Annotated in this window: 33 protein-coding genes (1 of these 33 cut by a window edge); 11 read left to right on the top strand and 22 right to left on the bottom strand. The window is 74.5% G+C overall.

Translation table 11 applies throughout. From position 1 onward, the window contains the following. Both ACFUJY_RS22000 and ACFUJY_RS21995 read left to right on the top strand, forming a co-directional pair. On the top strand, nucleotides 1-582 hold the 3' end of the coding sequence (locus ACFUJY_RS22000; RefSeq protein WP_383302228.1) for an MFS transporter. 699 nt of this gene lie to the left of the window's left edge; 582 of the gene's 1,281 nt are visible here — the last part of the coding sequence; the start codon falls outside the window, past its left edge; the stop codon is at nucleotides 580-582. 159 nt (nucleotides 583-741) lie between these two features. Next, the gene (locus ACFUJY_RS21995) at nucleotides 742-1,548 is read left to right on the top strand and encodes a SigB/SigF/SigG family RNA polymerase sigma factor (protein ID WP_383302172.1); all 807 of its coding nucleotides are present in this window, start codon (nucleotides 742-744) and stop codon (nucleotides 1,546-1,548) included. On the opposite strand, the gene ACFUJY_RS21990 is transcribed toward ACFUJY_RS21995, so the two are convergent. Genes ACFUJY_RS21990 through ACFUJY_RS21935 form a run of 12 tightly spaced genes read right to left on the bottom strand, consistent with a single transcriptional unit; the run spans nucleotide 1,536 to nucleotide 13,912 of the window. Beyond that, nucleotides 1,536-2,453: a glycosyltransferase family 2 protein gene (locus tag ACFUJY_RS21990; protein WP_383302169.1), complete on the bottom strand. Its 918-nt coding sequence runs from the start codon at nucleotides 2,451-2,453 to the stop codon at nucleotides 1,536-1,538. The two genes, ACFUJY_RS21995 and ACFUJY_RS21990, sit on opposite strands and share 13 nt — an antisense overlap. Continuing rightward, nucleotides 2,450-3,361, bottom strand: a complete 912-nt coding sequence (locus ACFUJY_RS21985; protein WP_383302166.1) for a glycosyltransferase family 2 protein — start codon at nucleotides 3,359-3,361, stop codon at nucleotides 2,450-2,452. The genes ACFUJY_RS21990 and ACFUJY_RS21985 overlap by 4 nt, the downstream gene beginning before the upstream one ends. Further along, a complete protein-coding gene (locus ACFUJY_RS21980) occupies nucleotides 3,354-4,361 on the bottom strand; it encodes a glycosyltransferase family 9 protein (RefSeq protein WP_383302164.1) in 1,008 nt (335 codons plus the stop codon). Before ACFUJY_RS21980 ends, ACFUJY_RS21985 begins: the two co-directional genes overlap by 8 nt. Nucleotides 4,362-4,366: 5 nt before the next feature. Further along, a complete protein-coding gene (rfaE2, locus tag ACFUJY_RS21975) occupies nucleotides 4,367-5,779 on the bottom strand; it encodes a D-glycero-beta-D-manno-heptose 1-phosphate adenylyltransferase (protein WP_383302161.1) in 1,413 nt (470 codons plus the stop codon). Further along, nucleotides 5,776-6,396 carry an SIS domain-containing protein gene (locus tag ACFUJY_RS21970; protein ID WP_383302158.1) on the bottom strand — a complete coding sequence of 207 codons (621 nt, stop codon included), beginning with the start codon at nucleotides 6,394-6,396 and terminating at the stop codon, nucleotides 5,776-5,778. Before ACFUJY_RS21970 ends, rfaE2 begins: the two co-directional genes overlap by 4 nt. Beyond that, nucleotides 6,393-7,631: a glycosyltransferase gene (locus ACFUJY_RS21965; protein WP_383302155.1), complete on the bottom strand. Its 1,239-nt coding sequence runs from the start codon at nucleotides 7,629-7,631 to the stop codon at nucleotides 6,393-6,395. Before ACFUJY_RS21965 ends, ACFUJY_RS21970 begins: the two co-directional genes overlap by 4 nt. After that, entirely contained in the window at nucleotides 7,628-8,590 is a 963-nt protein-coding gene (locus ACFUJY_RS21960; RefSeq protein WP_383302152.1) for a glycosyltransferase, read from the bottom strand. The genes ACFUJY_RS21965 and ACFUJY_RS21960 overlap by 4 nt, the downstream gene beginning before the upstream one ends. Then, on the bottom strand, nucleotides 8,587-9,594 hold the full coding sequence (locus tag ACFUJY_RS21955; RefSeq protein ID WP_383302149.1) for a glycosyltransferase family 9 protein: 1,008 nt from the start codon (nucleotides 9,592-9,594) through the stop codon (nucleotides 8,587-8,589). Before ACFUJY_RS21955 ends, ACFUJY_RS21960 begins: the two co-directional genes overlap by 4 nt. Next, nucleotides 9,591-10,199 carry a D-glycero-alpha-D-manno-heptose-1,7-bisphosphate 7-phosphatase gene (locus tag ACFUJY_RS21950; RefSeq protein WP_383302146.1) on the bottom strand — a complete coding sequence of 203 codons (609 nt, stop codon included), beginning with the start codon at nucleotides 10,197-10,199 and terminating at the stop codon, nucleotides 9,591-9,593. The genes ACFUJY_RS21955 and ACFUJY_RS21950 overlap by 4 nt, the downstream gene beginning before the upstream one ends. After that, nucleotides 10,196-11,251 (bottom strand): glycosyltransferase family 2 protein, encoded by a 1,056-nt coding sequence (locus tag ACFUJY_RS21945; protein ID WP_383302143.1) that lies wholly within the window; start codon nucleotides 11,249-11,251, stop codon nucleotides 10,196-10,198. Before ACFUJY_RS21945 ends, ACFUJY_RS21950 begins: the two co-directional genes overlap by 4 nt. Beyond that, nucleotides 11,248-12,882 (bottom strand): carbamoyltransferase, encoded by a 1,635-nt coding sequence (locus ACFUJY_RS21940; protein ID WP_383302140.1) that lies wholly within the window; start codon nucleotides 12,880-12,882, stop codon nucleotides 11,248-11,250. The genes ACFUJY_RS21945 and ACFUJY_RS21940 overlap by 4 nt, the downstream gene beginning before the upstream one ends. 13 nt (nucleotides 12,883-12,895) lie before the next feature. Further along, nucleotides 12,896-13,912, bottom strand: a complete 1,017-nt coding sequence (locus tag ACFUJY_RS21935; protein ID WP_383302137.1) for an NAD-dependent epimerase/dehydratase family protein — start codon at nucleotides 13,910-13,912, stop codon at nucleotides 12,896-12,898. 192 nt (nucleotides 13,913-14,104) lie between these two features. Between ACFUJY_RS21935 and ACFUJY_RS21930 the strand changes: the two genes are divergently transcribed. Then, the gene (locus ACFUJY_RS21930) at nucleotides 14,105-15,001 is read left to right on the top strand and encodes a polysaccharide pyruvyl transferase family protein (protein ID WP_383302135.1); all 897 of its coding nucleotides are present in this window, start codon (nucleotides 14,105-14,107) and stop codon (nucleotides 14,999-15,001) included. Between the two features lie 11 nt (nucleotides 15,002-15,012). On the opposite strand, the gene ACFUJY_RS21925 is transcribed toward ACFUJY_RS21930, so the two are convergent. The 8 genes from ACFUJY_RS21925 to ACFUJY_RS21890 form a co-directional block, all read right to left on the bottom strand. Beyond that, entirely contained in the window at nucleotides 15,013-15,750 is a 738-nt protein-coding gene (locus tag ACFUJY_RS21925) for an SDR family oxidoreductase (RefSeq protein WP_383302132.1), read from the bottom strand. Nucleotides 15,751-15,857: 107 nt separating this feature from the next. Continuing rightward, entirely contained in the window at nucleotides 15,858-16,058 is a 201-nt protein-coding gene (locus ACFUJY_RS21920; protein WP_383302130.1) for a hypothetical protein, read from the bottom strand. After that, entirely contained in the window at nucleotides 16,058-16,801 is a 744-nt protein-coding gene (locus ACFUJY_RS21915; protein WP_383302127.1) for an SRPBCC domain-containing protein, read from the bottom strand. The genes ACFUJY_RS21920 and ACFUJY_RS21915 overlap by 1 nt, the downstream gene beginning before the upstream one ends. Nucleotides 16,802-16,827: 26 nt before the next feature. Then, entirely contained in the window at nucleotides 16,828-18,081 is a 1,254-nt protein-coding gene (locus tag ACFUJY_RS21910; protein WP_383302124.1) for a cytochrome P450, read from the bottom strand. Between the two features lie 10 nt (nucleotides 18,082-18,091). Then, on the bottom strand, nucleotides 18,092-18,307 hold the full coding sequence (locus ACFUJY_RS21905) for an MbtH family protein (RefSeq protein ID WP_164398960.1): 216 nt from the start codon (nucleotides 18,305-18,307) through the stop codon (nucleotides 18,092-18,094). A gap of 3 nt (nucleotides 18,308-18,310) precedes the next feature. Further along, nucleotides 18,311-42,214, bottom strand: coding sequence for a non-ribosomal peptide synthase/polyketide synthase (locus ACFUJY_RS21900; RefSeq protein WP_383302122.1), 23,904 nt, complete (start codon nucleotides 42,212-42,214; stop codon nucleotides 18,311-18,313). 93 nt (nucleotides 42,215-42,307) lie between these two features. Then, nucleotides 42,308-44,587 carry an ATP-binding cassette domain-containing protein gene (locus ACFUJY_RS21895; RefSeq protein ID WP_383302119.1) on the bottom strand — a complete coding sequence of 760 codons (2,280 nt, stop codon included), beginning with the start codon at nucleotides 44,585-44,587 and terminating at the stop codon, nucleotides 42,308-42,310. A 214-nt stretch (nucleotides 44,588-44,801) separates the two neighbouring features. Next, a complete protein-coding gene (locus tag ACFUJY_RS21890; RefSeq protein WP_383302116.1) occupies nucleotides 44,802-45,128 on the bottom strand; it encodes a DUF5132 domain-containing protein in 327 nt (108 codons plus the stop codon). 518 nt (nucleotides 45,129-45,646) lie between these two features. Between ACFUJY_RS21890 and ACFUJY_RS21885 the strand changes: the two genes are divergently transcribed. The 6 genes from ACFUJY_RS21885 (at nucleotide 45,647) to ACFUJY_RS21860 (ending at nucleotide 53,584) form a co-directional block, all read left to right on the top strand. Continuing rightward, a complete protein-coding gene (locus ACFUJY_RS21885) occupies nucleotides 45,647-47,230 on the top strand; it encodes an ABC transporter substrate-binding protein (protein ID WP_383302113.1) in 1,584 nt (527 codons plus the stop codon). A 14-nt stretch (nucleotides 47,231-47,244) separates the two neighbouring features. Next, the gene (locus ACFUJY_RS21880) at nucleotides 47,245-48,213 is read left to right on the top strand and encodes an ABC transporter permease (protein ID WP_383302112.1); all 969 of its coding nucleotides are present in this window, start codon (nucleotides 47,245-47,247) and stop codon (nucleotides 48,211-48,213) included. Between the two features lie 2 nt (nucleotides 48,214-48,215). Continuing rightward, nucleotides 48,216-50,081 (top strand): dipeptide/oligopeptide/nickel ABC transporter permease/ATP-binding protein, encoded by a 1,866-nt coding sequence (locus tag ACFUJY_RS21875; protein ID WP_383302109.1) that lies wholly within the window; start codon nucleotides 48,216-48,218, stop codon nucleotides 50,079-50,081. Next, on the top strand, nucleotides 50,078-50,869 hold the full coding sequence (locus tag ACFUJY_RS21870; protein WP_383302107.1) for an ABC transporter ATP-binding protein: 792 nt from the start codon (nucleotides 50,078-50,080) through the stop codon (nucleotides 50,867-50,869). Before ACFUJY_RS21875 ends, ACFUJY_RS21870 begins: the two co-directional genes overlap by 4 nt. 218 nt (nucleotides 50,870-51,087) lie before the next feature. Beyond that, nucleotides 51,088-52,155, top strand: a complete 1,068-nt coding sequence (locus ACFUJY_RS21865) for a 3-oxoacyl-ACP synthase III family protein (RefSeq protein ID WP_383302104.1) — start codon at nucleotides 51,088-51,090, stop codon at nucleotides 52,153-52,155. An 88-nt stretch (nucleotides 52,156-52,243) separates the two neighbouring features. Continuing rightward, nucleotides 52,244-53,584, top strand: coding sequence for a glutamine synthetase (locus tag ACFUJY_RS21860; RefSeq protein WP_383302101.1), 1,341 nt, complete (start codon nucleotides 52,244-52,246; stop codon nucleotides 53,582-53,584). Nucleotides 53,585-53,591: 7 nt separating this feature from the next. Here the strand turns inward: ACFUJY_RS21860 and ACFUJY_RS21855 are convergent, their stop codons facing one another. Together ACFUJY_RS21855 and ACFUJY_RS21850 are read right to left on the bottom strand one after the other, a co-directional pair. Beyond that, nucleotides 53,592-54,089, bottom strand: coding sequence for a GNAT family N-acetyltransferase (locus tag ACFUJY_RS21855; protein WP_383302098.1), 498 nt, complete (start codon nucleotides 54,087-54,089; stop codon nucleotides 53,592-53,594). A gap of 11 nt (nucleotides 54,090-54,100) precedes the next feature. Then, nucleotides 54,101-55,252, bottom strand: a complete 1,152-nt coding sequence (locus ACFUJY_RS21850) for a type III PLP-dependent enzyme (protein ID WP_383302226.1) — start codon at nucleotides 55,250-55,252, stop codon at nucleotides 54,101-54,103. 644 nt (nucleotides 55,253-55,896) lie between these two features. Between ACFUJY_RS21850 and rsgA the strand changes: the two genes are divergently transcribed. Together rsgA and ACFUJY_RS21840 are read left to right on the top strand one after the other, a co-directional pair. Beyond that, on the top strand, nucleotides 55,897-56,982 hold the full coding sequence (gene rsgA / locus ACFUJY_RS21845) for a ribosome small subunit-dependent GTPase A (RefSeq protein ID WP_383302095.1): 1,086 nt from the start codon (nucleotides 55,897-55,899) through the stop codon (nucleotides 56,980-56,982). Nucleotides 56,983-57,041: 59 nt separating this feature from the next. Further along, nucleotides 57,042-57,551 carry a GNAT family N-acetyltransferase gene (locus tag ACFUJY_RS21840; protein ID WP_383302092.1) on the top strand — a complete coding sequence of 170 codons (510 nt, stop codon included), beginning with the start codon at nucleotides 57,042-57,044 and terminating at the stop codon, nucleotides 57,549-57,551. Nucleotides 57,552-57,671 lie beyond the last annotated feature (120 nt).

The raw sequence follows: 57,671 nt of genomic DNA, 5'->3' as shown, positions 1-57,671 counted from the left end.
TTCGGCCGGAACTACCAGCTGACGCTCGCCGTGCTGGTCATCGGCCCGCTCAGCGCCGACGAGAGCGACTTCGGCACGGTCTCCACCGTGCTGGCCGTCGGCGGCATCCTGGGCGCCGTGGTCGCCGGGCGGCTGCGCAACCCGACCGTGCGCCTGGTGAGCGTCCTCGCCGCGTGCGGCGGGCTCCTCCAGGTCGCGGCGGGTCTCGCGCCCGGGCTCATGGTGCTCATCGCGCTGGTCATCCCCATGGCCGTGGTGGAGTCCGTGTCCGACACGGCCGGGTCGACGGTGCTGCAGACCGAGCCCGAGCCCGAGATGCGCGGCCGCGTGCTCGGCGTCTGGCGCAGCGCGAGCACCGGCTGGCAGCTGGCGGGCCCGCCCCTGCTCGGGCTGCTGGTCGAGTTCGCGGGCGCCCGGGGCGCGCTGGTCGCCGGCGGGCTGCTGATCGCCGGGGCCATCGCGGCCGGCGGGCTGCGCGGGCGTGCGGTGGCCCGGAGGGTGGCCGGGGCGGACCGGCCCGTCCCGGCCCAGGAGCCGGTGGCGGCCCCGGTGTCCGTGCCCGCGCTCACCCCGGTCGCCTGATCCGGGCGGCGCCGCGCATGTTTGAGGCGGCCCGGTACGGGAATGGGCCAGGGGTGCTTCGGACCAGAGGCGCGCCCGTGGGAGCTCCGCTCCGGGTGCCGCCTGTCCGGCCGAGGCTCCCACGGCGGTCCCGACAGGCGACGCCGAGGAGTGAACACCATGGCCGGTGCCCGACAGACTGCCCCCGCGCGACATGGGGACGTACCGCCGGAAACGGCGTCCTTCCACCGGCTGCGGGCCCTGCCCGACGGCCCCGAGAAGGACGAACTGCGCCGTGCGACCGTCTGCGCCTGGCTCCCCATGGCCCACCGGCTGGCCGCGCGCTTCCGCGACCGCGGTGAGCCGCTGGACGATCTGCGCCAGGTGGCGGCGATCGGTCTGGTCAAGGCGGTGGACCGGTACGACCCGGCCCGCGGCAAGGCGTTCGAGACGTACGCCATCCCCACGGTGGTCGGCGAGCTCAAGCGCCACTTCCGCGACCACACCTGGGACGTCCATGTGCCGCGCCGGGTCCAGGACCTGCGCAATCAGGTGCGGGTGGCCCGCCGCGACCTCGCCCAGTCGCCGGGCGGGCGGCTGCCGACCGAGGCGGAGATCGGGGCCGCCACAGGGCTCTGCGCCGAGGACGTCCGGGCCGGTCTGGAGGCCCTGGACAGCTATCGCACGCTGTCGCTGGACGCCGAGGTACCCAGGGCCGAGGACGGGTCGTGCCTCGCCGACACCCTGGGCCTGTGCGACCACGCCCTGGACGTCGCGGTCGACCGCGAGGCGGTGAAGCCGGGGCTGCGCCGCCTGCCCGAGCGCGAGCGCACCATCCTCTACCTGCGGTTCTTCCGCGACATGACGCAGGACCGGATCGCCGAGACGCTCGGCATCTCGCAGATGCACGTCTCCCGGCTGATCGCCCAGTGCTGCGAGGAGGTGCGCAGGCAGGCGCTCCAGGAACCGGCGGGTCAGCCGACGTAGCGCCGCGCCGTGCCCTGGCGCTGGGCACGTTCCAGGGCGGCGAGCCGCCGTTCGATGTCCGGTGGTACGGGTCTGCGCCTGCGCAGCACCCAGGGCAGGCCCCGCGCGGCGTGGGCGAAGGCGCGCAGCGAGGCACGGTCCCGGGGAACGGTGGCCAGCAGATACAGGGTGCGGCGCAGCGCGGAGCCGGCCGGGCGGCGCAGCCAGGTGAACCAGAGCGTGTTGCGCAGTCCGAGGACGCGCCGGGCGGTGCTGTCGCGGACCGGGGACGCGGCGTGGTGGATGACCATCTCGGGGACGTACGCGAGCCACCACCCGGCCCGCATCAGGTCGGTGGCCATCAGTTCCTCCTCGCCGCCGAGCCAGAGCCCCGGGTGGAAGCCGCCCGCCTCGCGGAACGCCTCCGTGCGCATGACGGTCGCCGCCGCCAGGAACGAGCCGATCGCGGGGCCGGGGAGCCAGGACGGGCCGGTGAGCGGGGAGTCGCGCAGCTCGGCGACCACGGGGTCGTCCTCGCCCCCGGGCTCGACGACGATCCGCGCGGTGACGGCCGCCAGGCGCTCGTGGGCGTCGAGCCGGTCGGCCGCGATCCGCAGGGCGCCCGGGTCCCACCAGGTGTCGTCGTCGCAGAACGCCACGTACGGCGTACGGACCTGCTGGACGGCGAGGTTCCGGCCGACCGCGCCCAGGTTCCGGCCGGGGGTGAGCAGCCGCACGTCGGGGAATTCGCGGGCGACGGCCTCGGCCGTGCCGTCGTGCGAGGCGTTGTCCGTGACGACGACGGCCGGCCGCTCCGGGAGCCGGCTGAGCAGGCGCAGGGTGCGCAGCAGCTCGGCGCGGCGGTCGTGGGTGATGACCACCACCGTGACGCGGGGGTCGGGGGCGGGCGGGTCGCCGGGGCTCATCGGTCGTCTCCGTTCGGCGGGGCGCTCTCCAGGAGCCGGATCTGGCGCTCGACCCAGGGCGGCAGTTCCCTGCGCCGGCGCAGGGCCGCGGGGAGCCGTGCCAGGGCCTGGCGGAGGGCGGGGCCGGCGTCGGGCCTGCCGCGGGCCCAGGCGTCGGCCAGCCGGCCGGTCTCGCGCAGTGCGACCGGCAGGGGCCGTCTCAGCCAGGCCGTGAGGAGCGCGTTGCGGAGCACGGCGACGGTGCGGCCGGGCCGCTCCCCCGGGTCGGGTCCGTGGTGGGCGACCAGGCTGGGTTCGTAGACCACGCCCCAGCCCGCGGCCGTGAGGTCGTACGCCAGCAGGGTCTCCTCCGCGCCGAAGAAGAGGACGCCGTGGTAGCCGCCCGCGTCGAGGAAGGCGGAGCGGCGGACCACCGCCGCGCACCCCAGGAAGCCCAGCACCGGGGTGCCGGGCAGGTCGGCGCGGCCGGGGAGCGGCGAGGCGGCGAGCACCCGGTTGAGCGGGTCGGGTTCGCCCGTGGGGTGCACCAGCGTGCGGGAGGCCAGCAGGCCCAGCTTCGGGTAGGTGTCGAAGAGGGCTTCCGCGGTCTTCAGGGCGCCCGGCTCCCACCAGGAGTCGTCGTCGCTGAAGGCCACGTAGGGCGTGCCGGCCCGGCGCGCGGCGAGGTTCCGGCCGAGGGCGCCGGTGTTGCGGCCCGGGGAGAGCAGCCGGGCCCCGCCGGGGTGGCGGCGCACCGCTTCGCCGGTGCCGTCCGTCGATCCGTTGTCGACCACGATCACGGGCGGTCTCTCCGGCAGGGCGGCCAGCCGGTCCAGCGTTCTGACCAGGCTCTCCCGGCGGTCGCGCGTGATGATCACGACGGTGGTCCGGCCCTCCCCCGCGGCCGGTCCGCGGACACGCTCAGCCATGCCCGGCCGCCTCCTTCGCCGCCGCGCCCCGGTGCAGGGCGGCCAGGGCGCTGCCCAGCACCTCGTCGGTGGTGATGCGCAGGAGCAGCGGGTCGGGGGTGGCGGCGTGCGGGTCGCCGGGCGGTCCCGGGTGCCAGAGCGCGGTGTGCCGACGGTCCGGGGGCGGGCCCCAGAGCGAGGGTGCGACCGGGCCGAACAGGGTCACGGACCGGGTGCCGTGCGCGAAGGCGAGGTGGGCCGGTCCGGTGTCGCCGCTGACGAGGAGCGCGGCGCGGGCGACGAGCGCGGAGAGGCCGTCGAAGGTGAGGGTGCCCGCGAGCACGTCGGCGGGGTCGAGCCCGGCGCGGCCGGCGACCTCGGCGCACAGCTCCTCCTCGCCCGGGCCGCCGCTGACGACGACGCGGTGTCCGGCGTCCCGGAGCGCCGTCGCGACGGCCGCGTACCGCTCGGCGGGCCAGCGGCGCGCCGCGGCGTCGGCGCCGGGGTGGAGGACGACGGCGCCCGGTGCCGGGGAGGGCGCGGCGGGCGGCGGGACGCGGACGTCGGCGGGGTCGGCGGGGATGCCGTACGCGGTCAGGAACCGGCACCACCGCAGCCGCTCGTGCTCGTCGGGCCGCCAGCGGGGCGGGGCGGGGTGGTCCGCTTCGGGGCGGGCGAAGGAGAGCGTCCGGCCGGGTCCGAGCGCGGCGAGGGCGTCGTGGCTCAGCGGCCCGTTGCCGTGCAGGTCGATGGCGACGGCGGGCGGCGGGCCCGGCCAGTGGTCCAGGGAGGGGACCTGGCGGCCGTTCTCGGGTGTGGCGAAGTGGACGTCCACGGTTCCGGTCGCCCGGACCGCCGCCGCCAGGCTGTCCGGGGCCGCCAGCACCGTCTCGTGCTCCGGGAAGGCGCGTCGTACGCCCCGGAGCGCCGGCACCGCCGCCAGCAGGTCGCCGAGGCCGAGGGCGCGCAGGACGAGGACGGCCGGGCGGTCGCCCGAGGGGGCCGGGCGGGTCCCGTTCACCGGGCTCACCGCCGGGTGGGGGCGCCGGGGCGGCCGGCGGCCCGTTCGGCCAGGCGGGTGCTGGAGCGTCCGTCGAGGTAGGGCAGGAGCACCACCTGCCCGCCCCAGCTCTCCACGAGGGCGGTCTCGGGCAGGTCGGTGAGGGCGTAGTCGCCGCCCTTGGCCCAGATGTCCGGGCGCAGTTCGTCCAGGAGGCGTTCGGGGGTGTCCTCGTCGAAGACGGCGACGGCGTCCACGCAGTCGAGCGCCAGCAGGACGCGGACCCGGTCCTCGGCCGGCACGACGGGCCGGCCGCCGCCCTTCCGGCGCCGGACGGAGGCGTCGGAGTTGACGCAGACGACGAGGCAGTCACCGGCCCGGCGGGCGGCCTGGAGGAGTTCGACGTGTCCGGCGTGCAGCAGGTCGAAGCAGCCGCCGGCGGCGACGACGGTGCCGCCCCGTTCGCGGACGCGACGGACGAGTGCGCGGGCGTCTCCTGGCGTGCCGTCCGCCTCGGCGGGTCCCGCGTCCCGGAGCACCGCGTGGGCGCCGCCGCCGGCCACGAAGCGGGCGGCGGCCTCGACGGCCTCGCGGACGGCGAGTTCGACCAGGTCGCCGTCGGCGAGCCGGCCGGCCACCGCGGCGGCGAAGCTGTCCCCGGCGCCGCAGCAGTCGCCGTCGGCCCGCCAGGGTGCGGGCACCAACAGCGGGGGGCCGCCGCGCGACAGCAGGGCGCCGTGCTCGCCGAGGGTCACCGCGACCGAGGCGATCCCCCACTTGTCCAGCAGGGTCCGGGCGTCCGCCGAGGCGTGGCGCAGGACGTCGCGGTGGTCCTCAGGACGCGCCGGGGCGGCGGGCCCGGGGTTCCCGGCGAAGTGGCGCGCCTCGGCCGCGGCGGGGGTGGCGAGCCGGGTGCCGGGGACGGGCGGGCCGCCGGCCGGGTGCGGGTCCCAGACCACCGGAATCCGGGCGGCCCGTGCGGTCAGCGCCGCGCGCAGGACGTCGGCGGTGCCCCGCCCGTAGTCGGCGACGAGCACCGCCCCCGCGTCCGCGAGAGCCTGCTCGGCTTCGGCCGACGGACCGGCGGCGCACCCGTCGCCCTCGTCCAGGCGCAGCAGGGGCCGCCCGTCCGCCATGAGCCTGGTCTTCCGCGACAGGGGCGCGTCGAGCGGGACCTCCACCAGCCGGACCCGGTCCCCCAGCAGGTCCCGCACGGTGTGGGACGCCTCGTCGTCGCCGAGTGCGGTGACGAAGGTGGTCTGCCGCCCGGTGGCCGCGGCGAGGCAGGCCGCCAGGGCCGCTCCGCCGGGCCGGGTGCGCTGTTCGGCGTCGGCGACGACGGGCACGGGCGCGTCGGGGGCGAGCCGTTCGGCGTGGCCCGAGACGTCCTGGTCGAGCAGTGAGTCGCCGACGACGACGAGGGGTGCGGGGCGCTTCACGAGGCGTCCTCCTCGGCGGGGGTGCCCGCCACCGGGCGGGCGGCGGTGCGGGCGGCGATCTCGCGGTCGAAGCTCTCGCAGATCATGTGGACGGCGACGAGGTGGAGTTCCTGCACGGTGGCCGACCCGGCGGCCTCGACGCACAGCGACTCGTCGCTCGTCGCGGAGAGCGGGTTGGGTTCGGGCCCGGTGAGGGACCAGACGGGCATGCCGATGCGCATGGCCTCCTGCGCGGCCTCCAGGAGGTTGGCACTGGCGCCGCTGGTGGACAGGAGCATGAGGATGTCGCCCCGGCGGCCGTGGGCGCAGGTCTGCCGGGCGAACACCTCGTGGACGCCGTAGTCGTTGGCGATCGCCGTGGTCGAGGAGGTGTCGGCGTGCAGGGCGATCGCCGAGTAGGCGGGGCGGTCGTCGCGGTAGCGGCCGACGAGTTCGGCGGTGAGGTGCTGGGCCTGGGCGGCGCTGCCTCCGTTGCCGGCGACGAGCAGCCGGCCGCCGTCGGACAGGACGCGGGCCAGGGTCTTGCCCCAGCGTTCGGTGACGCCGGCGGCGCGGCGGAAGGCGGGGAGGGCGCGGGCGAGGTCGTCGCAGTGCTGGCCGGGAGCGATCAGCTTCATCGTGCCACCTCCGAGGGCTGGGGGGTCCGGACGAATTCGGCGTAGACGCGGGAGACGCCGTCGGTCACCTCGTCCCAGGTGAACCGGGCGAGCGCGTGGGTGCGGCCGGCCGCTCCGTACCGGGCGCGCCGCCCGGGGTCGGCGAGCAGGTCGCGGACGGTGGCGGCGAGGTCGTGGCGCTGGTCGTCGGGCGGCACGAGCGTGCCGGTCACCCCGTCCACGACGGTGTCCAGCTGTCCGCCGACGGCGCTGGCCACCACGGGGACGCCGCAGGCCATCGCCTCGATCGGGACGATGCCGAACGGTTCGTAGCGGGGCAGGGACAGCAGCAGGTCCGCGCTGGACATGAGCGAGGGCATCAGGCCCTGCGGTACGCAGCCGAGGAGCCGGACCCGTTCGGCGACCCCGTATTCGGCGGCGACCTTGCGCAGGCGTTCGGCCTCCGGGTCGGCGAACAGGAGTGGGGCCTCCGGGCCGCCGGCGATGAGGAGTTCGGTGCCGGGGATGCGGGCGAGGGCCTTGATGGCGCGGTCGAAGCCCTTGCGGGGGACGAGGCGGCCGACGGACAGCAGCCGGTGCGGGGCGCCGGGCGGCCGGGCGGCGAGGGGCACCGGGGCGAAGTGCTCGGTGTCGACCCCGCAGGGCACGATGCTGATCCGGGAGCGCGGGATGCCCATGGCGGTCAGCTCGTTGAGCTCGTCCGCACAGGTCGCGATGATCCGGTGGGCCTCGCGGCCGATCCGGGTCTCGATGTCGACGCGCTCGGGCGGGCTGGTGTCCTCGCTGCCCTGGTGACGCTTCTTCACCGTGCCAAGGGCGTGGTAGGTCTGCACGACGGGGACCCCGGCCTCGCGGGCTCCGGCGAGGGCGGCCAGGCCGGACATCCAGAAGTGGGCGTGGACGACGTCGGGGCGGTTGAGCCGCCACAGCCTGGCCAGGTAGGCACCGAAGTCCGGCATCCAGGCGAGCAGGTCGTCCTTCGGCACGGTCGTCGGCGGGCCGGCCGGTACGTGGACGACCTTGACGCCCGATTCGGTCCGCACCAGGGTCGGTCTGTCGGGCCGGTCGCGGCGGGTGTAGACGGTGACGTCGTGTCCCCTGCGGGCCAGGCATGCGGCGAGCTGGGCCACGTACACGTTCTGTCCGCCGGCGTCGGGGCCGCCGAGTTCGGCGAGCGGGCTGGCGTGCTCGGACACCAGGGCGATCCGGGCGGGTCGCGGCATGGGCTGCGTCATCGCGTGACCTCTTTCATGAGTCGGTCCCAGTCGTCCAGGAAGCGCTGGACCCCGTACCTGGCCCGGGCCGCCTCCCGTGCCAGGCGGCCGGTGTGCTCGGCGTGGGCGTGGTCGGCGGCGAAGTGGCGCAGGGCGTGGGCGAGGACCTCGGGCCGGTTGGAGACGACTCCGGCGCCGGACGGCACCGCTTCGCGCACTTCCGTGGTGCCGAGGGCGACCACGGGCATGCCGAGGAACATGGCCTCCAGCAGGGAGAGTCCGAGCGAGGTCCAGCGCACCGGGTGCAGATAGACCCGGCGGCGGGCCATGGCCCGGTGGAGTTCGTCCTGCGGGAGGTCGAAGGTGCGGCACTGTGCCCCGGTGAGGCCGAGGTGGTCTGCTAGCCCCTCCGTACGCATGCCGAAGACGTCCAGCGGGACGGCGGCGGCGAAGGCGGGCAGCAGGTCGGTGCCGGTGGTGCGGGCGCGCCGCACGGGCTCGTTGACGACCACGGCGGCCCGGGGCTCTGTGCCCGTCCACAGGGGTCCCGGGTCGATGATGCCGTGTTCGATGACGCTGGTGGGGGCCCGGCCGCTGTCCCACATCAGACGGTTGAAGTGGGTGACGTGGACGACGGGGACGTCGGACCGGTCGGCGAGCGTGTGCCGGGTGTCCACGGGCGTCTCGTGCGGGCTGTTGTGCTCGACGTACACGGCGGGCACGTCCCGGCCGGGGCGTCTGCCGGTCCACTCGTGGGTGAGCTCGATCTCGTGCGGGCGTTGCAGGACGACGAGGTCGATGTCGGCGTCGCGGAGTTCGGCCGGGGTGCGCTCCTGGACGGACGCGGGCCAGTCCCAGGTGCGGGCGCGGCCGAGGCCGTCGGGGCCCCGGTCGGGGGTGGACGGCACCAGGTAGGTGTGCGGGCCCTGGACGAAGGAGGTCAGCCACGAACCGTGGACGTGCCAGATGAGGATGTTCACGCTCTCTCCTTCCGGAGCTTGTGCACCGCGCTCACCACGTCGTGCGCGGTGACGCCGTCGAGGCAGGGGTGGCCCGGCACCGGACAGTGCAGGGCCCTGGTGTCGGCGCAGGGGGCGCGCTGGTCGCCGAGGAGCACGAAGGGCACTCCGTAGGGCGCCCAGCGCGACGCGGGCACCACGGGCGCGAAGAGCGAGACGACCGGGGTGCCCACGGCGGCGGCGAGGTGGGCGGGTCCGGTGTTGCCGCTGACCACGACGTCCGCGTGGCGCAGCACGCCGGCGAGGGTGCGGGGGCTGGTACGCCCTCCGAGGTCCACGGCCACGTCGCCGCTGACGAGCCGGGTGAGCCCGGTCTCGGCCGGTCCTCCGGTGACGACGACGCGGTGCCCGGCGTCGGCCAGCTCCTGGACGGCCTCGGCATGCCTGTCCGGGTCCCAGGCCCTGGCGGGGGCGCTGGCGCCGGGGTGGACGACGACGTAGGGGCCGTTGCCGGTGAGCGCGGCGGTGTCGGGCGGCGGCAGCACGCGCAGCCGGCCGGGGTCGCCTGCGGGGAGGGCGAAGCCCATGGCGAGGGCGAGGTCGAGGCCGGCCTCGGCCTCGTGCCGGCCGGGGAGCCGCTGGTGGCGCACGTCGAGCAGTCGGCCGGGGTGGTCGACGCTGTCGGCGCCGATCCGGGCCACTCCGGCCATGCGCAGCAGCAGGGCCGCCGGCAGCGGGCTCTGGTGGAACGAGGTCAGCACGAGCGCGGTGTCGTACGTGCCCCGGCGCAGGGTGGTGAGCAGGCCGGGGACGTCCGCCTCGTCCACGGGCGGCGGGTCGGTGCCTTCCCAGGGCGCCTGCCAGACGACGACCTCGTCGACGCCGGGGAGCAGCCGGGCGGCGGGTTCGCCCAGCGGCCCGCAGACCATGGTGAGGTGCGCGGCGTGCGCGGCGACCGCCCGGACGGCGGGCCCGGCGAGCAGCACGTCACCGAAGCTGTCGAGTCGTACGACGAGGGCCCTCATGCGGTCCGCCCCCGCACGTGTGCGGCCGTCCCGGCGGGGTGCGGGCGGGCGAGGAGCCGGCGGACGGCGGTGAGGAGGTCGGGCGCGGGGTCCGTCTCCGCCCGGGTCTCCTCGGGCCGCGTTCGCGCGTTCGGTACGAGGATGCCTTCGGCGCCGGCGGCCCGGGCGGCGAGCACGTCCGCCGCGATGTCGCCGATGACGGCGCAGTCGCCGGGGCGGACGCCGAGCCGTCCGGCGGCCTCGATCACCAGGCCGGGCCGGGGCTTGCGGCAGGGGCAGCCCTCGTCGGGGCGGTGCGGGCAGTAGACCCAGACGCCGAAGGGGCCGGTCAGCTCGTCCACGCGGGCGTTGACCCGGCGGACCTCCTCGTGGGTGAGCAGTCCGCGTCCGATGCCGGACTGGTTGCTGACGACACCGGTGCGTATGCCGGCCTCGCGCAGCAGCCGTACGGCGTCGGCGGCCCCGGTCACCGGCCTGACCAGGTCCGGGTCGCCGTTGTACGGGACGTCGTGGACGAGGGTGCCGTCCCGGTCGAAGAGCACGGCGGCCGGCCGGGCGAGCGGCGGCCCGCCGGGCGGCGCGGTGCGGCAGGGCTGGGAGCTCATCCGGTGCCTCCCCAGGCGGTGGCCCGACGGTGGCGTATGCCGCCCAGGCCCCGGTGCAGTACGGCCAGGGGCGGGATGACCACGCTGGTGACGAGCATGGTGGCGGCCTCGGCCCCGGTCCGGGGCCCCGGTGCGATGCGTGCCCAGGCGAACTCGGCGGTCCCGGCGGCCCACAGCGCGCCCGCGGCCGCGGCCGCCCGGCGTCGTCCGGACAGGGCCAGCGCGGCGGCGGCCAGTCCGGCGGCGGTGACGGCGAGGTGGCCGGGCAGCCGGCCCCGGGGGGCGTCGGCCCTGGTCCACCAGTCCGGTCCGTGGAGGCGGTTCATCAGGGCGTCGTCCGCGTTGCCGCGCTGGGTGCGCACGGAGACCCAGCGGTCGGCGGGGCGGACGGGGTGCAGGGTGGAGCGGGTGCCCCGGGCCAGCGTCCAGCCGCCGCTCATCAGGCGCAGGGCGAGGTCGGCGTCCTCCCGGAAGGCGCGCGGGAAGCGCTCGTCGAACCCGCCGGCCCGGCGCACGGTCTCCGTGCGGTAGGCCATGTCGGCGGTGGCCCAGGCGGCGTCCGCCAGGCCGGCCGTACAGCGCTCCCAGTCGGTGGGCCTGCGGTCGTCGGGCAGCGGGACGGTCAGCCGGCCCTGCACCCCGGCCGTCCCGGGGCCGGCCTGTCCCAGGTCGTGGGCGAGGAGCGCACCCCAGCCGGGGCGCACCTGGACGTCGTCGTCCAGGAAGACCACCCAGGGCGTGGTGACCTCGCGCAGCCCGGCGTTGCGGGCCGCCGCGGGGCCCCGGCCGCCCGTGGCCAGGACCGTGACGCGGTCCGCGAGCGGCCCGGCCGGGGTGAGGTCGAGCGGGGTGTCCGGGGCGGGCCGGTCGTCCACGAGGAAGATCGCGTGCGGCGGGGGGACGGCTGCCTCGGCGAGGGCGCGGAGGCAGGAGCCGAGGCAGCGGCGGCCGATGGTGGGGACGACCACGGAGTACGGTTCGGCACCCGGCAGGTCCCGGTGCCCGTCCGGCGCGGCGGTCGTCACGCGCGGTTCCGCGTCTCCGGCGGTCATGTGAACGCCTTCGACCGGCGGACGATGAACGGCCCGATGGCCAGCAGGTCGACGGGCGCGGACCCGAAGCACTCCAGCGCCTCGCGCGGGTGGTCGACCATGGGCCGGCCGGCGGTGTTGAGGCTGGTGTTGACCACGACCGGGAGCCCGGTGCGCTCCTCGAACGCCGTGAGCATCCGGGCGACCAGCGGTTCCGAGGCCGGGTCCACGGTCTGGATGCGCGCGGTGCCGTCCACGTGGACGACGGCGGGGATGCGGGGCTTCCACTCCTCGGCGACCTCGTGCACGAAGAGCATGTACGGGCTGGGCATCGGTCCGTCGAAGAGTTCGGCCGCCCGTTCGGCCAGCACCATGGGCGCCACCGGGCGGAACTCCTCGCGCCCCTTGACCGCGTTGAGCCGTTCCAGGTTCTCGGCGCGCCCGGGGTGGGCGAGCAGGGAGCGGTGGCCGAGCGCCCGGGGGCCGAATTCGCTGCGCCCCTGGAACCAGGCGACGACGCCGTCCTGCGCCAGCTCCTCGGCGACGGCCGCGGCGACGTCCTCGGGCTCCTCGAAGGGCAGGGCCGCGGTTTCGAGCATGCGGCGCAGTTCGTCGTCGCTCCAGCCCCGGCCGAGGGCGGCGGTGGTCATCGGGGTGACCGGGCCGTGCTCGGCGGAGACGTGGAGGGCGGCGCCCAGCGAGGTGCCGGCGTCGCCGGCGGCGGGCTGGACCCAGACCTCGTCGAAGGGTCCCTCGCGGTGGACGCGGGCGTTGGCCACGCAGTTGAGGGCGACGCCGCCGGCGAGCGCGAGGCGGGTGGCGCCGGTGCGTTCGTGCAGCCAGGAGGCCAGCTGGAGGACGGTCTCCTCCAGGCACCGCTGGGCGCTGGCCGCGAGGTCCGCGTGCTGTTCGGTGTAGGGGCCGCCCGGCCGGCGCGCCGGTGCGAACTCGCTCCACGGGACACCGGAGGCGCGGAAGCCGCCGCCGTCGGTGTGGTGGACGTACTCGGCGAGCCGCTGGGCGAAGACCGGCTTCCCGTAGGAGGCGAGGGCCATCACCTTGAACTCGTCGCTGCTGCGCAGGAATCCGAGGTGCGCGGTCAGCTCCTCGTAGAACAGGCCGAGCGATTCGGGCAGCGGCTGGGTGCTGAGGATCTCCAGGGCGCCGCCCGTGTAGTGGCCGGCGAGCTGGGAGGCGCACTCGCCGCGCCCGTCCAGGACGAGGACCGCGCGGTCGCCCGGTGGGGCGGCGAGCCCGGCGGAGGCGGCGTGGGCGACGTGGTGGGGGACGAAGCGGACCTTGTCCGGGTCGAGGCCGGGCAGGGCCTCGGCGAGGAATTCGGGGGCGCGCCGGGCGTAGGTCTGGCGCAGCTCGTCCCAGGGGTCGTTCAGGCCCATCTGCTCGGCGGGGCGGGCCAGTCCGGGGTCGTACGAGTAGGCGACCGCGTCCAGGTCGGCGGCATCCAGACCGGCGCTCTCCAGGCACCACCGGGCGGACAGCTCGGGCAGTTCCCAGGCGGAGAACGGCACGGGGCGCTTGCCGTGCTTGCGGCGGCTGAAGCGTTCCTCCTCGGCAGCGGCGACGGTCTTCCCGTCGATGACCAGAGCGGCCGAAGGGTCGTGGAAAAGGGCGTTGATTCCGAGCACGCGCATGCGCTGGGCTCCTTCAGGATTCGCGGGCCGGGAAAGCGGCGTGGGAATCGTCCGGCGTACCGGGGAGCGAGGCGAAGAACGCGATGGTGCGTTCCAGGCCCTCTTCCCAGGAGACGCGGGGTTCCCAGCCGAACATCTCCCGCACCAGGGTGGTGTCGGGACGCCGCCGCTCGGGGTCGTCCACGGGCCGGTCGATGTAGTCGATCCGGCTGGCGGAGCTGGTCAGTTTGACGATCCGCCGGGCGATTTCCCGGACGGTCGTCTCGTCGCTCCCGCCGATGTTCACCGGCCGCACGGATTTGCTCGCGGCGACACTCAGTACGCCGTCGACGGTGTCGTCCACATAACACAGGGACCTTGTCTGGCTGCCGTCGCCGGCGACGGTGAGCGGTTCTCCGGCGAGTGCCTGGCTGATGAAGGTCGGCACGGCGCGGCCGTCATGGGCGCGCATGCGGGGGCCGTACGTGTTGAACAGCCGCACGATTCCGGCATTCGTGCCCTTCGCGGCGGCGTGCGCGGTCACCAGCGCCTCGGAGAACCGTTTCGATTCGTCGTACACGCTGCGCGGGCCCACGGGGTTCACGTTGCCCCAGTAGTCCTCGCGCTGCGGGTGCACCAGCGGGTCGCCGTAGACCTCGGAGGTGGAGGCGAGGAGCAGGCGCGCCCCGTCCCGGGCGGCGATGCCGAGCATGTTGCGGGTGCCGAGACTGCCGACGTCCAGCGTTTCCAACGGCATGCGCAGATAGTCGGCGGGTGAGGCGGGGCAGGCGAAATGCAGCACCAGGTCGTAGGGGCCGCGCAATTCGCTTGCGCAGGAGGCGTCGGAGATATCCAGCGGAAAGAACCGGAACGCTCTGTCCTCTTCCAGGTGCGCGATGTTCCGCAGTGCCCCGGAGGCGAGGTTGTCGGCGCAGTCGACCGTCACTCCCCCGGCCAGCAGGCGTTCACACAGATGTGAGCCGAGAAAGCCGGCTCCGCCTGTGACCAGGGCGTGCCGCCAGGGAAACCGGTCGGGTTCCGAGGACACCATGTATCCCATCTCCTTTCAGAGATCCGGACGTTCCTGAACGCACGGGCTCGGGCCGCTGTTGCGCGGCGGTCCGTCCCGGCGGCGCGGAGCCGCGTTCCTGCCATTCGCTTCTCCCCCTGGATCTTTCCTGAGTAATCCATCCGCGCATCTTCGGGACTACCGTTGGAATGAATCCGGGAACAGGAGGCGATCATGGGGCAGAGCCTGGACGGTGTTCTCGACCCGCTCCTGCGTCCGCGCAGTGCGACGGGACGTGTGCTGGTCACCGGGTGGTTCAGCTTCCCGGACGGCGAGGTCACCGCCGGTGACTTCCTCGCGGAGCGGGCGGTGGCCGACGCGCTGGGCCGTTTGGGTGTCCCGCACGACTCCGCGTGGAGCCCGCACTTCGCCCCGGGCGCCCTCACCCTGGAGGCGGCGCGCCCCGAACGGTACGAGCAGGTGCTCTTCGTCTGCGGCCCGGTGCACGGGGCCCAGCTCACCCGGCTGCACGAGCGCTATGCCTCGTGCCGGCGGACCGCCGTCGGGGTGAGCGTGGTGGACGGGGAGTCCCCGGCGGTGCGCGGGTTCGACCGGATCGTAGCCCGCGACCGCGACGGCCAGGGCCTCCTGGCCGATCTGGCGCTCTCCGCGCGGACCCGGCCGGACCGGCCCGTGGTGGGTGTCGCCCTCACGCACGGCCAGGGGGAGTACGGGCGGCGGCGCGAGCACGACCGGGTCGCCGAGACGCTGTACGGCTGGCTGCCCACCAAGGACTGCGCGCCGGTGGAGGCGGAGACCCGGCTGGCCCGTGGCGACTGGCGGCTGTGCCGGACCGGCGACCAGTTCCTCTCCCTGCTCGGCCGGCTCGACCTCGTGGTCACGGACCGCCTGCACGGGATGGTCCTGGCGCTGAGCACGGGCGTACCGGCCCTGGTGGTGGACCCGGTACGCGGCGGGGCCAAGGTGTCCGCGCAGGCGAGGGTGGTGCGCTGGCCCGCGGTGATCCCGGGCGAGGCGCTGACCGCGCGGGCGCTCGACTCGTGGTGGACGTGGTGCCTGTCCCCCGCCGGCAGGGCGGCCGCCGAGCGCCGGCGCTCACTGTTCCGCTGACGGACGCCGCGTCAGTTCTGCTGGCCGATCGGCCGGACCACCAGCGTGTTCACGTCCACGCCGGGCGGCTGCGCGATCGCCCAGACGAGCGTCTCCACCAACTCCTCGGCGGAGATCATCGGACCGGCCGCCGCCGCACCGCCGGGACGCTCGTCCCAGAACGGGGTGAGGACGCGTCCCGGTGCGATCAGTGTCGTACCGACGCCGTACCCGGTGGTCAGCATGCGGACGTTCTCCGCGAGACCGGTCACCGCCCACTTGGTCATCGAGTACAGGTTGCCGGGCGTGTTCTTGTACCCGGCCACACTGCCGATGAGCACGATTCGCCCCCGCGACTCCTTCAGCGCCGGGAGCGCCGCCCGTACGAGCAGCGCGGGCCCCAGCACGTTCGTCAGGACCATGCCGCGCCACTTCTCGGGGTCGCCGGTCTCGACGTGGGCGTCGGCCGAGTACCCGGCGTTGGCGATGGCGTGGTCGAGCCGGCCGAACGTGCGCACCGTCTCCTCGACCGCCGCCGACACGTGCGCCCAGTCCCCGGCGTCCCCCTCGAAGGTCAGCAGCCGCTCCCCCGCGTCCGCCTCCTCGGCCAGCACGGCGAGTTTTTCCGCGCTGCGCCCGGTCGCGGCGACCCGGTGCCCGAGGCCGAGGAGCCTGCGTACGCTCGCCGCCCCGATGCCGCTGGAGCCGCCGGTGATGAAGGTGACGGGCGCCCCGGCGTCCCGCGTGGTGGTGGTGTCGCCGCTGGTCATGTTCTCCCCGTGTCCGTGCCGTGCCGCGCCCGTCGGCGTGCCGCCGTCGTCGTCGCGTCCGACGCTAGATCGCCGGGGACGTGCGCGTCCACCGACGGGCCGGGCGGCTACCAGCCGCGACGCGGTTGCACCGGGCCGAGTTTCGCGGTGAGTGCCGCGAGGAAGACCGGGAGTCTGTCGACCATCGCCTTGGGGACCGGTGTGGACTGGACGGTGCCCTTGCTCACGTCCTCCACCACCAGGGTGTAGGTGCCGTTGTCCTCGATGAGTTCGGCGGCGAACAGCAGTGTCTGCGTCGAGGTCTCCATCAGTGCTCCCCCGAGCGCTCGTTGAGCCAGGCCGACCACATGTCGGTGGCCCGTTGTCCGTCGGCGTCCTCGGCGAACAGGTGGTGGCCGAGCCAGATCGGTACGTTCCAGGTACTGCCGTTGAAGAACCGGTACAGGGCGTCCGGGCCGCGCAGGCCGAGGAAGTCGGCGCTGAGCCAGTCGACGGCCACCTCCACCGGCTCGGGTCCCAGAAGCGTGAACCGGTCACCGACGGACGCGTCGTCCGGGACGCCGAGGCGGCGGCGCAGGGCCGCGAAGTCGGCCGGGTCGCCGGTCGGTTCGGGGCGGTGGGCCCGTACGTACACGGCGGGGCGGCCGGCGAAGTGGCGCAGGTATTCCGTCAGGGCGTGCTGGTGGAAGTCGACGTACTTCTCGGCCACGTCCGTCTTGGCGTCCCAGTTCCAGGCGTCGTCCACGACGCCCGTGTGCACCCAGTGGATGCCCATGCGCAGGTGGCTCGTGCCGCCCTCGGCCGGCTCGACGCGGTAGCTGAGCGTGTTGGAGAACCCGCCGTCCTGTGTGGCCCGCAGCGCGAGGTGGTGCGGCGGCTCCCAGGCCACCACGGTGGCGTCGCCCCGGGTGACCTTTCCGCCGACGCGCGGTTCGATCTCCATCGGGTAGAGCCAGCCGAGGTTCCCGGCGGCGGTGGCGACGGCGTTCCACACCTGCTGGGGTGCGGCGGGCAGGTCCTGTTGCCTGCGGACTCGGAATTCTCGGGCCATGGGCGGTGCTGCTCCTTCGTCGTCGTTCATGGTCGGCAGGTGAGCGGGAGGGCCCGCAGCCTTCGTTGCAGCGGGTTGGGCCGCCAGTCCAGCTCGGCCCCCTCGGCCTGCCGCAGCCCCGGCAGCCGGCGCACCAGCGTGCCGACGGCCACCTCCGTCTGGAGGCGGGCGAGGGGGCCGCCCAGGCAGAAGTGCGGGCCGTGGCCGAAGCTGAGGTGGCGGTTGCCGGCGCGGGTCAGGTCGAGCCGGTCGGGGTCCTCGAAGCGTTCGGGGTCGCGGTTGGTGGCGCCGAGGAAGAGGTACGCCAACTCGCCCTCGCGCAGGGTTCGTCCGCCGATCTCCAGGTCCTCCGCGACGACCCTGACGATCGCCTGGGTCACCGTGTCGTAGCGGGCCAGCTCCTCGACGGCGCCGCGCATGAGACCCGGGTCCTCGCGCAGCCGGGCCAGTTGGTCCGGGTGGCGCAGCAGGGCGAGCACGGCGTTGGTGATGAGGTGCGTGGTGGTCTCGTCGCCCGCAGTGATGAGGACGAAGCAGGTGGAGAGCAGTTCGGAGTCGGTGAGCCGGTCGTCGTGCGTCTGGGTGGCGACCAGGGCGCTGATCAGGTCGTCGCCGGGGTCGCGCCGGCGCTGCCGGATGAGGCCGGACAGGTAGTCCTCGTACTCGTCGATGGCCTTCTCGGACGCGGCGATGTCCTCGCTGAGCCGGCCGAAGCGGCTGAACCAGCCCTTGACCCGCGGCCGGTCCTCCTCGGGGATGCCGAAGAGCTCGCAGACCACGGACATGGGCAGCGGGGAGGCGACCGCCTCGATCAGCTCCATCTCCGGCCCGGCGGCGACCGCCGCGTCGATGAGCCGGTCCACGAGGTGCTGGACGCGGTCGCGCAGGGCCTCGACGCGGCGGGCGGTGAACGCCCGGTTGGCGAGTTTGCGCAGCCGGGCGTGGTCCGGCGGGTCGGTGTTGCTCATCACCCGGCCGAGTCGGTCGGTGAGCCGGCTGAATTCCTTGAGGTCGCCGCCCAGCGCGCTGTAGGCCCGGGTCATCCTGTCCCGGTCGTTGGAGAGCCGCGGGTCGCCCAGCGCCGCCTCGACGTCGGCGTACCGGGTGAGGTACCAGACGCCCTGGGGGGTGCGGTGGACCGGGTCCTCGCGCCGCATGCGGGCGTAGAGCGGGTAGGGGTCGCGCCGGGCCTCGGGGGTGAGCAGGGCGGCGCCGAGGTCGTGGACCGGGGCGGGGCCCGCGGTGTCGCGGGCCCCGGCCGGGGTTTCGGTGGTGGTCATGTCGGCCGCGTTACCGCTGGGCGTCCATGGCGTCGGCGAGGCTCTTGGGCCGCATGTCGGTCCAGTTCCGCTCGATGTGCTCCAGGCAGGCGGCGTGGGTGTCGGGGCCGTGGGCGACGGTCCAGCCGGCGGGGACGTCGGCGAACTGCGGCCAGAGCGAGTGCTGGTTCTCGTCGTTGACGAGGACGAGGAAGGTGCCGTCCTGGTCGTCGAAGGGGTTGGTCATGGGTCAGTCCTCCTGAGGGGAAAGGGTGATGTCACCGGTGTCTCCGGTGGCCTCGGCGATCCTGGCGGCCAGGACCGGTCCGATCTGGGCCAGCGAGCCGGCCCGGGTCATCTGGTCGTGCCGGGTGGTGATCTCGTGGGATTCGATCCGGCCGGTGACGTACGGGCGCCAGACGTCCGGTCCGGCGTCGTCCTGGCCGCGGTCGATCGTGGAGTTGAAGAGGAGCAGGTCGCCGTCGTGGCGGCCGGGGACGAAGTCGACCGCCAGCTTCGCGTTGTTGATCATGATGTCCACGATGACCTCGACCTGCCGCTCGTCGAGTCCGGCGAGGGCGCTGCCGCGCCGGTTCAGTACCTCGGCGACCTCCGCGTAGGTGATGTCGCGGTCGCCCAGCTCGGCCGGGTCCACGTCGAGCACGCCGACGAGCACGTCCCGCACGGTGGGCACGGGCTCGTCCTCGAACCGGACGTCCTTCACCGGGTAGGCGTCGAGGACGGCCAGCAGCGCGGTCCGTTCGCCGCGCGCCCGGAGTTCGCAGGCGAGGGCGTGGGCGATCAGTCCGCCCGCGGACCAGCCGAGCAGCAGGTACGGCCCCTGCGGCTGGATCTTCTGGACGTGGTCGGCGTAGTCGGCCGCCATCTCCTCGTACGACTCCGGCAGCGGTTCGGGGCGTCCGAGGCCGCGCGCCTGGATGGCGTAGACCGGGTGCTGCGGGCCCACGTGGTTGAGCAGACCGCTGTACGACCAGCTGATGCCGCCGCCGGGGTGCACGCAGAAGAGCGGTGTCTCGGTCCCGGTCGAACGCAGCGGAAGGAGTACGTCGAGCGCGTCGTCGGGGTTGTCCATGGCGAGGCGTCCGGTGAGCCCGGCGACGGTCGGCGCCTCGAACAGCATCCGCAGCCCCAGTTCCAGCCCCAGGGTCTCGCGGACGCGTGCGGCCAGCCGGGCGGCCAGCAGCGAGTGTCCGCCGAGGTCGAAGAAGCCGTCGTCGATGCCCACGTGTTCGCGTCCGAGGACTTCGGCGAAGAGCTGGCACAGCAGCTGCTCCTGCGGGGTCCGGGGCCCGCGTCCCACGCCCGACGCCCCGTAGTCCGGGGCCGGCAGTGCGGCCCGGTCCAGCTTGCCGTTGGCGGTCAGCGGCAGCGCGTCCACGGTGACGAAGGCCGCCGGGACCATGAAGTCGGGCAGTTCGCGGCGGAGCCGGCCGGACAGTTCGGCGGTCTCCGGCACGGCGTCGGGGGCGGGCACCAGGTAGGCGACGAGGCGCTTGTCCCCCGGCCGGTCCTCGCGGGCGACGACGGCCGCCTGGGTGACCCCGGGACAGCCCGCCAGGACGGCTTCGACCTCCCCGGGCTCGATGCGCTGGCCGCGCAGCTTGACCTGGTGGTCGACGCGCCCGGCGAACTCCAGCGTGCCGTCGGGACGCCACGAGGCGAGGTCGCCCGTGCGGTACATGCGGCTCCCGGCGGGCCCGTACGGGTCGGCGGTGAAGCGCTCCGCGGTCAGGCCGGGCCGGCCGAGGTAGCCGCGGGCCACGCCCGTACCCGCGAGGTAGAGCTCGCCGACCAGGCCGGCCGGCAGCGGGCGGAGCCGGTCGTCGAGCACGTAGGCGCGCATGTTCGCCATCGGCCCGCCGATCGGCACGGTCGCGGCGTTCTCGGGGAGGCCGCGCACCGGATGGCGGGTGGCCAGGGTGGTGGCCTCGGTGGGTCCGTAGCCGTTGACGACCTCGATGCCGGGGCAGGCTGCGAAGACCCGGGCGACGGCGGCCGGGGAGACCACGTCGCCGCCGGTCCACACCTCGCGCACGCCGGCGAGCAGCCCGGGGCGTTCCTCGGCGACGAGCCGGAACAGGCCGGCGGTCAGCCAGAGTCCGGTCACCCCGTGCGCGGCGACGGTGTGCTGGAGCAGGTCGAGGTCGAGCTGTCCGGGCGGTGCGACCACGATCCGGCCACCGCTGAGCAGCGGCACCCACAGTTCGTATGTCGAGAGGTCGAAGGCGGTCGGGGAGTGCATCAGCACCCGTTCGTGGCCGCCGCCCCGCCACTCCGGGGTCAGTGCGAGGCCCACCACGTCCCGGTGCGTGACGGCCACGCCCTTCGGCCGCCCGGTCGAGCCGGAGGTGTACATGATGTACGCCAGCTGTCCCGGTCGGCAGGGCACGTCCACGGCGTCCGGCTCGTGGCGCCCGGACCCCTCCAGCGCGGCCAGGACCTCCCGGGTGAGCACCAGGGTGGCGCCGCTCTCCCGGAGGATGAGGTCGATGCGGGAGGCCGGGAAGCGCGGGTCCAGCGGGACGTAGGCGCCGCCCGCCTTGATGACGGCCAGGATCGCCACGACCAGTTCGGCCGAGCGGTCGAGCATGACGGCGACCGGGGTCTCGGGCCGTACGCCCTGGCGGATCAGGGCCCGCGCCAGCGTGTCGGCCCGCCGGTCCAGCTCCGCGTAGGTCAGCTCGGTGCCGTCCGCCACGACGGCGACGGCGTCGGGGGTGGCCCGCACCTGCCGGGCGAACAGCGCCGGTACCGCGTCCGGGGGCAGCTGCGCGCCGGTGTCGTTGAACTCGTGGAGCAGCCGGTGGCGCTCGGCGGCGGACAGGAGGTCGATCCGGCTCACCGGCCGGTCCGGGTCGGCGACCGCCGCCCGCAGCAGACGGGCCCACCGCTCGAACAGCAGCTCCACGGTGGCGGCGTCGAACAGGTCGGTGGCGTACTCCACCGCACCGACCAGCCCGTCGGCGCCGCCGTCCGGGCGGAACCGCTCGGCCAGGCTGAAGGTGAGGTCGACCCGGGAGGTCCCGGTCGGTGCCTCCAGGTGGCCCGTTTCCAGACCGGGCAGTGCGAAGTCGCCCAGCGGCGCGTTCTGGAGGGCCAGCATCACCTGGAACAGCGGGTGATGGGCCAGGGACCGCACCGGGTTGGCCACCTCCACCAGGTATTCGAACGGCACGTCCTGGTGGTCGTACGCGGTGAGGGCCTTCTGCCGGACCCGGCCGAGGAGTTCGGCGAATCCGGGGTCCCCGCCGGTGTCGGTGCGCAGGACGAGGGTGTTGACGAAGAAGCCGACGAGCTCGTCCAGCGCCTGGTCGGTGCGGCCGGCGATCGGGCTGCCGATGGGGATGTCCGTGCCGGCGCCGAGCCGGGTGAGCAGCGCGGCGAGTCCGGCCTGAAGCACCATGAACATGCTGGCGCCGCGTTCGGCGGCCAGGTCGCGCAGCGCCTGGTGCAGCTCGGGGTCGAGCCGGACGACGACCCGGTCGCCGCGCTGGGAGGCCACGGGCGGCCGGGGCCGGTCGGTGGGGAGCTGGAGCTGCTGCGGGATGCCGGCGAGCTCGTCGCGCCAGTAGGCGAGCTGCCGGGCGAAGAGGCTGTCCGGATCGTCGGCGTCGCCGAGCAGGTCGCGCTGCCAGCGGGTGTAGTCGGCGTACTGCACGGGCAGCGGGGACCAGCCCGGTTCCTCGTCCCGGCAGCGGGCGGCGTACGCGGTCGCGAGGTCCGCGGAGAGCGGTCCCATGGACCAGCCGTCGGCGGCGATGTGGTGCACCACGACGAGCAGCACGTGCCGGTCGGGGGCGAGCGCGAACAGCTCGGCCCGGACCGGGGGCTCCGTCGCCAGATCGAAGCCGCGCCGGGCAGCTTCGGCCAGGCGCCCGGGCAGCGCGCTCTCGTCGAGCGCCACCACGGGCAGCGCGGGACGCGCGCGCACCGGGTCCAGGACGACCTGGTGCGGGGCCCCGTCGGTCTCGCGGAACACCGTGCGCAGGCTCTCGTGCCGTGCGACGACGTCCGCGAGCGCGGCGTGCAGCGCGGACCGGTCGAGGCCGCCGGTGAGGTTCAGCGCGAGCGGCATGTTGTACGTGGCGCCGGGCCCGTCCATCCGGTGCAGGAACCACAGCCGGCGCTGGGCGAAGGACAGCTCCACGCGTTCCGCGCGGGGCCGGGCGGTCAGCGCGGGGCGGGCGGCCCCGGCCCCGTCCAGGCGGGCCGCGAGACCGGCCACGGTGGGGGTCTCGAAGAGGGTGCGGACCTCCAGCTCGGCGCCGAGGGTCGCCCGGACCCGGGAGGCGAGACGGGTCGCGAGCAGCGAGTGGCCGCCGAGGTCGAAGAAGCTGTCGTCGACCCCGACCTGGGCGAGTCCAAGGACTTCGGCGTACAGCTCCGCGAGCAGCTGCTCCTGCGGGGTGCGGGGCGCCCGCCCGCCCACGGCGGGGCCGAGGTCGGGTGCGGGCAGCGCACGCCGGTCCAGCTTCCCGCTGGCCGTCAGCGGCAGGGCGTCCAGCGCCATGAACGCCGAGGGCACCAGGTGGTCCGGGAGCCGTTCGCGCAGCCAGTCGCGGAGTTCGCCGAGGAGGGCGCCGGTGCTCCGGCTGCCGGTCGGGCGGTTGGTCAGGGTGGACAGCGCCCGGTCGGCGTTCCCGGCCGGGCGGTATGCGACCGGGGAGCCGTCCGGGCGGGCGAACACCACGTCCAGGGCGTCGTCCGAGGCGGCCGACCAGGTGACGGACACCGCGCGGCCGTACGCCCGCCCGAGGGCGTGGAAGTCCTCGGGGTCGGGGAGGCCGTTCTCCTCCTCCGGGGCGTGCAGCCGTTCCAGCAGGTCCGCGAGGGCCCCGTCCTCCTCGTGCAGCGCACGGGCCAGGGCGGCTTCCCGTACGACGCGGCGGTTCGGGACTCCGGTGATCCGCAGGACGTCGGCGGACGGTTCGGCGAGCAGGTCGCGCAGGGCGTCCGGGCCCGCGATGTCCCGCTCCCAGGCCAGCTCGGCGGTCCGGGGCGCGGGCTCCGGAGCGGCCGGTGCCTTGTGCAGGGTGACGTCGTAGCGGTAGCGGCTGAGTTCGTTGTGGTGGCGGCCCCGTTTGACCTCCACGTCCACCGCACCGATGTCCGTGCCCTGCGACCGCAGGACGGTGAAGAAGTCCGGGTCGACGAGGAGTTCCTTCTCCACCCGGACCGTCTGCTCCACCGCACGGCGTACGGCGGCGGGGTCGGCGTCGTCCCCCGTCCGGTGCAGCTGGACGGCGGTGGCGAAGGGACGCAGCAGCCGGAGGTTGCGTACGTCTCCGACGAACAGCGTGCCGCCGGGGGCGAGCAGCCCCATCAGCTTGCGGATGACGTCGGCGAGGTAGTCGGCGGAGGGGAAGTACTGCACCACCGAGTTGATCACGATGGTGTCGAACACCCCGGCCGGCATGCCGTCGGTGTCGTGCGCCGGACGGGTCCGGAGCACCACGCGCCCGGTGAGCCCTTCCTCCCGGGCCACCTGGGCGGTCAGTGCGTCGATGGCGGTGGCGGAGAAGTCGGTCGCCCAGTAGCTCTCGCAGTGGGGTGCGATCCGGGAGAGCAACAGGCCGGTGCCGACGCCGACTTCGAGCACCCGGCGGGGGCCGAGGCCGAGGATGCGGGCCACGGTGGCGTCGCGCCATTCCCGCATCTGCTCCTCGGGGATGGGCTGTGCGTCGTAACTGCTGTTCCAGCCGACGAAGTTGTCGCCGAAGGGCGCTGTGTCCGGGGCGATGGGCAGGGCGTCGTAGATGTCCTGCCACTCCCCCACCTGGTCCGCTTCGATGCCGCTGTCCCGGGCCGTGTCCTGGTGGGGGACGACATAGCCGACGAGCCGGTCGTCCTGGGCGAGGACCGCACTCTGGGCGACGGCGGGGTGTGCGGCGAGCGCGGCCTCGATCTCGCCGGGCTCGACGCGGAAGCCGCGCACCTTCACCTGGTCGTCGGCGCGGCCGGCGTACTCCAGCTGTCCGTCGCTCAGCCTCCGGACCAGGTCGCCGGTGCGGTACATGCGCTCACCGAGTGCGAACGGGCAGGCGACGAACCTGCCGGCCGTGAGCGCGGGCCGGTTCAGGTACCCCCGGGCGAGGCCGGCGCCCGCCACGTACAGCTCCCCGGTGACGCCGGGCGGGACCGGACGCAGCCGGTCGTCCAGCACGTACACCCGGGCGTTGGCGATGGGCCGGCCGATGGGCGGCACAGCGGTCCCGGGGACGAGCGGGTCGCTCATGGTCGCGCAGACCGTGGTCTCGGTCGGACCGTACGCGTTGATCATCCTGCGTCCGGACGCCCACCGTGTCACCAGCTCCTGCGAGCACGCCTCACCCGCCACCACCAGCGTCGACGCGGACACCGCCCCGTCCGGCACGGCGGCCAGGACGGACGGCGGCACCGTGACGTGCGTGATGCCGAGGTCCGGGTCGGTGAGTGCGGCGAGGGGCCCGGCCGCCGGGGGCAGTACGAGGGCCGCGCCGCTGAGCAGGGCGGTGCAGAGCTCGGACACCGAGGCGTCGAAGCTGGGCGAGGCGAACTGCAGGACACGGCTGTCGGGCCGGACCGCGAAGCGCTCGATCTGCCCGGCCACCAAGCTCGCCACACCACCGTGTCCGACGACGACACCCTTGGGGCGGCCGGTGGAGCCGGAGGTGTAGATGACGTACGCCGGGTGCCGGACATCGAGCGCGACGTCCGGGTCGGTCTCCGGCCAGTCGCCCTCCGCCACCGTCGCAGGGTCGTCGACGACCAACGCCGGTCGGGCGTCGTCCAGCATGTAGGCGATCCGCTCGGCCGGATACGCCGGGTCCACCGGCAGATAGGCCGCACCGGCCTTCAGCACGCCCAGCACCGCCACGACCGACTCCACCGACCTCGGCAGAGCCACCGCCACCACCTGCTCGGGACCCACCCCGCGGGCGATCAACGCGTGGGCGAAGCGATTGGCCCGGGCATCGAGTTGACGGTACGTCAGCACGTCGCCGGCGCAGACGAGTGCGGGCGCGTCCGGGGTCGCCGCCACCTGAGCCGCGAAGGCCCGGGGCAGTGAGACCGCGCCGACGTCACGGGCGGTCGCGTTGTCCCGTTCCAGCAGCCGGTGCCGCTCCTCGGCGTCGAGGAGGTCGATCCCGCCGATCGGCTGTTCCGGGTCGGCGGTGACGGCCTTCAGCAGGAGCGTCCAGCGCCGGACCAGCGCTTCGACCGTCGTGCGGTCGAACAGGTCGGTGGCGTACTCGACGGCGCCGACGATCCCGGCCGGGGCCCCGTCCGGACCGAACCGTTCGACCATGCTCACGCCGAGGTCGAACTTCGCGGTGCCGGTCGCGACCGCGTAGGTCGTGACGTCCAGGCCGGGCAGCGAGAACCGGCCGGTCGGGGCGTTCTGCACGGCCAGGATGGTCTGGAAGAGGGGGTGGTGGGAGAGCGACCTGGACGGGTTCAGCGCCTCCACCAGATGCTCGAACGGCACGTCCTGATGCGCGTACGCCGACAACGCCGTCTCCCGCACCCGGCCCAGCAGCTCACCGAAACCCGGATCGCCACTCGTGTCCGTCCGCAACACCAGCGTGTTCACGAAGAACCCGACCAGATCGTCCAGCGCCTCATCCGTACGCCCCGCGACCGGACTCCCGATCGCGATGTCCGTCCCCGCACCCAACCGCGTGTACAACGCCGCCAGACCCGCCTGCAACACCATGAACAGGCTGGTCCCGGTCTTCCTCGCCAACTCCACGAGCGCACGGTGCAGTTCGGCTTCGAGTTCCAGACCGATGTGGTCGCCCCGCCGGCCGGCGACGGCCGGACGGGGGCGGTCGGTGGGCAGCGGAAGCAGCTCCGGCAGGTCGGCCAGCTGCCGCTTCCAGTAGCCGAGCTGTTCGGCGAACCGGCTCGACGGGTCGGCCGGGTCACCCAGCAGGTCGCGCTGCCAGAGCGTGTAGTCGGCGTACTGGACGGGCAGCGCCGGCCTGTCCGCCGGCCGGCCTTCGCAGCGTGCCGCGTACGCCTCGGCGAGGTCGCGGGCCAGCGGCCCGGTGGACCAGCCGTCGGCGGCGATGTGGTGCATGACGAGAAGCAGCACGTGCTCGTCGGGCGCGACGGCGAACAGCTCGGCCCGCAACGGCGGTTCGGCGGCCAGGTCGAAGGGCTGCCGGGCGGACTCGGCGAGCCGGTACGGAAGTGCGTCCGCCGGCACCTCCTCCGGGCGGGCCCGGAGCCGGACGGTGTCCGGTTCCAGCAGCCGCTGGCAGGGGACGCCGTCGACCTCGTCGAACACCGTCCGCAGGCTCTCGTGCCGGGCCACCACGTCGGCCAGCGCCCGGTCGAGCGCGTCGTGGTCGAGCGTTCCGGTCAGCTGGAGCGCCAGCGGAATGTGGTACGTAGCGGCGGTGGCGTCCATGCGGTGCAGGAACCACAGGCGGCGCTGGGCGAAGGAGAGCGGCACCGCGTCGGGCCGCTCGTACGCGGTGAGCGCCGGGCGCACCCCGTCGGCCGCCGCGAGCATCCCGGCCAGGCCGGCCACGGTGGGCGCCTGGAAGAGGGCGCGCAGCCCGATCTCCGCCCCGAGTACCGAGCGCACCCGGGCGACCAGGCGCGTGGCGAGCAGGGAGTGCCCGCCCAGGTCGAAGAAGTCGTCGTCCACCGAGACCCGGGGGACGTCGAGGACCTCGGCGAACAGCTCGGCGAGGATCTGCTCCTGCGGGGTGCGCGGCGCCCGGCCGCCCCCGGTGGGCCCGGCGTCCGGCGCGGGCAGCGCCGCCCGGTCCAGCTTCCCGTTCGGCGTCAGCGGCAACGCGTCCAGCAGCACGAACGCGGACGGCACGAGGTAGTCCGGCAACCGCTCGCGCAGGTGGGCGACCAGCTCTGCGGGGCGTACGCCCGAGGCGGGTGCCGGCACCACGTAGCCGACGAGCCGGTCCTCCCGGGCCACGACGGCGGCCCGGGCGACGCCGGGGTGCGCGGCGAGCGCGGCCTCGACCTCGCCCGGCTCGATCCGGAAGCCGCGCACCTTCACCTGCTGGTCGGCGCGGCCGGCGTACTCCAGCTCGCCGTCGGCACGACGCCGGACCAGGTCGCCGGTGCGGTACATCCGCGCGCCCGCCGGACCGAACGGGCAGGCCGTGAACCGGCCCGCGGTCAGGCCCGGGCGGCCCAGGTAGCCGCGTGCCAGGCCGGGCCCGGCGACGTACAGCTCGCCGGTCACGCCCGGCGGTACGGGGCGCAGCCGCTCGTCCAGCACGTAGGTCCGGAAGTCCGCGACCGGACGGCCGATGGGCGGTACACCGGCCCCCGGGACGAGGGGGTCGCTCATGGTCGCGCAGACCGTGGTCTCGGTCGGACCGTACGCGTTGATCATCCTGCGTCCGGACGCCCACCGCTCGACCAGTTCGGGTGAGCACGCCTCACCCGCCACCACCAGGGTGGAGGCGGTGAGCCGGGCGTCGCCCAGCGCGGCGAGCGCCGAGGGCGGCAGCGTCACGTGGGTGACGGCGAGCCCCGGGTCCGTCAGGGCGTCCAGCGGGGCGTCGGCGGGGGCCAGGACGAGCGCCGCGCCGGTCAGCAACGCGCTGCTCAGGTCCCAGAACGACGCGTCGAAGCTGGGCGAGGCGAACTGGAGCACCCGGCTCCCCGCCGCCACGCCGAGCCGGTCGGCCTGCACCGCGGCCAGCCGCGACACGCCGGCGTGGCTCACGACGACCCCCTTGGGGCGGCCGGTGGAGCCGGAGGTGTAGATGACGTACGCCGGGTGGCGCACATCGAGCGCGACCCGCGGGTCGGTCTCCGGCCAGTCGCCCTCCGCCACCATCGCGGGGTCGTCCACCACGAGGGCCGGACGGGCGTCATCGAGCATGTACGCGATGCGCGCCTCGGGGTACGCCGGGTCCACCGGCAGATAGGCCGCACCGGCCTTCAGCACACCGAGCACGGCGATCACCGACTCCGCCGACCTCGGCAGAGCCACCGCCACCACCTGCTCGGGTCCCACCCCACGCGCGATCAAGGCATGCGCGAACCGGTTGGCATGGCGGTCGAGTTGTCCGTACGTCAGCTCTTCGCCGTCACAGGCGAGCGCGACCGCGTCCGGGGTCGCCGCCACCCGGGCGGCGAACAGCTCCGGCAGGTTCGTCCCGGGCTCCTCGGCCGCCACGGCGGGCAGCAGCTCGCGGCGTTCCTCGGCGGACAGCAGGTCGAGCGCGCCGATCGGGCGCTCCGGCGCGGCGACCGCCTCGGCCAGCAGCCTGGTCCACCTGGCGGCCAGCGCCTCGACCGTCGCGCGGTCGAACAGGTCCGTGCTGTACTCCACGGCACCGCTGAGGCCGGCCGGCTCGCCGTCGGGGCCGTGCTCCTCCGCGAACCCGAAGGTCAGGTCGAGCCGTGCGGTCCCGGTCAGGACCGGCATCGCGGAGACCTGGAGGCCGGGGAGGTCGAAGGCGCCGCCCGGCGCGTTCTGCACGACGAGACCGGTCTGGAAGAGGGGGTGGTGGGAGAGCGACCTGGACGGGTTCAGCGCCTCCACCAGATGCTCGAACGGCACGTCCTGATGCGCGTACGCCGACAACGCCGTCTCCCGCACCCGGCCCAGCAGCTCACCGAAACCGGGATCGCCACTCGTGTCCGTCCGCAACACCAGCGTGTTCACGAAGAACCCGACCAGATCGTCCAGCGCCTCATCCGTACGCCCCGCGACCGGACTCCCGATCGCGATGTCCGTCCCCGCACCCAACCGCGTGTACAACGCCGCCAGACCCGCCTGCAACACCATGAACAGGGTCGCCCCGGACCGGCGCGCCAGCTCCGTCAGGCGGCCGTGCAGTTCGGCGCCGATGCGGAGTTCGATCACATCACCGCCGTACGACATGACGGCCGGGCGGGGCCGGTCGGCCGGGAGCCCGAGCTGGTCGGGCATGCCCGTCAGCGTGCGGCGCCAGTGGGCGACCTGGCGGGAGAAGAGGCTGTCGGCGTCGTTCTCGTCGCCGAGGATCTCGTGCTGCCACAGGGTGTAGTCGGCGTACGTCACCGGCAGCGGCGGCCACTCCGGCGCCCCGCCGCCCTGCCGGGTGGTGTAGGCGGTGGCCAGGTCGCGGGCGAGCGGGCCCATCGACCAGCCGTCGCCGACGATGTGGTGCATGACCAGGAGCAGCACGTGCTCGTCCGGCGCGACCGCGAACAGTTCGGCGCGCAGCGGGACTTCCGCGGTCAGGTCGAAGCCGCGCACGGCCGCGTCCCGGAGCAGCGCGGGCAGCTCGGGCTCGCCGGCCGGCCGCACGGTCAGCGGTGCGCCGACCTCGGCGGTGTCCAGCACGCGCTGGTGCGGGATGCCTCCCGTGTGCGGGAACACCGTGCGCAGGGTCTCGTGCCGGGTCATCACGTCCACCAGGGCCGCGCCGAGCGCGTCCCGGTCGAGCTGTCCGGAGAGCCGCAGGGCCAGCGGCATGTGGTAGGTGGCGCTCGGCGCGCCGAACTGCTGGAGGAACCAGAGGCGGCGCTGGGCGAAGGACAGCGGCAGCATCTCGCGCCGGGGCCGGGGCACGAGCGCACGACGTGCCGTGCCGGCGTCCCGCAGCCCGGCCGCCAGCCCGGCCGGTGTCGGGGTGCGGAACAGGGCGCGCAGCTCCAGCTCGATCCCGAGGGTCGCCCGGACCCGCGAGACGAGCCGGGTGGCGAGCAGGGAGTGCCCGCCGAGCGCGAAGAAGTCGTCGTCGGCCCCGACCCGGGCGAGGCCCAGGACATCCGCGAACAGCTCGCACAGGATCTGTTCCTGCGGGGTGCGCGGCGCCCGGCCGCCCCCGGTGGACGCGGCGTCGGGCGCGGGCAGCGCCGCCCGGTCCAGCTTGCCGTTCGGCGTCAGCGGCAACGCGTCCAGCAGAACGAACGCGGACGGCACCAGATAGTCCGGCAACCGCTCACCCAGGTAGGCGGCCAGCGCGGCCGGGGTCGTCGCGGCCGGGTCGGCCGGGACGACGTAGGCGACGATCCGGTCCTCCCGGGCGAGGACGGCGACCTGGGAGACGCCCGGGTGCGCGGTCAGGCCGGCCTCGATCTCGCCGGGCTCGACGCGGAAGCCGCGCACCTTGACCTGGTGGTCGGCCCGGCCGGCGAATTCCAGCTCGCCGTGGGCTCCCCAGCGGACCAGGTCGCCGGTGCGGTACATGCGCGTGCCGGCCGGCCCGTACGGGTCGGCGACGAAACGTCCGGCGCTCAGCCCGGGCCGGCCGAGGTAGCCGCGGGCGAGGCCGGTGCCGGCGAGGTACAGCTCGCCGAGGACGCCGGGGGCGACCGGGCACAGGGCCTCGTCCAGCACGTACACCCGGCAGTTGTCGACGGGGCGGCCGATCGGCACGGGCCGGGGGCAGTCGGCGGGGTCGGCCGGGAGCGCGTAGGCGGTGATGACGTGGGTCTCGGCGGGCCCGTAGTGGTTGTGCAGCACCCGGCCGGGCCGGGCGGCGAAGCGGTGTACGGCGCCGGCAAGGCGCATCGCCTCCCCGGCCTGGGCGACGAGCCGCAGGTGCGGCAGGTCGAGACCGGTCTCTTCGGCGGCCTCGGCCAGCGCCTCGACCACGAGGTTCGGGGCGAACAGTTCCTCGACGCGGTGGCGGTCCAGCCAGTGGGCCAGCAGTTCGGCGCTGCGGCGCTGCTCCTCGGTGGGCACCATCAGGGTCTTGCCGTACAGCAGCGCGGACAGCATCTCCTGCACGGAGACGTCGAAGCTGATCGCGGTGAACTGCGCGGTGCGCGTACCGGGTGCGCCGCCGACGGCGCGGTGGTGCCAGGTCAGCAGGTTGAGGAGGGCGGCGGCGGGCATGACGACGGCCTTGGGCCGTCCGGTGGAGCCGGAGGTGTAGATGACGTAGGCCGGGTGGCGCGGGTCCACGCGCACGCCCGGGTCGTGCTCCGGGAACGTGCCGGCCGGGGCCACGGCGGCGAGGTCGTCGAGCACCACGGCGGGGCGTGCGTCCTCCACCATGTACGCGATGCGGGCGGCCGGGTAGTCCGGGTCCACCGGCAGGTACGCCGCGCCGGTCTTGAGCACCGCGAGGACCGCGACCACCAGCTCGGCGGAGCGCGGCAGCCGGAGGGCGACGACCTGCTCGGGGCCCACTCCGCGCGCGATCAGCGCGTGGGCCAGGCGGTTGGCGCGGCGGTTCAGCTCGCCGTACGACAGCACGGTGTCCTCGAAGACCACGGCCGGGGCGTCCGGGGTGGCCCGGACCCGCTCCTCGAAGATTCGGGGGAGGGTGGTGTCGGCGGCGGGGCGGGCGGTGTCGTTGCGGGCGACCAGCAGCTCATGGCGTTCACCGGCGGTGAGGACGTCGATCCGGCTGAGCGGAAGCGCCGGCTCGGCGACGACCGCCGCGAGGAGCCGCAGCCAGCGGGCGACCAGTGCCTCCACGGTGGCGGGGTCGAACAGGTCGGTGCTGTACTCGACGCGCCCGACGATGCCCTCGGCGGCACCGGGGCCGCCGCGCTCCAGCAGGTGGAAGCCGAGGTCGAACATCGTCGTCGGCGTTCCCACCAGGACGGGTTCGGTGGCCAGCCCGCTCAGCGCGAAGTCGGTGCGGGGCACGTTCTGGAGCGCCAGCAGCACCTGGAACAGCGGCTGGCGGGTGAGCGACCTGGACGGGTTCAGCGCCTCCACGACCTGCTCGAACGGCAGGTCCTGATGGGCGTAGGCGCCGAGCGCGCTCTCCCGGACCCGGACCAGCAGTTCGGCGAAGGATGGGTCGCCCGAGGTGTCGGTGCGGAGGACCAGTGTGTTGACGAAGAAGCCGATGAGGTCGTCGAGCGCCTGGTCGGTGCGGCCGGCGATGAGGCTGCCGACCGGGATGTCGTCGCCCGCCCCCAGTTTGTCCAGCAGGGAGGCCAGGGCGGCCTGGAGCACCATGTACACGCTGGCGCCGTGCTCGCGGCCCAGCCGGACCAGTCCGGCGTGGAGTTCCGCGTCCAGCTCGATCGCGAGCCGGCCGCCGGAGCTGGAAGGAGCGGCGGGGCGGGGGCGGTCGGCGGGGAGCCGGATCTGCTCCGGCAGGCCCGCGAGCGTCCGCGTCCAGTAGTCGGTCTGCCGGGCGAGCAGGCTGTCCTCGTCGGCGGCGTCGCCGAGCAGTTCGTGCTGCCAGAGGGTGTAGTCGGCGTACTGCACGGGAAGCGGCGCCCAACCGGGGGCCTCGCCACGGACGCGTGCCGCGTACGCGGTGGCCAGGTCGGCGGCCAGCGGGCCGAGCGACCAGCCGTCACCGGCGATGTGGTGCATCACCAGGAGCAGCACGTGCTCGTCCGGCGCGACCGCGAACACCTCGGCGCGCAGCGGCGGTTCGGCGGCGAGGTCGAAGCCTCGCGCGGCGGCGGCCGCCAGCAGCGCGGTCGGGTCCTGCCCGTCGGCCGGGGTGATCGCCAGGGCCGGGCGCGCGTCGCCGGCCGCCAGCACCCGCTGGTACGGCACCCCGTCCCGGGCCGGGAAGACCGTACGCAGGGTTTCGTGCCGGTCCGCGAGGTCGCCCAGCGCCGCTTCGAGGGCGGCGGTGTCCAGCGGACCGGTGAGCCGCCAGGCGAGGGGCATGTTGTAGACGGATTCGGTGCCCTCCAGCTGGCGCAGGAACCAGAGGCGGCGCTGCGCGGAGGAGAGCGGCACCCGCTCGGGGCGATCCGCCCGTTCCAGCGCGGGCCTGGCCCGGCCGGCGGCGCCCAGCCCGGCGGCCAGTCCGGCCACGGTCGGCGTACGGAACAGAGTGGGCAGGGCCAGCTCCACGTTCAGCGTGGCGCGGACGCGGGCGACGAGCCGGGTGGCGAGCAGGGAGTGTCCGCCGAGGTCGAAGAAGTCGTCGTCGGCGCCGACCCGTGGCACGCCCAGCACCTCGGCGAACAGCCCGGCCAGTACGTGTTCCTCGGGCGTGCGCGGCGCCCGGCCGGCCGTCGTGGCCGCGTCGGGCTCGGGCAGGGCGCGCCGGTCCAGCTTGCCGTTCGGGGTCAGGGGCAGCACGTCGAGCGGGACGAAGGCGGCCGGCACCATGTACTCCGGCAGCCGCTCGCGCAGGTGCGCCCGCAGCTCCTCGGTCTGCGGCGCGGCACCGGCGACGGGTTGCACGTACGCAACGAGCCGGGAGCCCCGGGCCCCGTCCCGCCGGACGACCACGGCGGTGCGGGCGAGGTCCGGGTGTTCGGCGAGGACGGCCTCGATCTCGCCGAGTTCGATGCGGAAACCGCGTACCTTGACCTGGTCGTCCGTGCGGCCCAGGAACTCCAGGTCACCGTCGGCGTTCCAGCGCACCAGGTCACCCGTGCGGTACATCCGTGCACCGTCCGCGCCGAACGGGTCGGCCACGAACCGCCCGGCCGTGAGACCCGGCCGGCCGAAGTAACCGCGCGCCAGCCCCGTACCCGCGATGTACAGCTCACCCGCCACACCACCCGGCACCGGCCGCAACGCACCGTCCAGCACATACAGCCGGGTACCGCCCATCGGCCGGCCGATCACCGGGCGCGGGCTCGACGCCAGGGGTGCGACGACCGAGTCGACCGTGCACTCGGAGGGGCCGTAGTAGTTGAGCGCGCGCACCCCGTCGGCGGCCCTCAGCCGCTCCCACAGCCGCTCGGGCACGGGCTCGCCGCCCAGCGCGACCAGCGCGGGGCGCCAGCGGGGGTGGTCGAGCAGACCGTGGTCGACCAGGACGTGCAGGTAGGACGGGGTGCCGCCGATGGTGTCCAGACCGGCCCGCGCGGCGTACGCGAGGTAGGCCGCCGGGTCGGTCCAGGTCGCCTCGTCCAGGACGTGCAGTTCATGTCCGGCGAACACGGCGAACAGCTGGTCGCAGGAGGCGTCGAACGACACCGAGGTGGTCAGCCCGACCCGCAGCCGCTCCCCCGTCGGCGAGACCAGGGGGCCCTGGTTGGCGTACAGGTTGACCACGCCGGTGTGCGTCACGGCGACGCCCTTGGGGCGGCCGGTGGACCCGGAGGTGTAGATGACGTAGACCGGCTGGGCGGGATCGACCGGCACCGTGGGGTCGGCGGCGGGGCAGCTCCCGACCATTTCGGAGGTCTCCGGGTCGTCGAGCACCAGCCGCTCGCCGGTCTCCTCCGGCAGCCGGTCCTGGACACGGCTGTCGGTCAGCGTCAGGACCGGCCGGGCGTCATCCAGCAGGTACGCGATCCGGGCGGCCGGATACTCCGGATCGACCGGCACATAGGCCGCCCCCGACTTCAGCACCGCGAGGATCGCCACCACCAGCTCCGCCGACCTCGGCAACGCCACCGCGACCAGCCGCTCCGGACCCGCCCCACGCGCCATCAGCGCATGGGCCAAACGGTTCGCCCGCGCATCCAACTCCGCGTACGACAGCGTCACATCACCGCACACGAGCGCCGTCAGGTCCGGAACCGTCCGCACCCGCTCCCTGAACAGCTCCGGCAGCGTCTCGGCACGGGCCGGCGCCTCCGGCCCGGACCCCAGGGCCGCGAGCGCGTCGTGCTCCTCGGCGGTGAGCAGGTCGAGCCGGCTGAGCCGCTGCCGGGGGTCGGCGACCGCGATGCGGAGCAGCCGCTCCCAGCGGGCGAGCATCGTCTCGACGGTGCCCGGGTCGTAGAGGTCGTCGGCGTACTCGACGGACCCGTCGAGGCCGTCCGGGGAGCCGTCCTCCGCGTACCGCTCGGCCATCGTGAAGATCAGATCCAGCTTGGCCGTGGCCGACGCCGACGGTACGTCCTCGACGCGCAGCCCGGGCGGTGCGAAGTCGGCCCGGGGCGCGTTCTGGAGCACCAGCATGACCTGGAACAGCGGGTGGTGCGCGAGCGACCGGGACGGGTTCAGCACCTCGACCAGGTACTCGAACGGCACGTCCTGGTGGGCGTATCCGGCCAGCGAGGTGTCCCGGACCCGGTCCAGCAGCTCGGCGAACGTCGGGTCGCCCGAGGTGTCGGTGCGGAAGACCAGGGTGTTGACGAAGTAACCGACCAGCTCGTCCTGCGCCTGGTCGGTCCGGCCGGCGACCGGGCTGCCGACCGGGATGTCGTCACCGGCCCCCAGCTTGCTCAGCAGCGCGGCCAGCCCCGCCTGGAGCACCATGAAGAGGCTCGTCCCGTGGGCGCGGGCGAGCTCGCGGAGCCCTCGGTGCAGCTCGGCGTCCAGGCCGGCGCGCACGGAGCCGCCCCGGTGCGAGGCGACCGCGGGGCGGGGCCGGTCGGCGGGCAGCTCGATGAGCTCGGGGAGCCCGGCGAGCTGCCGGGTCCAGTAGTCGGCCTGTCCGGCGAGCAGGCTGCCCCGGTCGGCGGAGTCGCCGAGCAGTTCGTGCTGCCACAGGGTGTAGTCGGCGTACTGGACGGGAAGCGGCGCCCACTGCGGGGCCCCGCCGCCGAGGCGCGCGGTGTAGGCGTCGGTCAGTCCCTGCGCGAGGGGGCTCAGCGACCAGCCGTCGCCCGCGATGTGGTGGAGCACCAGGTGGAGCACGTGGTCGTCCGGTGCCAGGGCGAACAGCCCGGCGCGCAGCGGCAGGTCGGAGGCCAGGTCGAACCGCCGGTCCCGGGCCGCCGCCATCAGGTCCGTCAGGCCGTCCTCGGAGGCCGGGCGCACGGTCAGGCCCGGGCGGGCGTCGTCCACGTCCAGCACGCGCTGGTGCGGCACGCCGTCCACCGCCGGGAACACGGTGCGCAGGCTCTCGTGCCGGGCGACGACGTCCGCGACCGCGGCCTCCAGGGCCTGCCGGTCCAGGTCGCCGGTGAGCCGCCAGGCGAGGGAGATGTGGTAGTTCGCACCCGCGCCTTCCAGCTGGTGCAGGAACCACAGCCGGCGCTGCGCGAACGACAGCGGGATCAGCTCGGGGCGCTCGCGGCGCGCCAGCGCGGTCTGCGCCGGTCCTGCGGCGCCCAGGGCGGCGGCCAGGGCCGCCGGGGTCGGCGCCTCGAAGAGCGTGCGCAGCGGCATCTCCACGCCGAGCGTCGCGCGGATGCGGGCGGCGAGGCGGGTGGCGAGCAGGGAGTGCCCGCCGAGGTCGAAGAAGCCGTCGTCCACACCGGCCGACGGCGCGCCCAGGACCTCGGCGAACAGCTCGCAGAGGAGCTGTTCCCGGGCGGTGCGCGGGGCGCGGGACGCGGTCGCCTGGGTGGGGCCGGGGGCGGGCAGGGCGCGGTGGTCGAGCTTGCCGTTGACGGTCAGCGGCAGGGCGTCCAGTGTGACGAACGCCGAGGGCACCATGTGCTCGGGCAGCCGCTCGCGCAGGTACGCCCGCAGGGCGGAGGGGTCCGGAGCGGCGTCGGAGGCCGGTACGAGGTACGCGGCGAGCCGGGTGTCGTCGGCCCGGTCCCGGCGGGCGAGGACGGCGACCTGCGCGATGTCCGGGTGTGCGGCCAGGGCCGCCTCGATCTCGCCCAGCTCGATGCGGAAGCCGCGCACCTTCACCTGCTGGTCGGCCCGGCCGACGTAGCTCAGGGTGCCGTCCGCGCTGCGGCGCACCACGTCGCCGCTGCGGTACATCCGTGCGCCCGCGGGTCCGTACGGGTCGGCCACGAAACGCCCCGCGGTCAGCCCGGGCCGGTTCAGGTAGCCGCGTGCCAGACCGGCCCCCGCGACGTACAGCTCGCCGGGGACCCCCGGGGCGACCGGACGCAGGCCGGCGTCGAGGACGTACGCCCGGAGGTCGGGGAGGGCGGCGCCGATGTCGCCGGGGACGGTGGCGGTCCGGCCGAGTTCCGCGTACGTGACGTGCACCGTGGTCTCGGTGATGCCGTACATGTTGACCAGGCGCGGCGCGTCCTCCGGGTGGCGTTCGTACCAGTCGGCCAGCCGGGCGTGCTCCAGTGCCTCGCCGCCGAAGACGACCGTGCGCAGGGCGAGCCGCCGGCCGGTCTCCGGGGCCTCGGCGTCGGCCTGTGCGAGCTGGTGGAAGGCGGACGGCGTCTGGTTGAGCACCGTCACCCGTTCGCGGGCGAGCAGGTCCAGGAACCGGCCGGGCGAACGGCTGGTCTCGTGGTCCACGACCACCAGGCGCCCGCCGTGCAGCAGGGGTCCCCACAGCTCCCAGACGGAGAAGTCGAAGGCGTAGGAGTGGAAGAGCGTCCACACGTCGTCGGCGCCGAAGCCGAACAGCTCGCGGGTGGTGTCGAAGAGGCGCACCACGTTGCGGTGCGGGACCACGACGCCCTTGGGCTTCCCGGTGGAACCGGAGGTGTGGATGACATAGGCGGCGTGGGCCGGGTCGACGGCGACGTCCGGGTCCGTGTCCGGCAGCCCGTCCAGGTCCGCGGTGTCCAGCAGCAGCCGGTCCTCGCCGTCCGCGTCCACCCGGCTCGTCGTCAGGAGCAGGGAGGGCCGGGTGTCCTGGAGGAGGTAGGTGATCCGGGCGGGCGGGTAGGCCGGATCCACCGGCACATAGGCGGCCCCCGCCTTGAGCACCGCCAGCACCGCCACGACCAGGTCCGCCGAGCGCGGGAGCTTCAGCGCCACCAGCTGCTCGGCTCCGACGCCCCGTTCGATCAGGGCGTGCGCCAGCCGGTTGGCGCGGGCGTTCAGAGCGCGGTACGTGAGGGTGGTCGCGCCGTCGGTGAGGGCGACGGCGTCGGGGTCGGCCCGCACCTGACGCTCGAAGAGGGCGGGCAGGCTGTGCCGCGGCGGTTCCGCACTCCGGCCGGCCGGCAGCAGTGCCCGGAGTTCGTCGGCGGACACCACGTCCACCTGGCCGATGCGCCGGCCGGGGTCGGCGGCGACGGCGCGCAGCAGCCGCAGCCAGCGTTCGACGATGCCGGTGACGGTGGCCGCGTCGAACAGGTCCGTGCTGTACTCCACCACGCCCGACAGGCCGCCTCCGCCGGGCTCTTCGGCGAGGACGAAGGTCAGGTCGCACTTGGCCGTGCCGGTGGGGACCAGGTCGGACGCCACCCGCAGGCCGGGCAGGTCGAAGACGCCGGACGGCGCGTTCTGGAGGGTGAGCATGGTCTGGAACAGGGGGTGGTGCGCCAGGGTCCGCGCCGGGTTCAGCGCCTCGACCAGGTGCTCGAACGGCACGTCCTGGTGCGCGTACGCGGCCAGCGCCTCGGAACGGACCCGGCCGAGGAGTTCGGTGAAGGTCGGGTCGCCGGACAGGTCGGTGCGCAGCACCAGTGTGTTGACGAAGAAGCCCACCAGGTCGTCCAGGGCCTCGTCGGTGCGTCCGGCGACCGGAGTGCCGATCGGGACGTCGGTCCCGGCGCCCAGCTTGCCGAGCAGCGCGGCCAGACCGGCCTGGAGCACCATGAAGAGGCTGGCCCCGCCGTCGCGGGCGAGGGCGCGCAGGTCCTCGTGCAGCTCCGGGCCGACGCGCACCGGCAGCTGGGCGCCCCGGTAGGACATCGCCTCGGGCCTGGGCCGGTCGAAGGGCAGTTCGACCTGGTCGGGCAGGCCCGCCAGGCGCTCGCGCCAGTAGGCGAGCTGGCCGCCCCGGAGGCTGTCCGGGTCGCCGTCGTCGCCCAGCAGTTCGCGCTGCCACAGGGTGTAGTCGACGTACTGGACGGGCAGCGGCGACCACTGCGGCTTCGCGCCCTCGCGCCGGGCCGCGTAGGCGGTCGTCAGGTCCTGCGAGAGCGGGCCCGTCGACCAGCCGTCGCCGGCGATGTGGTGCACGACGAGCAGGAGGACGTGCTCCTCGGCTCCGAGCCGGAACAGCTCGGCGCGCAGCGGCGGTTCGGCGGAGAGCTCGAAGCCCCGCGCCGCCGCCTCGGCCAGCCGGGCGGGCAGTTCACGCTCGCCGGTCCCGGTCACCCGGAGCCGGGGCCGGGCCGCTTCGGGGTCCAGCACCCGCTGGCACGGCACTCCGGCCACCGAGGGGAAGACGGTGCGCAGGGTCTCGTGGCGTTCGACCACGTCCGCCAGGGCGGCTTCGAGGGCGCGCTCGTCCAGGCTTCCGGTCAGCCGCAGGGCGAGGGGGACGTTGTACGTGGCGCTCGGGCCCTCCATGCGGTGCAGGAACCACAGCCGGCGCTGCGCGAACGACAGCGGGACCGGCTCGGGGCGCTCGCGCCGCCCCAGCGCCGGGCGCGCCTGGGCGGCCACGTCCACCCTGGCCGCGAGCCGGGCCACCGTCGGCGCGTCGAAGAGGTCGCTGAGCCGCAGCTCCACGCCCAGCACGGAACGGGCCCGGGCGATGAGCCTGGTGCCGAGCAGGGAGTGCCCGCCGAGGTCGAAGAAGCCGTCGTCCAGCCCGACCTCGGTGACGCCCAGCACCTCAGCGAACAGCCCGGCGAGCTGGTGCTCGACCGCGCTGCGCGGGGCGCGTCCCGGCGCGGTGGGCCGGCGCTCGGGGGCGGGGAGGGCGCGCCGGTCCAGCTTGCCGTTCGGGGTGAGCGGCAGGGCGTCCAGGACCACGATCGCCGACGGCACCATGTACGCGGGCAGCCGGTCGCGGAGCCAGGTCCGCAGGGCTTCCGTCCGTACGTCCTGGCCGGCGGCGGGCACCACGTAGGCGACGAGAAGGGGTTCCTCGTCGGTGCGCATGGTGACGGCGGTGCGGGCGAGGTCCGGGTGTTCGGCGAGGACGGCCTCGATCTCGCCGAGTTCGACGCGGAAACCGCGTACCTTGACCTGGTCGTCCGTACGGCCCAGGAACTCCAGGTCACCGTCGGCGTTCCAGCGCACCAGGTCACCCGTGCGGTACATCCGCGTACCGTCCGCGCCGAACGGGTCGGCCACGAACCGCCCGGCCGTGAGACCCGGTCGGCCGAAGTAACCGCGCGCCAGCCCCCTCCCCGCAATGTACAGCTCACCTGCCACACCACCCGGCACCGGCCGCAACGCACCGTCCAGCACATAGAGCCGGGCGTTGGTGACGGGGCGGCCGATCACCGGACGCGGGCTCGACGTCACGGCCGCGGTCACCGAGTTGACCGTGCACTCGGAGGGCCCGTACAGGTTGAGGCAGTGCGTGCCGTCGGCCGCCCGCAACCGCTCCCACAGGTGCTGCGGGACGGCCTCGCCGCCGGCCGCCACCAGCGCGGGGCCACCTCGCGCGTCGCTCAGCAGCCCGTGTGACAGGAGGTCTTGGAGGTACGAGGGGGTGGCCTCGACATAGTCCAGCGCACGGTCCGCCGCGTACGCGACGAACGCCTCCGGGTCCGTCCAGGTCGCCTGGTCCAGGACGTGCAGTTCATGGCCCGCGAAGGGGGCCATCAACTGGTTCCAGGAGGCGTCGAAGGACACCGAGGTGGTGAGCGCCACCCGGAGCCGTTGCCGGTCCTGCGACAGCGGCGCGAACAACGCCGTCCGGTGGTCGGTGAGCAGGTCGGCGAGGCCGCCGTGGGTCGCGACGACGCCCTTGGGGCGGCCGGTGGAGCCGGAGGTGTGGATGACGTAGGCGGGGTGACGTGCGTCGACCGCCACCATCGGGTCGGTGGCGGGGCGGGTGTCGAGTTCCGCCGCCGTCTCCGGGTCGTCGAGCACCAGCCGGTCGCCCGGCCCCTCGGGCAGACGGCCGCGGGTGCGGGCGTCGGTCACCGTCAGCACCGGCCGGGTGTCGTCCAGGAGGTACGCGATCCGGGCGGCCGGGTACTCAGGGTCGACCGGCACATACGCGGCACCCGACTTCAGCACCGCGAGGATCGCCACCACCAGCTCCGCCGACCTCGGCAACGCCACCGCGACCAGCCGCTCAGGACCCGCCCCACGCGCCATCAGCGCATGGGCCAAACGGTTCGCCCGCGCATCCAACTCCGCGTACGACAAGGACACATCGCCGCACACGAGCGCCGTCAGGTCCGGAACCGTCCGCACCTGCTCCCGGAACAGCTCCGGCAGACTCGCGTCCGGCGACGTCTCCGTCGGCCCGGTACCCAGCGCCGCCACCTCGCGGTGCTCCTCGGCCGTGAGGAGGTCGACCCCGCCCACGGTCTCGTCCGGATCGAGGTCCGCGACCGCGTCGAGCAGGGCGAGCAGCCGTCCCTGGTGTGCGGCGAGGTCGTCGTCACCGTACGCGTCCGGCGCACCGTGCAGCCGGAGCAGCGGGGGGTTGCCGTCCCGGTAGTCGAACAGCCAGACGGCAAGGTCGGTGGTCGAGCCGGAGACGAAGTGGTGCACGGACGCGGGGTGTCCGGCGAAGTCGGGCCTGGCGTTGAAGGCCATGATGTTGACGATCAGCGGGAACGCGGTGCCGATGCCACCGGGCGCGCCGAGGTCGCGGAGCAGGTCCTCGCCGCGGTACCGCTCGTGCGCGACGGCCGCCTCGACCTCGCGCGCCACCTGGGCCACGAGCTCGCCCCACGGCATGTCCGGGCGCACGGTCAGCCGCAGCGGCACCACGTTGGACATCGTGCCGGGCACGGCCATCAGGTCGCGTCCGGGGCCCCGGCGGGCGGTGACGGGCAGGGCGAGGACCACGTCCCGGGCGCCGCTCAGCCGGTGGGCGTAGAGCGCGGTCGCCGCGATCACCACGCGGGACCACCGGACACCGGCCCGGGCCGCCGCCGCCCGCAGCGCCTCCGGGTCCCGCAGCTCCCGCTCGCCGGCCACGCGCAGGACCCGGTGCGGATCGGTCGCGGAGGTGTCGGTGAGCCGTGTCGGGGCGGGCAGGTCGGTGAAGCGTTCGTGCCAGTAGGCGCGGTCCGCCGTGAAGGAGTCGGAGGCGCGGTAGTCGGCGTCGCTGTCGACCAGGTCCCGCAGTGCGCCGAACGGGGACGGCGGGACGGCGGCGTCCCCGGCCAGCGCCGAGTACACCTCGCCGACCCGCTGCCGGATCATCGAGCTGCTGATCGCGTCGAGGACCACGTGGTGGTAGTTCAGGTACCAGAAGTACTCCGTCGGTGAGAGCCGGATCAGCGCGTGGCCGAACAGCGGATCACGGGACAGGTCCAGCGGGCGGGCGAGGTCGCGCTCCATCCATTCCCTGGCCGCCGCCCCCGGGTCCGGCTCCGCGCCGAGGTCGAGGTGGACGGGTGCCCAGTCCCAGGTCTCGCGGAGGATCTGGCGCGGCCCGTCCCCGTCGTCGGTGAAGGTCACGTGCAGGGCGTCGACCTCGCTCACCACCCGGCGCAGCGCGGCGTCGAACAGCTCCGGGTCGACCGGCCCATGGATCTCCAGGCACTCACCGACGCGGTAGCCCGGGATCGGCGTCGGCGAGCTCTGCTCGGCGAGCCAGATCTCCCGTTGGGCCGCGGTCAGGGGAAGGACGTCGCCGTCGCGACGGGACATGGGGGTACCTCCAGAGGTAAGGAGAGGGCATGCGTGCAGGGCGCGCCGGCCGCGGTGGTGTCACGCGGCCGGGCGCGGGGCTGATTCCTGCGGTCAGGCGGCGAGTTCGCCGGCCTGGAGCTGCCAAAGGGATGCGTAGAGCCCGTGCTGGGCGAGGAGTTCGTCGTGGGTGCCCTGCTCGGCGACGATGCCGCCCTTGTCCAGGACGTAGATGCGGTCGGCGTGGCGGACCGTGGAGAGGCGGTGGGCGATGACGATCATGGTCCGGTCGGCCGCGAAGCTGTGCAGCGTGCGCTGGATGGCGGCCTCCGTCTCGTTGTCGACGGCGGAGGTCGCCTCGTCGAGGATGACGACGGGCGAGTCCTTGAGGATCGCGCGGGCCAGCGCGATCCGCTGCCGCTGGCCCCCGGAGAGCGCGGCGCCGCGTTCGCCGATGACGGTGTCGTAGCCGTTCGGCAGGGTGGTGACGAAGGTGTGGGCCTCGGCCATGGCGGCGGCCCGGACGACGGCCTCGTCGGAGGCGCCGAAGCTGCCGTAGCGGATGTTGTCGGCGATGCTGCCGTCGAAGAGGAACGGGTCCTGGGCGACGAATCCGACGGCCTGGCGCAGGTCGTGCCGCCGCAGGTCCTGGACGTCCCGGCCGTCGAGCAGGACCCGGCCGGACTCGGCGTCCTGGAAGCGCATGAGCAGTTTGGCGATCGTCGTCTTGCCGGAGCCGGTGGCGCCGACCAGGGCGGTGACCCGACCGGCCGGGACGGTCAGCGAGAGGTTGTCCAGGGCCGCCGGGCGGCCGGGGTAGGCGAAGGTGACCTCGTCCAGGACGATCTCGCCGCGCACGGTGGGGAGTTCGAGCGGCTCCTCGCCGCGGTCGGCCTCGACGGGCAGCTCACGCAGCCGCTGGACCCGTTCGTAGGAGGCGAGGGTGCGCTGGTACTGGTCGGCGATGCCGCCGAGCCGGCTCATCCGCATGAGCAGCATCTGAGGGAGGCCGATCAGCGGGCTGAACACCTCGAAGCGGAGGGTGCCGTCGAGGACCGCGCGGCCGCCGATGAGCAGGGTGCCGGCCATCGACGCGGTGGTGCAGGCCCGGACGGTCTCGCCGTGGCGGAGGGTGCCCCGGTCGGTGCGGTGGCTGCTCTCCTGGACGGCGTCGCTCAGCTCGTCGACGCGTTCGGCCTCGTACGCCTCGGTGCAGAAGCTCTTGACGGTGGCGCCGGCTTCGAGCGAGTTGATCACCTGGCTGCCGAGCCGGGCTCGGTGTTCGCCGGTGGCGGCGTAGTCCGTCGCGGCCCTCTCCTGGTGGCGCAGCGACAGCCAGGCGATGACCGGGATCGGGAGGAAGGCGATCCAGGCGATCTGGGGTGCCAGCAGGAGGAACGCGGGCACGAGCAGCGCCAGGCTGGTGCCGAGTTGCAGGACGTCGTTGGCCGGGCCCGCGAAGAAGGCGCCGAGCTGGCCGACGTCGTTGGTGAGGGTGCCGGCCACCCTGCTGGTCCGCTCGCCCTCCAGCTGGCTCAGTTCGAGGTGCTGGACGTGCCGGTAGGTGCGTCCCCGCCAGTCGTGTTCGATGTCCTGGCCGAGCCGGCGCCATTGGAGGTTCGAGGCGTACGAGAGTCCCGCGACGGCGGCGCAGGCGGCGGCCACCAGTCCGGCCAGCCCCCAGAGCTGGGCGGATGCCGTGGTCAGGCCGAGGCGGGCCAGCGGCGCCGCCTCGCCCTTGATGAGGACCAGTCCGGTCCATCCGAGGAAGGTGCCGAGCGCCATTTCCGCGGCCTGGCAGGCGACGGACAGGGCGGCGGCCCGGTAGAGGCGGGGGCGGTGGGGTCCGACGATCTCCAGCAGGGGGTGCCGCTCGGCGTCGGGTCCGGCCGCCTCGGCCGTGCCGCGCCACGCTTTCCGCAGGACGACCGCGGTCGCCGCGGCCACTCCGCCGACGGCCACGAGCTGCCGGGTCAGCGCCGATCCCTTGACCAGCGCGGTGCCGGCCGCGACCCCGCCGCCGACGGCGAGCACCGGCCGTACCACGAGACCGCGATCCGCCCGGGGGGCCGGCACGGGCCGGTCCGTCGCCGCCCGTCCCGCTCCGGCCGCCTCCCGGGCGAGCCGGGCGACGGTGCGGCCGATGATCCGGCCGACGTCCGCGGCGCGCAGCCGTGCGTCGTGCCGGACGAGCACCCCGCCGGTGACCGGGCTGGCCTGGGCCTCGGTGATCCCGGGGATGCGGCGCAGCGCGGCGGCGAGGATCTCGGCCGTCCGGGGGCGTCCGACGACGAGCCCGACGTCCCAGCGCTGGCGGCCCGGTGTGACCGAGCGAGGGGTCGCGGCCGGTGCCACGGAGCGGAATCCGGACGCGGCTCCCAGGAGCGATGGCATGTGTACGTTCACCTGATTTGCGGAGGTCGCGGAAGGCCGTCACGGAGTCGACGGGTCGGGGCGACGAAACGGGAAGGGAGATGCGGAACGGGCCGGCGGCGGCGCCGGAGGGGGTACGGGGCCGGGGCGGCCCGAGAACGGCCGCCACCCTGGCGCGCCCCGCCGCAGTCGATCGGCGGGCTCACCCGGTGGCGGCCGCGGGCCGGACAGGCCGTCAGTGCGTCTTCGCGGCGGCGCTCTCGGCGGTCGCGCGGATCTTCGGGGCCCTCCGGTCCCCCTTGGCACCGGCTCCGGTCGCATGCTGACCGGGCACCGAGTGGCCCTCGGTGTCGCCGGCGGCGATCTGGGCGGCGACCACGTCGGCGGCGACCTCGGCCGCGAGGTCGTGGATGTTCTCCCCGGCCTCGTGGGCCGCCTTCTTCACCTCCATCGCGATTCCGACGGACGCTTTGACGACTCCACCCACCAGTGGCTTCAGCAGACGCTTGGCCAGCGGCGCGACGATGAGCCCGACGAGAAACGGCGGTACTACAGGCGGCATGACGCTCCATCCTCTCCACGCATACGTATGACAGGGAACCCGGGCACGACGAGAAGGGGAGCGGCGCACCGCCGGGCGGAAATCGGGAATTCCGTTTCGAATTCCGGTACGGACCGGAAAACCGGCACGGTCCCGGAAGCCGAATGTCCGAACGACGGGAACACGCCGTCCGATCCCTTGATCACGGTAGTCGAACAACGCCCGCCTCGGCCAAATGGATTCCTCCGGGTTCACTCGTGTGAGTGTGGGTGGCCATTTCCCGTGTCCGGAATTGAGCGTCCCCGGCACACTCGCGAAATGATTATCCGACTATCCTTTTTGCAATGTGCTTTCTGGCACATGCCCCGACGGCCCCGCCCCGACTCGTACGGGTGAATCAGGTTCGGCCGCCCCGGTGCGCCCCGGACCGTCCCGGCCGCGCCCGGCCCGGGCGGCCCGGCGATTCCGGGCACTCGAACAGGCTTTCCGCGCAAGGAAGTTGGATCATCGCGACCGCTCCCCGGTGGCACCATGGCGCCATGCTCCGACGCACCCCGCCGGCCGCCCTGACGGCCGCGCTCACCGCCTCGGCCCTCGCGCTGAGCGGCTGCGGCGGCGTCGCCCGCTCCTCGACGACCACCCCGCTGGTGGACCGCGGCACCGTCCGGATCGCCGAGGCCGGAGAGACGCCGAGCTTCGACCCGTACTCCACCTTCGGCGCCTCCCAGGCCCATTACGCGTACGACTCCCTGGTGAACCCCGCCCCCGACGGCGGACTGGTCACCGGCCTGGCGACCTCCTGGCGGGCGACGGCCACCCGTGCCGTGTTCACGCTCCGCGCAGGCGTCACCTGCTCCGACGGGACCCCCCTCACCGCCTCGGCGGTCGCCCGGTCGCTGACCTACGCGGCCGACCCGGACCACCAGCTCGCCGGAGCCCGTACGGTCCTGCCGAACGTCCCGCTCACGGCGCGCGCCGACGACCGGACGCGCACGGTCACGGTGGTGGCCGGCGCCCCGTTCCCCTTCCTGCTCCGCACCGTCGGGGTGCTGCCGATCGTCTGCCCCGCGGGCCTGGACCGGCCCGGCTCGCTCGCCCGCGCCACCCAGGGCACCGGCCCCTACGTGCTGACCCGCTACACCCCCGGCGGGCCGTACGAGTTCACCGTCCGCGACGGCTACACCTGGGGGCCGGCCGGTGCGACGACCGCCGCACGCGGCCTGCCCGGGCGGATCGTGCTCTCGGTGGTGCCCCAGACGTCCACGGCGGCGAACCTCCTGCTGACCGGGGGTGTCGACATCGCCCGGGTGAGCGGCCCCGACCGCGCCCGGCTGACCGGCCACGGCCTGGCCGTCTCCGAGGTCGCGACCGTCATCGGGCTCACCTTCTTCAACCAGCGCCCGGGCCGGGTCCTCGCCGACCGGGCGGTGCGCCGGGCCCTGGTCTCCGCTCTCGACCGCGAGGGGCTCGCCAACGTCGCCGTGGGCGGTACCGGCAGCCCCGCCGAGGACTTCGGCGCCGAGGGGGCCGTCTGCCATGCCGACCTCGCCGACGCCAACCTGCCCACGGCGGACGCCGCGGAGGCGCTGCGGGAGGCGGGCTGGACCCGTTCGGCCGGCGGTTCGCGGACGAAGGACGGCCGGGCCCTCCGGCTCCGCCTGATCACCAGCCCCGATCTCGGCCCCACACTGGCGTCCGTCGCCGAGCTGATGGCCCGCGAGTGGAGGGCGCTCGGGGCGGAGGTCGAGCTGATCACCGAGAGCCTGCCCGCCCTGGTCAACGCGATGTACACGACGGCCGACTTCGACGTGGTGGTCGGCAGCACGCCGGGCTTCGCCCTGCCGGCGGGCTTCATCCCCTTCTTCTCCGGCCCGGCCCCCGCCGAGGGCCTGAACTTCGCGGGGGTAACCGATCCCGAGTACGACGCCCTGGTCGCCCGGGCCCTGCGGGAACCGGACACGACGGGGTGCGCCACGTGGAACAGGGCCGCCGCCGCGCTCTTCCGCTCGGCCGCCGCGCTGCCGATCGCCGAGGGCCGCAGCGGCGTGTACGGCCACCGCACCACGTTCACCACCACGTTCGGCGGCCGGCTCGTCCCCACCAGCATCCGCCTCCACCAGTGATCCCGGTGCCCGCCATGACCGTTCCCCCACTGCTGCGGCACCCCTGGACGGTGTTCCTGGGCCGCCGCGGCCTCCGGCTCCTCGTCTCCCTCGGCATCGTCGTCACCGCGTCGTTCGCGATGATCCGCCTCATCCCGGGCGACCCGGTGCGGGCCGCGCTCGGTGTGGACGCCGCCCCCGACCTGGTCGCCGCCCGGCGGCACGCGCTCGGGCTGGACATGCCGTTCCTGGCCCAGTACCGGCAGTACCTCGGCGGTCTGCTGCACGGCGACCTCGGGACCTCGCTGGTCACCGGGGCGCCGGTCGCGGAGCTGGTCCGCACCCGACTGCCTGCCACCCTGGAGATCGCCGGACTCGCCTTCCTCACGGCGCTCGCCGTCGCCCTGCCCGGGGGACTGCTCGCCGCCGTCCGCACCCGCGACGGCCGCCGCCCGCGCACCGAGCTGGCGTTCACCACGGTCACCGCGGGCCTGACCGGGGTGCCCGACTTCGTGCTGGCCGCCGGGCTGACCGCCCTGCTCGCCGTCGGGCTGCAGCTGCTACCGGTGGCCGGCGCGGCGGGCGCCGCCTCCCTCGTGCTCCCGGTCCTCGCGCTCTCCCTGACCCCCACCGCCGTACTCCTGCGCATCGTCAGGGTGGAGGCGCTGAAGGTACTGGACGAGGACTATCTGCGTACCGCCCGGAGCAAACGGCTGTCCGCCGCACGCCGCTATCTGCGGCACGCGGCACCGAACATGGCGTCCGCGGCGCTCACCGTCGCCGGAAGCCTGCTGCCCGCCCTGATCGCGGGCACGGTCCTGGTCGAGAAGGTGTTCGCCTGGCCCGGCATCGGGTCCGCGATGGCCCAGTCCGTGGTGGCGCAGGACTATCCGGTGGTCCAGGCCATGGTGCTGGTGCTCGGCACCACCGTGCTGCTGGCCGGTCTCCTGGTCGATGTGCTGCTCGCCCTGCTCGACCCCCGCTCGGCGATCCGGGAGATGTGATCATGAGCTTTCCCACCGGTTTCCGGCGCTCCCCCATGGCCTGGGTCACCGGGGCCATGCTGGCGTCGCTCGTCGTGCTCGCCGTGGCCGGCCCGCTGTTCTGGGGCGCGGCGGCCGAGCGCCCCGACCCCTCGGCCGTGCTGCAAGGGCCCTCGGCGGCGCATCCGGCCGGCACGGACGGCCTCGGCCGGGACCTGCTGGCCCGCATCCTGGCGGCGGCCCGGCCGTCGTTGCTGCTCGCACTGGCGTCGGTGCTCCTGGGGGCGACCGCGGGCGTGCTCCTCGGAGCCGGTACGGCGGTCGTCGGCCCGCGCGCCCGCCGGCTGGCCGCCGGGCTGATCAACCTCCTGCTCGCGTTCCCGGCGCTCCTGGTCGCGATGTTCCTCGCGGTGGTGTTCGGCGCGGGCACGGCCGGGGCGGTGCTGGCCCTCGCAGCCGCGAGTGTGCCCGGCTTCGCGCGCCTGGCCCAGACCCTCGCGGCGGGCGTCGCGGGCACCGACCACTTGGCCGCCGCCCGGGTCCTCGGGCTGGGCCGGCTCCGGCTGCTGTGGCGCCATGTCCTGCCGAACATCGCCGAGCCGCTGCTCCTGAGCGTCACCACGGCGGCGGGCACCGCCCTGGTCGCGCTCTCCGGGCTGAGCTTCCTCGGGCTGGGCGTCCGGCCCCCGGGCTACGACTGGGGGCAGCTGCTCAGCCAGGGGCTCGACCGGATCTACGCCGAGCCGCTGCCCGCGCTCGCCCCGGGCCTGGCACTCGTGTACGCGGCCCTGACGTTCCAGCTGCTGGGCGAGGTCCTCGCCGGCGGCGCCGCCCGGCGCGGCCGGGTGGCACGCGTCCCGGCACAGCGCTCCGCCCCGAGCGGTCCGGCCGAGGACGGGCAGGTCCTCCAGGTCGACGGCCTCACCGTCGAGCTCCCGACGCCCGCCGGACCGATCCGCCCGGTGCGCGGGGTGAGCCTGTCGCTGGGACGGGGAGAGATCGTCGGGCTGGTCGGCGAATCGGGGTCGGGCAAGTCGCTGACCGCGCTGGCCGTCGCCGATCTGCTCCCGTACGGCGCCCGGGTCTCCCGGCGTACGCTGCGCCTGCTCGGGACCGACCTCGGCGCACTGACGCGGAAGGAGCGGGACCGGCGTCTCGCGACGGGCCTGTCGGTGATCTTCCAGAACCCGGCGTCCGCGCTCAACCCGGCCCTGCGCATCGGCACCCAGCTCACCGAGGCGGTCCGGGCGCATCGCGGGGTGGGCCGTGCCGAGGCCACTGAACAGGCCGCCGAGGCCCTGCGCCGCGTCGCCCTCCCCCCGTCACTGCTGCGCTCGCGGCCGTACGAGCTCTCCGGCGGCCAGCGCCAGCGGGTGATGATCGCCGCCGGGCTGATGGTGCGGCCGGGGCTGATCATCGCGGACGAGCCGACGACCGCGCTCGACGTGACGGTGCAGCGGCAGATCACCCGGCTGCTCGTGGATATCCGGCGGGACACCTCCGCCGCGATCCTGTTCATCAGCCACGACGTCGCGCTGGTCGCCGAGTTCTGCGAACGGGTGCTGGTCATGTACGCGGGCACCATCGTCGAGGCCCTGCCCGTCGGCCGGCTCGCCACGGGCGCCCGACACCCCTACACCCGGTCGCTCGTCGCGTCGGTCCCGGACCTCGCCGCCGACCGGAACCGCCCGCTGCCGACGGTCGAGGGCGCCCCGCCCGATCCGCACGCGCCCGCGCGGGGCTGTGCGTTCGAGGCCCGCTGTCCGCGCCGCCGCGACCGCTGCGCCGAGCAGGCTCCGCCGCTGGACGACCTGGGCTCCGGCCACCGGGTCGCCTGCTGGTACCCGCTGCCGGTGCCGGCCGCCCCGGAGACGGTGACCGCGTCATGACGGCGCTCCGGGTGGACGGCCTCACGGTCCGGCGCACCGGCCCCCGTGGCTCGTTCGCCGCCGTGGACGGGGTCTCGCTGGAGATCGCGCCCGGTACGACGCTGGGCCTCGTCGGGGAGTCGGGCTCCGGGAAGTCCACGCTGGCGGGCGCGATCGTGGGGCTGGTGCCGGTACGGGGCGGCCGCATCCTGGTCGACGGGGAGGAGGTCCGCACCCGCACCGTCCGGGACCGGCGCCGGCTGGCCCGCCGGGTGCAGGTGGTCCTCCAGGACCCGGACACCGCGCTCGATCCCCGGATGACCGCCCGTCAGACGCTGGCCGAGGCTGCCACGGTGTTCCGGCGGCTCGACCGGGCGGGGCGCAGGGAGCGCGTCGCCGAGCTGCTGGACCTGGTCGGCCTGGACGCGGGGCTCGCCGACCGCCTGCCCCGGCAGCTGTCCGGGGGGCAGCGGCAGCGGGTCGCCCTGGCCCGTGCGCTGGCCGTCGAGCCGGGGCTGCTGATCGCCGACGAGATCACCTCGGCGCTCGACGTCTCGGTGCAGGCGTCCGTCCTGAACACGGTCCGCCGGCTCCAGCGGGAGCTCGGTCTGTCCATGCTGTTCATCGGCCACAACCTGCCGGCCGTCTGCCATGTCTCCGACGCGGTGGCGGTCATGCGGCACGGCCGGATCGTGGAGACCGCGCCGACCGCAACGCTTCTGAGCGCACCGGCCCACCCGTACACCAGGACGCTGCTGGACTCCGTACCGTCCCTGGGCACTCGGCCGGCCGGGAAAACGGCGCCCTGACCGCAGAACGACGTCGCGACTGGAAAACGACGCCGCGACCGGATATGGACGTCGTGACCGCTCGGAATGCATTTCCGCCATTCCTCTGTCAAGCCGCCCCGTCATTGCTCACGCTCACGGATTACCGCGCACTTTTCCCACGGGATTTCCGTGAGACGATACGGCGGCTTCGGAATGCGACGGGGCCTTTCTCGGACCGCTTTCGAAAGGTACGGAACATGGGAGCTCTCGCGCCCGGCCAGGCCCTTCCTCACCAGCCCCTCCCCCGCCAGAGCCGGTTCCATCAGACCGGCGCCGGGCTGTCCGTGCCGTTCGCCGTCGCCGGGACCGGGATGCACCTCCCGCCGGCGGTCGTCACCAACCAGGAGCTGACGCGCACCCTGGACACCAGCGACGCGTGGATCACGAGCCGGACCGGCATTCGCGAACGCCGCTGCCTGGCACCGCACTTGGCGACCTCCGACATGTGCGTCGCCGCCGCGGGCCCGGCGCTGGAGGCGGCCGGGGTCGAGCCGGCCGGGCTGGACGCGGTCATCGTGGCCAGCTACACGGGCGACCAGCCGCTCGTGTCGACCGCGCTGATCGTCAAGGACGCCCTCGGCGCCCACCGAGCCCTGTCGCTGGACGTCACCCAGGCCGCGTGCGCCTCCGGCATCCAGGCCATGCTGATCGCCGCGCACCTCCTGCAGAACCCCTCCATCGAAACGGTCCTCCTCCTCGCGGCCGACTGCGCGTCCAGGATCACCGACCCCGCCGACCGCACCACGCGCGTCTTCTTCGGGGACGCCGCGGCGGCCGTGGTCCTCACCCGCAGCGAGACGCCCGGAGCCGGTCTGCTCTCGTACGACCTGGGCTCCCAGCTCTCGTACGACGTGCAGATCCCCGCCGGGGGCTCCCGGCTGCCGGCGAGCACCGCCACCGTCGCCGCCGGGGAGCACTACCTGCGCATGGACGGGCGTTCCGTGTGGAACACCGCGACGACCCGGCTCCCCGAGAGCATCCGCGGCGCCGCGCACCGGGCCGGGGTGCCCGTGGACCGGGTCCGGCACTTCTTCCTGCACCAGGCCAACCTGAACATCCTCAACGAGACCCTGAGCGCCCTCGACGTCCCCCGTGACCGCGCCGCCGTCACGATCGACCGGCTGGGCAACACCGGTTCGGCGGGGGCGTTCACCGCGCTGCACACCACGGTGACCGAGGGCGCCCTGCTTCCGGGGGACGTCTATGTGCTCTCCGGCATCGGCGCGGGCTTCCAGTGGGGCAGCCTCTGCCTGCGCCACGCCTGAGTCAGCGTGTCGTCCGGGGTGTCCACGGACGAGTGAACTGCCTGCCGTAGCGTGGCGCACCCTCGGCCGCGAACGCCAGCATGGGCGCATGATCATCACGCGCTCCGGGGCCGATCGGGCCGCCCAGGCCCGGGCGGCCGAAGCCCAGCTCGCCGACGACGGAATCGACGGGGTGGTGTTCGGCTGGGTCGACAACGCCGGGCTCACCCGGGTGAAGTCGGTCCCCCTCAGCGGGCTCGTGCACGCCGCCGAGTTCGGGGTCGGCGCCCCGCCCTGCTTCGACGTCGCCCTGGTGGACGACTCCTTCACCTCCGCACCCTCCAGTACGGGCGCGGTGGGCGACCTGCGCCTCGTCCCGGATCTCGACCGGCTCACGCCTCTCGCGGCCCAGCCGGGCTGGGCGTGGGCCCCGGCCGATCGCCACACCCAGGACGGTGCCCCCCACCCCGGCTGTCAGCGCGGCTTCGCCCGCCGGGCCGCGGAGGCCGTCGAGCGGCGGGGCCTGACGGTGAGCGCCGGGATCGAGGTCGAGTGGACGGTGGCCGACGCCGCCGGTGATCCGGCGGCGACCGGGCCCGGGTACGGCATGACCCGCTTCATCGAGCACTCCGACTACCTCCGGGACGTGCTGCGCGCGCTCACCGCCCAGGGGCTCACCGTGGCGCAGCTCCATCCCGAGTACGCCGCCGGGCAGTTCGAGGTCTCGGTGGCCGCCGAGGGCCCGGTCGAGGCCGCCGACACCACGATGCTGATCCGCCACACCATCCGGGCCGTCTCCGCCCGGCACGGCCTGCGCGTCTCCCACGCCCCGGTCTTCACCGAGGGCGCGCTCGGCAACGGCGGCCACCTCCATCTCAGCCTCTGGCGGGACGGTCGCAACCTCGGCCACGGCGGCCCGGGACCGCACGGGCTGCACCCCGAGGCGGAGCACTTCCTCGCCGGCGCGCTGGCGGAGCTGCCCGCGCTGCTCGCCCTCGGCGCGCCGGGCGCCGCCTCCTATCTGCGCCTGGTCCCGGCCCACTTCGCCGGGGCGTACCGGTGCTGGGGGCTGGAGAACCGTGAGGCGGCGCTGCGCCTGATCACGGGCTCTGCCGCCGGGGAGGCGAACGCCGAGTTCAAGTGCTTCGACGCCGCCGCCAACCCGTATCTCGCGGTGGGCGGTCTGCTGGCCGCCGGGCTCGCGGGCCTCGATGCCGGGCTGCCCCTGCCTCCCGAGACCCGGGGCGACCCGGCAGCGGCGGCCTCCGCCGAGCGCCTCCCGGTCAGCCTGTCGGAGGCGGCCGACGCGTTCGAGAAGTCCGCGGTGCTGCGACGGGCGCTCGGCCGCGAGCTGTACGAGGCGGTGCTGGCGGTGCGGCGGGCGGAGGCGGAGGTGTTCGCGGGCCGCCCCGACGCGGAAATCATCGAGGCAACGCGCTGGCGGTACTGACGGCCTGTCAGCTCCGCTCGTCCAACTCCTGGGTCATGTAGACCGCGCCGGGACCGTAGCTCGCGGGAGGCGGGATGTCGGGCCGGGCGCGGTAGCCCAGCGCCGGCCACTTGCTCTGAGTACCGTGCACGGCGACCAGGGAGAGAGTCCGGTATCCGGCCGCCCGCCCGACTTCCTCCAGGTGCCGGAGCATCCGGGGAGCCAGGCCGCGGCCGCGCATCCGCTCGGCGATCACCAGGTCGTGCGCGTGCAGGTTGGTCCCGGGGGCGGCGGCCGCTTCTCCTTCGAGCAGGCTCAGGTCCGGGCAGCGGCCGAACGGGTACGGCAGGGCGAGCAGGTAGCCGCCGAAGGCACCCTCGCACTCCAGCACGAAGCAGGTCGACGGCGACGCTCGGTGCCGGGACCGCAGCGCCTCCTCGCCCTCGGTCAAACCGCTGGCCGTGTAGGCGCGTCGTTCATGCGCCACCACCTCTTCCCAGTCCTCCTCCCGGAGCGGGCGAATCATCGAGGAGTGCGTCATGAGCCACCCACGCAGGTGTACGGCAGGGGCGCGAAGCCGTTGAAGCCCCGGGTGGTGTAGGCGGTGGCGTACGCGCCGCAGGAGTGGACCCAGACCGGGTCGCCGGAGGCGACCGCGTGCGGAACGCGGACCGTGCCGCCCTCCCGTGCGTACGCGTCGTCGCTGTCGCAGGTCGGCCCGGCCACCAGGGCGTCGACGAACCGGCCGTCCGGGTGGGAGGGGAACTCCAGCCGGTACCGCAACTGGTCCATCTCGTAGAGGCCGTTGAACTTCCCGCAGCTGAGGTAGAGCCAGTCCTCCCGAGTACCGTCGAGCCGTTGACGGGAGGTGAGCCGGGCGACGTGGGCCCGGATCGCCCCGTGGTCGGCGACCAGGTGCCGGCCGGGTTCCAGCAGGAAGCGCAGCGGTCCCGGGTTGGCGGCGCGCAGCCGTTCCATGCCGTCGCGGATCACCCGGAAGATCGTGCCCATCGGTGGTTGCAGCGGCCGCCCGTAGCGGTCGAGCACGCCGAGCGCCGGAAGCCCCCCGCCGAGATTGATCCGGTCCGGCACGATGCCGGTCCGGTTGAGCGCGCCCACCAGGGCGGCCAGCGTCTCGATCGCCTCGCCCCATGCCTCCGCCGTCATCTGCTGGGAACCGACGTGCGCCGAAAGCCCGGACGGCACGAGGCCGGCGGTCCGGGCGGCTCCGAGCACGCGCAGGGCGTCCTCGGGTGAGCAGCCGAACTTGTGGCTGAGCCCCCACAGCGCACCGCTCCCAGTGGTGGAGACCCGGCAGAACACCCGTGAACCGGGCGCGTGTCGCGCGATCGCCGTCACGTCCTCGCGGCTGTCGGTGGCGAAGTCGCGTACGCCCAGCCGGTACGCCTCGGCGATGTTGCGGTCGGACTTGACGGTGTTGCCGTAGTGGATCAGCTCCGGCCCCACTCCGGTGCGCAGGGCCTGCGCGATCTCCTGCGGGCCGGCCGCGTCGAAGCCGGACCCGAGCCGGGCGAGATGGCCGAGCACTTCGTCCACCGGACACGCCTTCATCGCGAACCGGACGTCCACGCCGGGCAGTTCGGCGCGGACGGCGGCGTACTGGCGTCCGATGCCGTCCAGGTCGTACACCAGGGTGTCCTCGGACGCGGCGGCGAGCGCGGCGCGCAGCGCGGACGACTCGGCCGGGGTGTGCCCGCCGGCTCTGCTCCGGTCGCCCGCCCGGCGCTGCGCGGCGATCTGACGCGTGTAGGAGCACTGAGGCGTCACGTACGAACTCCCGATTCGGTGGACTACCGGCGCCACGTTCCTTCTGGCAGCCATGAGATGAAGGAGGCGGCGCGCGGACCGGCTGGGGGTTTCGCCCCGTATCGCCTCCTCGTCCCACTCTATGGAGACAGGGGGCCGCGCCTGTCGTGTGTCGGAGGCGGTCGCCGCGTGCGACACCGCTCGCCGGGCCCGGTGCGGCCGGGCCCGCACCGGACGACGGCGTCCGCGTGCCCGGCGGGCGGAACCACTCGAACGGCTCCGGTGCGCGCCTCCCCGCGCTTGACGATCTTGGCGGCCGCCAGGCGCGGCGTCCGACCGAGGCCGTCCGATCGGCGCCTGGGACACCTCGACTGTTCGGGGGCGTGTTAGCATTCGTGGCGCAGAGACAACTGGGTCGATGCCGGACGAAGTGGGAGGTGAGATTGATGACTGCCGTAGAGACCGCTGCCGTATGCAGCGCCCTCCGGACCATCCTCACGTCCCGGGCCCCGGTCTGACCTGAGCTCTTCGCTCCTCCGCGGGGCCCTCGTTCAAGGGTCTTTACGTTGTCTCAATTCTCGTACCATCACCATGACCAGCCGTATTCCCTCGCGGATTACGGCTGGGACGAGGCGTGGGATCACGCCTTCGCCCCCTGTCGCGGGGCCGGGCTGATCCCGGCCCGCGTCGTGCGCGCCGAACGCGGCTCGTGCGAAGCGGTCACCGACGCCGGAATCCTCCACGCGGAGATCCCCGGCGGCGCCGAGCAGGTGCCCACCACGGGCGACTGGGCTGCCCTGTTGCCTGCCACCACGAGTCGCGGACCGGTGCTGCACACGGTCCTGGAGCGGCGCACCTCGCTCGTGCGGTCCACCGCTTCGCGTACCTCCCAGGGCCAGGTACTGGCCGCGAACGTCGACACCGTCGTGGTGGCGGTGTCACTGGCCGTGCCGCGGAACCACGGCCGGACGGAACGCATGCTCGCCCTGGCCTGGGAGAGCGGCGCACAGCCGGTCGTCGTACTCACCAAGGCCGACCGGTGTGCCGACCCGCAGCAGGCCGCGGCCGAGGTGGCCGAGGTGGCGCCGGGCGCGGACGTGCTCGTCACCAGTGCCGTGACCGGGGAGGGCCTGGACACCCTGACGGCCGTCCTGAACGGCACCGTCGTGCTGCTCGGCCCTTCGGGGGCGGGCAAATCCACCCTGGGGAACCAACTCCTCGGCGAGGAGCGGCTGGCGACCGGCGCCGTGCGCGACGCGGACGGGAAGGGCCGGCACACCACCGCGTGGCGGGAGCTGGTCCCGCTGCCGGACGGCGGGGTCCTGCTGGACACCCCCGGCCTGCGGGCGATCGGTCTGCACGACGCCCGCACGGGGCTTGAGCAGACCTTCGCGGAGATCGAACTCCTCGCCCGGGAATGCCGGTTCACCGACTGCGGGCATGGCAGCGAGCCGGGTTGCGCGGTGCTGGCAGCCGTCGAGTCCGGTGAAGTTCCCCGGCGCCGGCTGGACAGCTACCACCGGCTGCTGCGGGAGAACGCCTACGCGGCCTCGCGCACCGACGCCCGCCTGCGGGCCGGCCGCGAGGCCACCAAGAAGGACATCACCCAGCATCTGCGCGCGACCTACCGGTTCCGGGACCGCCAGCGGTGAGCGACGAGCACAGCTCCGCCGCCGTCCCCGCCCCCCTCACCTCAGAGAACGGAACGACCATGACCACCTGGAACACCCGCCCCGAGACCCCCGACGACATCCCCGCCATCCGCGAGATCAACCTCGCGGCCTTCCCGACCCCCCAGGAGGCCGACATCGTCGAGGCCCTGCGCGCCGACCCGAAGGCATGGATCGACGGCCTCTCCATGGTCGCGACCGGCCCCGACAACGCCCCGGTGGCACTCGCACTGCTGACCCGCTGCCACGTCGACGGCGAACCCGCGCTCGCCCTCGCTCCGTGCGCGGTCCTGCCCTCGGCCCAGCGCACCGGTGCCGGCTCGGCGGCCATCCGCGCGGCGCTGGACGCCGCCCGGGCCAGGGGGGAAAACCTCGTCCTGGTGCTGGGGCACGCCGGCTACTACCCCCGGTTCGGCTTCACGCCGGCCTCCGGCTTCGGCATCCGGGCCCCCTTCGACGTCCCGGACGAGGCCAAGATGGCCATGGTCCTGGACGACACCCGCCCGGTCCCGACGGGCACGATCCAGTACCCCGCCGCGTTCGGCGTCTGACCCCTGCCGTGGGGGCCCCGCCCCCCGGCGCCGGCGCCCCCCCCGGGCCCGGGTGCCGGCGGCCCCCGCCCGACCCACGGGGCCGCGGGCGCGCCCGGGGCGCCGACCCCGCGGAGGAAA

The organism is Streptomyces sp. NPDC057249, from assembly GCF_042669245.1.
In the GTDB taxonomy this organism is placed as follows: domain Bacteria; phylum Actinomycetota; class Actinomycetes; order Streptomycetales; family Streptomycetaceae; genus Streptomyces.
This window is presented reverse-complemented; position numbering and strand designations above follow the sequence as displayed.

Excerpts from the sequence above, each read along its gene's own strand:
- ACFUJY_RS21890 (WP_383302116.1), bottom strand. The coding sequence starts at position 45,128 with ATGCCGCCTGTAGTACCGCCGTTTCTCGTCGGGCTCATCGTCGCGCCG.
- ACFUJY_RS21970 (WP_383302158.1), bottom strand. The coding sequence starts at position 6,396 with ATGAAGCTGATCGCTCCCGGCCAGCACTGCGACGACCTCGCCCGCGCC.
- ACFUJY_RS21875 (WP_383302109.1), top strand. The coding sequence starts at position 48,216 with ATGAGCTTTCCCACCGGTTTCCGGCGCTCCCCCATGGCCTGGGTCACC.
- ACFUJY_RS21955 (WP_383302149.1), bottom strand. The coding sequence starts at position 9,594 with ATGAGGGCCCTCGTCGTACGACTCGACAGCTTCGGTGACGTGCTGCTC.
- ACFUJY_RS21940 (WP_383302140.1), bottom strand. The coding sequence starts at position 12,882 with ATGCGCGTGCTCGGAATCAACGCCCTTTTCCACGACCCTTCGGCCGCT.
- ACFUJY_RS21995 (WP_383302172.1), top strand. The coding sequence starts at position 742 with ATGGCCGGTGCCCGACAGACTGCCCCCGCGCGACATGGGGACGTACCG.
- ACFUJY_RS21935 (WP_383302137.1), bottom strand. The coding sequence starts at position 13,912 with ATGGTGTCCTCGGAACCCGACCGGTTTCCCTGGCGGCACGCCCTGGTC.
- ACFUJY_RS21915 (WP_383302127.1), bottom strand. The coding sequence starts at position 16,801 with ATGGCCCGAGAATTCCGAGTCCGCAGGCAACAGGACCTGCCCGCCGCA.
- ACFUJY_RS21990 (WP_383302169.1), bottom strand. The coding sequence starts at position 2,453 with ATGAGCCCCGGCGACCCGCCCGCCCCCGACCCCCGCGTCACGGTGGTG.
- ACFUJY_RS21945 (WP_383302143.1), bottom strand. The coding sequence starts at position 11,251 with ATGACCGCCGGAGACGCGGAACCGCGCGTGACGACCGCCGCGCCGGAC.
- ACFUJY_RS21860 (WP_383302101.1), top strand. The coding sequence starts at position 52,244 with ATGATCATCACGCGCTCCGGGGCCGATCGGGCCGCCCAGGCCCGGGCG.
- ACFUJY_RS21905 (WP_164398960.1), bottom strand. The coding sequence starts at position 18,307 with ATGACCAACCCCTTCGACGACCAGGACGGCACCTTCCTCGTCCTCGTC.
- ACFUJY_RS21910 (WP_383302124.1), bottom strand. The coding sequence starts at position 18,081 with ATGACCACCACCGAAACCCCGGCCGGGGCCCGCGACACCGCGGGCCCC.
- ACFUJY_RS21965 (WP_383302155.1), bottom strand. The coding sequence starts at position 7,631 with ATGACGCAGCCCATGCCGCGACCCGCCCGGATCGCCCTGGTGTCCGAG.
- ACFUJY_RS21920 (WP_383302130.1), bottom strand. The coding sequence starts at position 16,058 with ATGGAGACCTCGACGCAGACACTGCTGTTCGCCGCCGAACTCATCGAG.
- ACFUJY_RS21840 (WP_383302092.1), top strand. The coding sequence starts at position 57,042 with ATGACCACCTGGAACACCCGCCCCGAGACCCCCGACGACATCCCCGCC.
- ACFUJY_RS21870 (WP_383302107.1), top strand. The coding sequence starts at position 50,078 with ATGACGGCGCTCCGGGTGGACGGCCTCACGGTCCGGCGCACCGGCCCC.
- ACFUJY_RS21950 (WP_383302146.1), bottom strand. The coding sequence starts at position 10,199 with ATGAGCTCCCAGCCCTGCCGCACCGCGCCGCCCGGCGGGCCGCCGCTC.
- ACFUJY_RS21885 (WP_383302113.1), top strand. The coding sequence starts at position 45,647 with ATGCTCCGACGCACCCCGCCGGCCGCCCTGACGGCCGCGCTCACCGCC.
- ACFUJY_RS21865 (WP_383302104.1), top strand. The coding sequence starts at position 51,088 with ATGGGAGCTCTCGCGCCCGGCCAGGCCCTTCCTCACCAGCCCCTCCCC.
- ACFUJY_RS21985 (WP_383302166.1), bottom strand. The coding sequence starts at position 3,361 with ATGGCTGAGCGTGTCCGCGGACCGGCCGCGGGGGAGGGCCGGACCACC.
- ACFUJY_RS21895 (WP_383302119.1), bottom strand. The coding sequence starts at position 44,587 with ATGCCATCGCTCCTGGGAGCCGCGTCCGGATTCCGCTCCGTGGCACCG.
- ACFUJY_RS21925 (WP_383302132.1), bottom strand. The coding sequence starts at position 15,750 with ATGACCAGCGGCGACACCACCACCACGCGGGACGCCGGGGCGCCCGTC.
- ACFUJY_RS21880 (WP_383302112.1), top strand. The coding sequence starts at position 47,245 with ATGACCGTTCCCCCACTGCTGCGGCACCCCTGGACGGTGTTCCTGGGC.
- ACFUJY_RS21900 (WP_383302122.1), bottom strand. The coding sequence starts at position 42,214 with ATGTCCCGTCGCGACGGCGACGTCCTTCCCCTGACCGCGGCCCAACGG.
- ACFUJY_RS21855 (WP_383302098.1), bottom strand. The coding sequence starts at position 54,089 with ATGATTCGCCCGCTCCGGGAGGAGGACTGGGAAGAGGTGGTGGCGCAT.
- ACFUJY_RS21930 (WP_383302135.1), top strand. The coding sequence starts at position 14,105 with ATGGGGCAGAGCCTGGACGGTGTTCTCGACCCGCTCCTGCGTCCGCGC.